Annotated in this window: 42 protein-coding genes; 29 read left to right on the forward strand and 13 right to left on the reverse strand. The window is 67.7% G+C overall.

Going from position 1 to position 42,827, the window contains the following annotated elements:
* Positions 1 to 241 precede the first annotated feature (241 nt).
* Positions 242 to 1,855, reverse strand: a complete 1,614-nt coding sequence (locus tag ABE483_RS16470; RefSeq protein WP_346482057.1) for an alpha-glucosidase — start codon at positions 1,853 to 1,855, stop codon at positions 242 to 244.
* Positions 1,856 to 2,159: 304 nt separating this feature from the next.
* Here ABE483_RS16470 and ABE483_RS16475 point away from each other — a divergent pair, with 304 nt between their 5' ends.
* A complete protein-coding gene (locus tag ABE483_RS16475) occupies positions 2,160 to 3,158 on the forward strand; it encodes a polyprenyl synthetase family protein (protein WP_346463887.1) in 999 nt (332 codons plus the stop codon).
* Positions 3,159 to 3,188: 30 nt separating this feature from the next.
* Here the strand turns inward: ABE483_RS16475 and ABE483_RS16480 are convergent, their stop codons facing one another.
* A complete protein-coding gene (locus ABE483_RS16480; protein ID WP_346482058.1) occupies positions 3,189 to 3,989 on the reverse strand; it encodes a dienelactone hydrolase family protein in 801 nt (266 codons plus the stop codon).
* Between the two features lie 149 nt (positions 3,990 to 4,138).
* On the opposite strand from ABE483_RS16480, the gene ABE483_RS16485 reads away from it, so the two are divergent.
* A complete protein-coding gene (locus ABE483_RS16485; protein WP_313217503.1) occupies positions 4,139 to 4,735 on the forward strand; it encodes an SMI1/KNR4 family protein in 597 nt (198 codons plus the stop codon).
* 48 nt (positions 4,736 to 4,783) lie between these two features.
* Here the strand turns inward: ABE483_RS16485 and murD are convergent, their stop codons facing one another.
* From murD to ABE483_RS16500, 3 genes are read right to left on the reverse strand one after another with little or no spacing between them, the layout of a single operon-like run.
* Positions 4,784 to 6,193 carry a UDP-N-acetylmuramoyl-L-alanine--D-glutamate ligase gene (gene murD, locus ABE483_RS16490; RefSeq protein ID WP_346482059.1) on the reverse strand — a complete coding sequence of 470 codons (1,410 nt, stop codon included), beginning with the start codon at positions 6,191 to 6,193 and terminating at the stop codon, positions 4,784 to 4,786.
* On the reverse strand, positions 6,174 to 7,526 hold the full coding sequence (murL, locus tag ABE483_RS16495; protein WP_346463882.1) for a UDP-N-acetyl-alpha-D-muramoyl-L-alanyl-L-glutamate epimerase: 1,353 nt from the start codon (positions 7,524 to 7,526) through the stop codon (positions 6,174 to 6,176). The genes murD and murL overlap by 20 nt, the downstream gene beginning before the upstream one ends.
* 33 nt (positions 7,527 to 7,559) lie before the next feature.
* Entirely contained in the window at positions 7,560 to 10,163 is a 2,604-nt protein-coding gene (locus ABE483_RS16500) for a bifunctional aspartate kinase/diaminopimelate decarboxylase (RefSeq protein ID WP_346482060.1), read from the reverse strand.
* A 204-nt stretch (positions 10,164 to 10,367) separates the two neighbouring features.
* On the opposite strand from ABE483_RS16500, the gene ABE483_RS16505 reads away from it, so the two are divergent.
* On the forward strand, positions 10,368 to 11,243 hold the full coding sequence (locus ABE483_RS16505; protein ID WP_346482061.1) for a PhzF family phenazine biosynthesis protein: 876 nt from the start codon (positions 10,368 to 10,370) through the stop codon (positions 11,241 to 11,243).
* 16 nt (positions 11,244 to 11,259) lie between these two features.
* Here ABE483_RS16505 and ABE483_RS16510 read toward each other — a convergent pair whose 3' ends face one another.
* The gene (locus ABE483_RS16510) at positions 11,260 to 12,933 is read right to left on the reverse strand and encodes an amidohydrolase (RefSeq protein ID WP_346482062.1); all 1,674 of its coding nucleotides are present in this window, start codon (positions 12,931 to 12,933) and stop codon (positions 11,260 to 11,262) included.
* 85 nt (positions 12,934 to 13,018) lie between these two features.
* Complete coding sequence (locus tag ABE483_RS16515) at positions 13,019 to 13,453, reverse strand: OsmC family protein (protein ID WP_123728599.1); 435 nt, start codon at positions 13,451 to 13,453, stop codon at positions 13,019 to 13,021.
* A 364-nt stretch (positions 13,454 to 13,817) separates the two neighbouring features.
* Between ABE483_RS16515 and ABE483_RS16520 the strand changes: the two genes are divergently transcribed.
* The 4 genes from ABE483_RS16520 to ABE483_RS16535 all read left to right on the forward strand — a co-directional run bounded on the left by ABE483_RS16520 (position 13,818) and on the right by ABE483_RS16535 (position 16,074).
* Entirely contained in the window at positions 13,818 to 14,216 is a 399-nt protein-coding gene (locus ABE483_RS16520; protein ID WP_019185677.1) for an HU family DNA-binding protein, read from the forward strand.
* Positions 14,217 to 14,441: 225 nt separating this feature from the next.
* Positions 14,442 to 14,786 carry a DUF3861 family protein gene (locus ABE483_RS16525; protein WP_313217492.1) on the forward strand — a complete coding sequence of 115 codons (345 nt, stop codon included), beginning with the start codon at positions 14,442 to 14,444 and terminating at the stop codon, positions 14,784 to 14,786.
* 52 nt (positions 14,787 to 14,838) lie between these two features.
* Complete coding sequence (locus tag ABE483_RS16530) at positions 14,839 to 15,375, forward strand: hypothetical protein (protein ID WP_313217490.1); 537 nt, start codon at positions 14,839 to 14,841, stop codon at positions 15,373 to 15,375.
* Positions 15,376 to 15,477: 102 nt separating this feature from the next.
* Positions 15,478 to 16,074: a DUF1439 domain-containing protein gene (locus ABE483_RS16535; RefSeq protein ID WP_313212432.1), complete on the forward strand. Its 597-nt coding sequence runs from the start codon at positions 15,478 to 15,480 to the stop codon at positions 16,072 to 16,074.
* 39 nt (positions 16,075 to 16,113) lie between these two features.
* Here ABE483_RS16535 and ABE483_RS16540 read toward each other — a convergent pair whose 3' ends face one another.
* Together ABE483_RS16540 and ABE483_RS16545 are read right to left on the reverse strand one after the other, a co-directional pair.
* Complete coding sequence (locus tag ABE483_RS16540) at positions 16,114 to 16,656, reverse strand: type 1 glutamine amidotransferase domain-containing protein (RefSeq protein ID WP_346482063.1); 543 nt, start codon at positions 16,654 to 16,656, stop codon at positions 16,114 to 16,116.
* 121 nt (positions 16,657 to 16,777) lie between these two features.
* Positions 16,778 to 17,245 (reverse strand): SET domain-containing protein-lysine N-methyltransferase, encoded by a 468-nt coding sequence (locus tag ABE483_RS16545; RefSeq protein WP_176990804.1) that lies wholly within the window; start codon positions 17,243 to 17,245, stop codon positions 16,778 to 16,780.
* A 172-nt stretch (positions 17,246 to 17,417) separates the two neighbouring features.
* On the opposite strand from ABE483_RS16545, the gene ABE483_RS16550 reads away from it, so the two are divergent.
* The 18 genes from ABE483_RS16550 (at position 17,418) to ABE483_RS16635 (ending at position 35,731) form a co-directional block, all read left to right on the forward strand.
* Positions 17,418 to 17,870: an SUF system Fe-S cluster assembly regulator gene (locus ABE483_RS16550; protein WP_026070170.1), complete on the forward strand. Its 453-nt coding sequence runs from the start codon at positions 17,418 to 17,420 to the stop codon at positions 17,868 to 17,870.
* Positions 17,871 to 17,883: 13 nt separating this feature from the next.
* The gene (gene sufB, locus ABE483_RS16555) at positions 17,884 to 19,359 is read left to right on the forward strand and encodes a Fe-S cluster assembly protein SufB (protein ID WP_259261287.1); all 1,476 of its coding nucleotides are present in this window, start codon (positions 17,884 to 17,886) and stop codon (positions 19,357 to 19,359) included.
* The gene (locus tag ABE483_RS16560; RefSeq protein WP_346463869.1) at positions 19,356 to 19,760 is read left to right on the forward strand and encodes a lysozyme inhibitor LprI family protein; all 405 of its coding nucleotides are present in this window, start codon (positions 19,356 to 19,358) and stop codon (positions 19,758 to 19,760) included. Before sufB ends, ABE483_RS16560 begins: the two co-directional genes overlap by 4 nt.
* Before the next feature lie 46 nt (positions 19,761 to 19,806).
* Complete coding sequence (gene sufC, locus ABE483_RS16565; RefSeq protein WP_088432788.1) at positions 19,807 to 20,571, forward strand: Fe-S cluster assembly ATPase SufC; 765 nt, start codon at positions 19,807 to 19,809, stop codon at positions 20,569 to 20,571.
* Entirely contained in the window at positions 20,571 to 21,833 is a 1,263-nt protein-coding gene (gene sufD / locus ABE483_RS16570; protein WP_313217484.1) for a Fe-S cluster assembly protein SufD, read from the forward strand. Before sufC ends, sufD begins: the two co-directional genes overlap by 1 nt.
* On the forward strand, positions 21,830 to 23,086 hold the full coding sequence (locus ABE483_RS16575) for a cysteine desulfurase (protein WP_346482064.1): 1,257 nt from the start codon (positions 21,830 to 21,832) through the stop codon (positions 23,084 to 23,086). The genes sufD and ABE483_RS16575 overlap by 4 nt, the downstream gene beginning before the upstream one ends.
* Before the next feature lie 107 nt (positions 23,087 to 23,193).
* The gene (locus tag ABE483_RS16580; RefSeq protein ID WP_346463866.1) at positions 23,194 to 23,730 is read left to right on the forward strand and encodes a GNAT family N-acetyltransferase; all 537 of its coding nucleotides are present in this window, start codon (positions 23,194 to 23,196) and stop codon (positions 23,728 to 23,730) included.
* On the forward strand, positions 23,727 to 24,059 hold the full coding sequence (locus tag ABE483_RS16585) for a non-heme iron oxygenase ferredoxin subunit (RefSeq protein WP_313217478.1): 333 nt from the start codon (positions 23,727 to 23,729) through the stop codon (positions 24,057 to 24,059). Before ABE483_RS16580 ends, ABE483_RS16585 begins: the two co-directional genes overlap by 4 nt.
* A gap of 89 nt (positions 24,060 to 24,148) precedes the next feature.
* Positions 24,149 to 24,529 (forward strand): hypothetical protein, encoded by a 381-nt coding sequence (locus ABE483_RS16590; RefSeq protein ID WP_346466298.1) that lies wholly within the window; start codon positions 24,149 to 24,151, stop codon positions 24,527 to 24,529.
* A 146-nt stretch (positions 24,530 to 24,675) separates the two neighbouring features.
* Positions 24,676 to 26,997: a catecholate siderophore receptor Fiu gene (locus tag ABE483_RS16595; protein WP_346482065.1), complete on the forward strand. Its 2,322-nt coding sequence runs from the start codon at positions 24,676 to 24,678 to the stop codon at positions 26,995 to 26,997.
* A gap of 51 nt (positions 26,998 to 27,048) precedes the next feature.
* Positions 27,049 to 27,735 (forward strand): Fe2+-dependent dioxygenase, encoded by a 687-nt coding sequence (locus tag ABE483_RS16600; protein WP_313217472.1) that lies wholly within the window; start codon positions 27,049 to 27,051, stop codon positions 27,733 to 27,735.
* Between the two features lie 120 nt (positions 27,736 to 27,855).
* Entirely contained in the window at positions 27,856 to 28,293 is a 438-nt protein-coding gene (locus ABE483_RS16605; protein ID WP_313217470.1) for a hypothetical protein, read from the forward strand.
* A 139-nt stretch (positions 28,294 to 28,432) separates the two neighbouring features.
* Positions 28,433 to 30,856 carry a TonB-dependent receptor gene (locus ABE483_RS16610; RefSeq protein ID WP_346482066.1) on the forward strand — a complete coding sequence of 808 codons (2,424 nt, stop codon included), beginning with the start codon at positions 28,433 to 28,435 and terminating at the stop codon, positions 30,854 to 30,856.
* A 150-nt stretch (positions 30,857 to 31,006) separates the two neighbouring features.
* Positions 31,007 to 31,645, forward strand: coding sequence for a PepSY-associated TM helix domain-containing protein (locus ABE483_RS16615; RefSeq protein ID WP_345784554.1), 639 nt, complete (start codon positions 31,007 to 31,009; stop codon positions 31,643 to 31,645).
* A 22-nt stretch (positions 31,646 to 31,667) separates the two neighbouring features.
* A complete protein-coding gene (locus tag ABE483_RS16620; RefSeq protein ID WP_313217466.1) occupies positions 31,668 to 32,186 on the forward strand; it encodes a DUF2271 domain-containing protein in 519 nt (172 codons plus the stop codon).
* A gap of 25 nt (positions 32,187 to 32,211) precedes the next feature.
* On the forward strand, positions 32,212 to 33,018 hold the full coding sequence (locus ABE483_RS16625) for a DUF4198 domain-containing protein (protein WP_346482067.1): 807 nt from the start codon (positions 32,212 to 32,214) through the stop codon (positions 33,016 to 33,018).
* Positions 33,019 to 33,140: 122 nt separating this feature from the next.
* Entirely contained in the window at positions 33,141 to 34,121 is a 981-nt protein-coding gene (locus ABE483_RS16630) for an FAD:protein FMN transferase (RefSeq protein ID WP_346482068.1), read from the forward strand.
* Complete coding sequence (locus tag ABE483_RS16635; RefSeq protein ID WP_313217462.1) at positions 34,118 to 35,731, forward strand: flavodoxin domain-containing protein; 1,614 nt, start codon at positions 34,118 to 34,120, stop codon at positions 35,729 to 35,731. Before ABE483_RS16630 ends, ABE483_RS16635 begins: the two co-directional genes overlap by 4 nt.
* Here the strand turns inward: ABE483_RS16635 and ABE483_RS16640 are convergent.
* From ABE483_RS16640 to ABE483_RS16655, 4 genes are all read right to left on the reverse strand, one after another.
* Positions 35,710 to 36,360, reverse strand: a complete 651-nt coding sequence (locus tag ABE483_RS16640; RefSeq protein WP_346482069.1) for a HutD family protein — start codon at positions 36,358 to 36,360, stop codon at positions 35,710 to 35,712. The two genes, ABE483_RS16635 and ABE483_RS16640, sit on opposite strands and share 22 nt — an antisense overlap.
* Before the next feature lie 37 nt (positions 36,361 to 36,397).
* Positions 36,398 to 37,105, reverse strand: a complete 708-nt coding sequence (locus tag ABE483_RS16645; RefSeq protein ID WP_313212598.1) for a murein L,D-transpeptidase catalytic domain family protein — start codon at positions 37,103 to 37,105, stop codon at positions 36,398 to 36,400.
* Between the two features lie 27 nt (positions 37,106 to 37,132).
* Positions 37,133 to 38,194 carry a L,D-transpeptidase gene (locus tag ABE483_RS16650; protein WP_346482070.1) on the reverse strand — a complete coding sequence of 354 codons (1,062 nt, stop codon included), beginning with the start codon at positions 38,192 to 38,194 and terminating at the stop codon, positions 37,133 to 37,135.
* A 407-nt stretch (positions 38,195 to 38,601) separates the two neighbouring features.
* Positions 38,602 to 38,877, reverse strand: coding sequence for a ComEA family DNA-binding protein (locus ABE483_RS16655; RefSeq protein ID WP_313212612.1), 276 nt, complete (start codon positions 38,875 to 38,877; stop codon positions 38,602 to 38,604).
* 253 nt (positions 38,878 to 39,130) lie between these two features.
* Here ABE483_RS16655 and ABE483_RS16660 point away from each other — a divergent pair, with 253 nt between their 5' ends.
* Genes ABE483_RS16660 through murU form a run of 4 tightly spaced genes read left to right on the forward strand, consistent with a single transcriptional unit; the run spans position 39,131 to position 42,747 of the window.
* Positions 39,131 to 40,624: a M20 family metallopeptidase gene (locus ABE483_RS16660; RefSeq protein WP_313212597.1), complete on the forward strand. Its 1,494-nt coding sequence runs from the start codon at positions 39,131 to 39,133 to the stop codon at positions 40,622 to 40,624.
* Positions 40,625 to 40,683: 59 nt separating this feature from the next.
* Positions 40,684 to 40,953, forward strand: a complete 270-nt coding sequence (locus tag ABE483_RS16665) for a GlsB/YeaQ/YmgE family stress response membrane protein (protein WP_019185648.1) — start codon at positions 40,684 to 40,686, stop codon at positions 40,951 to 40,953.
* A 58-nt stretch (positions 40,954 to 41,011) separates the two neighbouring features.
* Entirely contained in the window at positions 41,012 to 42,037 is a 1,026-nt protein-coding gene (locus ABE483_RS16670) for a phosphotransferase (RefSeq protein WP_070426784.1), read from the forward strand.
* Positions 42,034 to 42,747 (forward strand): N-acetylmuramate alpha-1-phosphate uridylyltransferase MurU, encoded by a 714-nt coding sequence (murU, locus tag ABE483_RS16675; RefSeq protein WP_070426783.1) that lies wholly within the window; start codon positions 42,034 to 42,036, stop codon positions 42,745 to 42,747. The genes ABE483_RS16670 and murU overlap by 4 nt, the downstream gene beginning before the upstream one ends.
* Positions 42,748 to 42,827 lie beyond the last annotated feature (80 nt).

Genomic DNA, 42,827 nt, shown 5'->3' on the forward strand with positions numbered 1-42,827 from the left:
GGGGTGTTGGGGCGCCCCTTGGCGCGCCTTTCCGGGGCCCTCTGTCCCCTCCCGGGCCGTCGTTGGGGGGGCCCCCCCCAACCCCCCCGTGCCCGCCCAAACCAGCACAAGCGCAGCCCAACGCGCCGTTGCCGTTGCCGTTGCCGTGGCTGTTGCTATTGATGTGGCCCAACGCACGAACGCAAGACAAAAAAAGGGCGAGGCACCCGGCCCCGCCCTCTCAATACCACCGGAAACCCACTCAGCCGCGTCGCGCGCAAAACATCGACTGCGCCGGCAACACCAACTCACCACCGACCACCTCGCCGACATCCGGACCCGGCACATGCATCGCCTGCCAATCACCCACCGGCAGCGCAACCCGAGCCGTCCCGGCCGACAGATTGAACGCCAACAGCAACGTCTCCTCCCCGTGCACCCGCTCGAACATCAACACCGGCTCGGCGCACTCGAGGAAACGAATATCCCCCACCAACAGCATCGGCATCGTCCGCCGCCATGCCAGGAACTGACGGAACGCGTTCAACACCGAATGCGGATCCTGTTCCTGCGTCGCCACCGACGCGGCCTGATGCGCCGCCGGAATCGGCAGCCACGGCTCGCCCGTCGTGAAGCCCGCCTTCGGCGCATCCAGCCACGGCATCGGCGTACGGCAACCGTCGCGGCCCTTGAAGTTCGGCCAGAACGTAATGCCGTACGGGTCCTGCAGCGCCTCGAACGGCACGTCCGCCTCGCCCAACCCCAGTTCCTCGCCCTGGTACAGGCAGATCGAACCGCGCAGCGAGCACAGCATGGCCACCAGCATCCGCGCCAGGCGCGGTTGGGCCGGATGGCCACCCCAGCGCGTCACCGCACGCTCCACATCGTGGTTGGAGATCGCCCAGCACGGCCAGCCTTCGGTCATGGTGGCTTCCAGCCGTGACACGGTGTCGCGGATGTAACCGGCGCTGAAATCCTTCACCAGCAGCTCGAAGCTGTAGCCCATGTGCAGGCGGCCCGGGGCGGTGTACTCGGCCGTGGTCGCCAGCGAATCTTCCGCGGAGATCTCGCCCAGGCTGACCGAGCCCGGGTACGCGTCCAGCAGCACGCGCAGCCGCTCGATGAAGCCGATGTTCTCCGGCTGGGTGTTGTTGTAGTAGTGGTACTGATAGGCGTACGGATTGTCCGCGCTGAAGCCACGGCCGAGGCGCTTTTCCAGCGGCTTGGCCGGGTTGTCACGCAGTTGTGCGTCGTGGAAACAGAAGTTGATCGAATCCAGGCGGAAGCCATCCACGCCACGGTCGAGCCAGAACCGCACGTAATCCAACGTGGCCTGCTGCACCGCCGGATTGTGGAAGTTCAGGTCGGGCTGGTCGGCCAGGAAGTTGTGCAGGAAATACTGCTCGCGGCGCGGCTCCCACTGCCAGGCCACGCCGCCGAAGATCGACATCCAGTTGTTGGGCGGGGTGCCGTCCTCGCGTGGATCGGCCCACACGTACCAGTCCGCCTTGGGATTGGTGCGGTCCTGCCGGCTCTCCTGGAACCAGGCATGGTCGATCGAGGTATGGCTGAACACCTGGTCGATCATCACCTTCAGGCCCAGCGCGTGCGCTTTGGCGAGCAACTGGTCAAAATCGGCGAGCGTGCCGAACAACGGATCGACGTCGCGGTGGTCGGCGATGTCATAGCCGAAGTCGGCCATCGGCGATTTGAAGAACGGCGACACCCAGATCGCGTCGACGCCGAGCGCGGCGACATAGTCCAGGCGCTCGATGATGCCGGGCAGGTCGCCCACGCCATCGCCGTTGGCATCCAGGAAACTGCGCGGGTAGATCTGATAGATGACGGCACCGCGCCACCATGGAGACTGCGACATTGGGGCCCCCCTTCGGGCTTCCACGGCACCCGCGAGGGGGCCAGAAACGAACCCGACAAGCTTAGCGGGGTGCCTCCAGCGGTGGGGTCGCATGCATACGTATTCACGCCGGATCGCGGTGCGCGGGGCGTTCCGGGCCTCCGGTCAGGCGGCGGCTCGCCCGGCATATGGCCGGGGGCCGGCGGCCAAGGTCGGCACGATCCGGCGCCCTGCCCCGCGCCTTGATCGGGCCGCCGGCGCGTCTTCGCAGGCGGAATACGAGCGCACCGCCTATAATTCCGCCCAAGCCTGAAAGTCAGACCGCATGACCATCACCGAAGACACCCGCCCCGCGCTGGGCCTGCCCCAGATCCAGACGCTCGCCGCGCCCGACATGGACGCCGTCGATGCGCTGATTCGTCGCCGACTGTCCTCGGATGTCGTGCTGATCAACCAGATCGCCGACCACATCATCTCGGCCGGCGGCAAGCGCCTGCGCCCGATGCTGGTGATGCTGGCTGGCCACGCGGTCGGCCAGGCCGGCCCGGAACACCACCAGCTGGCGGCCATCATCGAGTTCATCCACACCTCGACCCTGCTGCATGACGACGTGGTGGACGAATCCAGCCTGCGGCGTGGCCGCAGCACCGCCAATGCGCTGTGGGGCAATGCCCCGAGCGTGCTGGTAGGCGATTTCCTGTACTCGCGCAGCTTCCAGCTGATGGTCGAACTGGACCGCATGCCGGTCATGCGCATCCTGGCCGACACCACCAACCGGATCGCCGAGGGTGAGGTACTGCAGCTGCTGCATGTCCACAACCCGGATACGGACGAAGCCGCTTACCTGCGCGTGATCGAGCGCAAGACCGCGGTGCTGTTCGCTGCCGGCACCCGTCTGGGCGCGCTGGCCAGCGGCGTGGACGAAGCCACCCAGCAGGCGCTGTACGACTACGGCATGAACCTGGGCTACGCCTTCCAGATCGCCGATGACGTGCTGGACTACTCGGCCAATGCCGATGAGCTGGGCAAGAACCTGGGCGACGATCTTGCCGAGGGCAAGGCCACCCTGCCGCTGATCCACGCGATGGCGCATTCCGATGCGACCACCCGTGACCGCCTGCGCGAGATCGTGCAGAACGGTGACGCCGAGGCGATGACGGAGGTGCTGGCGGCCATCCATGCCACCGGCGGGCTGGAGTACAGCCGCGCCCGTGCCGAGGAATACGCCGATGCCGCCGAGCGTGCGCTCGACGGCCTGGCCGACAACGATGCCGTGGCCGCGCTTCGCGGGCTGGCCCGTTACGCGGTGCAGCGCTCGCATTGATCGGAAAGCGTGCCGACCAACGGTCGGCACCTACCGGCGTGTCGTCTCGAACCGCTCCTCGAAGAACTCATCCAGCGCCTTCCACGCGCGCTTGGCCGCGCGCTCGTTGTACTGGCACCCCGGCGGACTGTTCGCATCCGACTCGGCAAAGCAGTGCACCGCCCCGCTGTAGTTGGTGAACGCCCAGTCGACCTGGGCGGCGTTCATTTCCTGCTCGAAGCTGGCGATGTCGTCCTTGCTCACGCTCTTGTCGTCGGCGCCATTGAGCACCAGCACGGAGGGATGGGTGCCACCGGCCTTGGCCGGCAGCGGCGAGCCCAGCCCACCGTGCAGGCTGACCACACCGGCCAGCGGTGCGCCAGCGCGCGCCATCTCCAGCACCGTGGTGCCGCCGAAGCAGAACCCGACCGCGCCGATCCGGCTGGCATCCAGCGGTGCCTTGCCGGACTGCGCCTTCAACACCTCGATCGCCTTGAGCGCACGCGCCCGCAGCACCGGACGGTCATTGCGCAGCTTGGTCGCCACCGGACCGGCCTCGGCATCGGTCTTCGGACGCACACCCTTGCCGTACACATCGGCCACCAGCACCACATAGTCATCGCCGGCCAGCTGCTTGGCCTTGGCGATGGCCGAATCGTTGACCCCCTTCCAGTTGGGCACCATCACCAGGCCCGGGCGTTTGTCGTTGTCGCTGTCGTCGTAGACCAGCACCCCGCTGAAGGTGGTGCCGTCCTGGGTCCACTCCACCGGCTTGGCCTGCATCGCCGCCAGCGCGGGCAGCGCCGTCATGCCCAACAGCACCGCCGCACCCCACCGCCATTGCCTGTTCATGCGTCTGCTCCCGACAGAAAGAGCCCCGAGTGTATGACGGCCGGTTGACGAGACCGTGTAGAAGCGCCGGCGCGACGTGCAACCCCGTGAATTGACTACCTGCGTCCCTGTTATGGCAGGCTGGCCGCCCCCTTTGCATGGAACCCCGCATGAGCCTTGTCGATCGTTTCCTTTCCGGCCTGGTGCCGCGCCTGCCCGACGACGATGCGCGGATGTGGGCCTGGGTCGAGGGCGCCAGCACGGCCGATCTGCAGCGCCTGCGCGAGCGCTGGCCGCAGGTGCCCGAGAGCCTGGTGGCGCTGCTGGGGCGGGTCGATGGCACGCATTTCCGCCCCTACCCGGGTGGCGAGGCGGTGGTGCTGATGCTGGGCTCGGATGTCGAGGAGGGGCATTACCCCTACTACCTGCGTTCGGTGGACCAGATATTCGAGGACAGCGCGCAGTGGGATGACAGCATCCGCTCGATCTACGAGGAATGGCTGGAGGAAGACCCCGAGATCCTCGGCGAGGGCATCGATGCGGATCTGCCGATGGGCAAGCGCCTGTGCTTCTCGCACTGCATGAACAACGGCGGCACGTCGATGCTGTACCTGGATTTCGACCCCGCGCCGGGCGGCACGGTCGGCCAGGTGGTGCGCTACCTGCACGACCCGGACAGCTATGCCGTGATCGCACCGGGTTTCGATGCGTACCTGCAGCAGCTCATCGACGGGGATTACGCGTTCATCGATGAGGAAGAAGCCTGATTGCAGGATCCCACGCAGCCGACCAACGGTCGGCTCTACCGTGGCACGTTATGCGATCCCGATCCCCGGGATCGCCGTGATCGCATCGGGATCAAACCCCGCCAGTTCGGCGAAGTGCCGGCCACGCGCGACGTAGTCGCGGTACACGCCGTAGCTCGGCGCACCCGGCGACAGCAGCACCACCCCGCCCTGCCCGCCGAGCGCGGCCTGCGCCAGCCGCATGGCGTCGGGCAGATCGGTAGCGGCATGCAGACCGAAACGGCCGGCATCGGCCAGCGGCTGCAGCAGCGCGTGGATACGCGGGCCGTTGGCGCCCATGGTGACGATCTCCACCGGCGGCACGTCGTGGGCCATGTGCGCGACGAAGTCGTGCCAGTCCAGGCCACGATCATGGCCGCCCACCAGCAGCGCGATGCGGCGACCGGCGAAGCATTCCAGCGCCGCCAGGCTTGCGTGCGGCGTGGTGCTGATCGAATCGTTGACGAAGGTGATCCCCTCGCGCGCACCGATGGTCTGCAGGCGGTTGGGCAGCGGGCGGAAGGCCTGCACCGCCGGGGCCAGGGCCACCGCGTCCAGGCCCAGCGCCTCGATCGCCGCCAGCACCGCGCACAGGTTGCCGCGGTTGTGTCGGCCGGGCAGCGGCGTGTGTGAGGTGTCGAACACGGCCTGCTCGCCGCGATGCACGACATCGCCGCGCATATGCCAGCCCAGCGGCTGGTTGAACCAGATGACCTCGCTCTCCGGCAGCGACAACGCTGCCAGGTGCGGGTCGGCCGCATTGAGCACCGCGATCCGCGGCGCGGCCCCGGTGACCAGCTGCAGCTTGTCGTCGATGTAGCGTGCTTCGCTGCCGTGCCAATCCAGGTGCTCGGGGAACAGGTTCAGCACGATGGCGACCAGCGGGTGCGCGCCACTGCGCGCAACCTCGCCGGTCTGGTAGCTGGAGAGCTCCACCGCCCAGTACTGCGGCACCGGCTGCGGGTCGAGCACTTCCAGCAGCGGCAGGCCGATGTTGCCGATCAGCCCGGTGCGCGCGCCCGAGGCGCGCAGCAGATGCGCCAGCAGCGCGGTGGTGGTGCTCTTGCCCTTGGTGCCGGTCACGCACACGGTATCGTGCACGATGCCGTCGGCGGCGGCCTGTTCGGCGAACCACAGCGAGGTACCGCCGATGAACTGCGTGCCCTGCGCCGTGGCGTGCAACGCAGCGTCGCCATACGGGCTGATGCCCGGCGACTTGATCACCACCTCGAACGCGGCCAGCGCCTCGCCGGTGACATCCGAACGGACCGTCAGCGCGCCGTGGGTTTCCTCGCGCGCACCGGTGGCCTCGGCCTCCGGGCAGAACAGGGTCAGCGGCAGCGACGGCAGCCGCTGCTGCAGGACGCGAAACGCGGCGCGTCCCTCACGTCCCCATCCCCACAATGCAACGCGTTTGCCATCAAGCTGCGAAATTCGCACGCAGACGCTCCCAGATCGCCGGCGGAATGCGGTGCTCGCCTTCCAGTGCCAGCAGCGGTTCGATCTGCAGTTCAGTAGCGTCCAGCTGCGGGCGGATCTCGTGGACGAAGCGCTTCACCAATGCGTCTTCATTCCACTCCGGGCGCGCGGCCAGGGTCGCCATCGCGGCGCGCGATTCGCGGCCTTCGCCCACGCACTCGAACGGCTTGTGGTCCTGGAATTCCAGCAGCGCATCGAAGCCCGGGGCCTGCTCGATATCGTCGAGCAGGTTGCGGCCGAAGATGCCGACCAGGCGCATCTTGGGCATGAACGGGGCCAGCGCCAGGAACACGAAGTGGCACTTCGGGCAGACGCCGCACCAGCGGTTCACCGGGCGCTCGCCCAGGATGTGGAAATTGCGGTTGCAGCTGGAGAAATGCGCGTCGTAGACATCGCGCTTGGCGAACTGACGCGCCACCGCCAGCTCCGAGAGCGGGCGCAGCAGCGAGTAGTAATGCAGGTCCGCGGCGACATGCTGCTCCAGGTGCTCACCGAAGGCCTGCTCGAACGCCCAGCCCTTCGACCACTGGTGATTGACCTCGCCGGTGCCCGGAATCTGGCTGCCATAGCTGGCCGAGCGCTCGTTGGAGAACACCACCTGGTCCACGCCCTGCAGCAGCGCGGCCAGCACCAGGATCGCCGAGTTCACCGCGGTGACCGGGATATGGCCGTTCCAGGCACCCTGGCGGTTGAGCTCGAACAGCTCCGGGGCCAGCGTGCGGCCGATGTTGAGGATCGGCAGGCCGGTGCGCTCGGCGCAGGCACGGATCAGCTGCGAGCCGCCGATCCACGTGACCGTTTCGGCGATGCCCAGGCTGCGCAGCGCTTCGATGCTGACCAGCGAATCCTTGCCGCCGCCGATGGCGACCAGCGCGTGTTCGCGCAGCCCCAGCACCGGTGCGGTGAAGGCCTCGCCCTCCACCGGCAGGCGGAAGCGGCCACGCAGGTTCAGGCCATTGCGGTAGGCGAATTCGCCCAAGCCGTTGAGGTACACCGTTTCAACCAACGCTGCGGTGGCCGCATCAATGGTGTAGCTGTCGATGCGCACCTGCTCGGGCACGCCGGCCTTGTAGTAGCTCACGCCGGCCATCAGGTGCAGCAGGCGCAGGGCGCGCTGCACTGCCTCGGCGCGGTCACCCTCAAGCACGAACGGCGCGCCCGGAATGGTCACCGTCTCGATCAGCTCCGGGCCGTCATCGAAGGCGTAGACCAGCTGCGCCACCCCGGTGTCCGCGGCGAAGTCGCAGCGGACGAAGCGGAAAACGGCAACCTGGTGTTTATCAAAAGCAGTCATGGTGTATCCGGTTTGGAAGGCGGCAGGCAGCGGTCAAGGGCCATCATCGATGACGTCCTCGCGCGGCAGCTCGCGCTGGTTGTAAGTGTTGGCCATGACGTAGCCATACGCGCCGGCGTCGGCGATCAGCATCACATCGTCCGGCGCGGTCGAGGCCGGCAGGCGGCGGCGCTTGCCGAACACATCGCTGGATTCGCAGATCGGGCCGACCACATCGAACATCGCTTCGGAGTAGCCGCTCAGGCGGCTGAGGTTCTCGATGTCATGCCAGGCGTCGTACAGCGCCGGACGCATCAGCGTGTTCATGCCTGCATCCAGGCCGACGCGGCGGATGCCATCCTTCTCCACCACCTGGGTGGCCCGCGCCAGCAGCACGCCGGACTCGGCCACCAGGTAGCGACCCGGTTCGATCGCCAGGCGGAACGCCGGGTGCACGGCCTTCACTTCGGCCAGGCCGATCGCCCAGGCCTCCAGATCGAACGGCTCGTCGTCGGCGCTGTACGGGATCGGCAGGCCACCGCCGATATCGATGGTCTCGATGCTGCCGATGCGGCGGGCGAACCCAGCCAGTTCATCGCACATCAGCCGCCAGTGCTGCGCGGTTTCCACGCCGCTGCCCAGGTGCGCATGCAGGCCGACCACGCGGGTGCCCAGCTCGCCGGCAATGCGCACGAACTCATCCACGCGGGCGATCGGCAGGCCGAACTTGGAGTCCTTGCCGCCGGTGCGGACCTTGGCATGGTGGCCTTCGCCACGGCCCAGGTCCACGCGCAGCCACAGCTCGCGGTTGCTGAACAGTTCCGGCCAGCGCTGCAGGGCTTCCACGTTGTCCAGGGTAACGGTCACGCCCAGCGCGAACGCGGCATCGTACTCGGCATGCGGCGCGAAGCTGGGGGTGAACAGCACGCGCTTGGGCGACAGCGTCGGCAGCGTGTTGAACACGTGCTTGAGCTCGCCGTGCGACACGCACTCCAGGCCGAAGCCTTCCTGCTCCAGCACCTCCAGGATGGCCGGGTGCGAGTTGGCCTTGATCGCGTAGTAGCGCTGGTCGATCGCCTTGATCACGTTCAGCGCGCGCGCACGCGCCCGTACCGTCGGCAGGTTGTAGACGTAGCGCGGCGTACCGGCCTGGGCAAGCGTCAGCAGGTGCTCGCGCTGGCCCCGCCACCAGGCGGTTTCGCGCGGGCGGATGGTGCCGGCGATTTCGCGCCAGCGCGGGCCGAACACTTCGCCCTCTTCCACCGGCATCGCGCCGCTGTCGATCAGCTCGGCGTGCAGGATCGGCAGCAGGCCGTCCGCGTCCGCTTCGTCGATGACGAAGGTCAGGTTCAAGTCGTTGGAAGACTGCGAAATCATGTGCACACGTTCACGGCCGAAGGTGGCCCACACGTCCGAGAGCTTGTGCAGCATCGAGCGCATGCCGCGGCCGACCAGGGTGATCGCCGCGCACGGCACGATGATCTTGACCTTGCAGATCTGCGACAGATCGGCCGACAGCGCGGCCAGCACATCGGTGCTGACCAGGTTTTCGGACGGGTCCAGCGAGACGGTCACGTTGGTTTCGGCCGAACCGATCAGGTCCACGGAGAGGCCATGCTTCTTGAACAGCCCGAACACGTCGGCCAGGAAGCCGACCTGCTGCCACATGCCGATGCCTTCCATCGAGACCAGCACGATGCCGTTGCGGCGGCTGATCGCCTTTACGCCCGGCACCGCCGCGGCATTGCCGTCGATGCTGGTGCCCGGCAGCTCGGGGCGCTCGGTATCCAGGATGGCCATCGGCACGCCGGCATCGCGGCACGGCTTGATCGAACGCGGGTGCAGCACCTTGGCGCCGGTCGTCGCGATTTCCTGTGCTTCGTAATAGTCCAATCGGGTCAGCAGGCGCGCGTCAGGCACGTCCTTCGGGTTGGCGCTGAACATGCCCGGCACATCCGTCCAGATCTCCACGCGGCTGGCACCGAGCAGCGCACCGAAGTACGCCGCCGAGGTATCCGAACCGCCGCGACCGAGGATGGCGGTGCCGCCATCGGCGTGGCGGGAGATGAAGCCCTGGGTGATCAGCATGCGGGTCGGCTGGGCGCGGAAACGCGTGGCCCAATCGGCCTCGGCACGCCACTGACAGTTCACCGACAGGCGCTGCGACCACTCGCTCTGGCTGGGCTGCGGCGGCAGCGCATCGAGCCACTCGCGCGCGTCCATCCAGCCGAAATCCAGGCCACTGGCGCGCAGGTAGGCCGCACCGACGGTGGAGGACAGCAGTTCGCCCTGGCCCAGCACCTCGGCCTGCCACTCCAGCGGCCGACCGGCGGCACGCGGATCGTCCAGCAGCCCGGCCAGCGCGTCCAGACGCACGTCCAGCGCGGTGGCGTCCAGCTCCAGCTCGGTCAGGAATTCGCGGTGGCGCGCGACCAGCGCGGCGATACGGTCGCGGCTGTCGGCGGCGCCATCGGCGATCGCGGTGAGTTCATTGGTCACCCCGGACAGCGCCGATACCACCACCAGCACGCGCGAGCCCGTTTCTTCCGCCCGTTTTTTCGCCAGTTTGCCGATGGTGTCCCAGCGGTGACGACGCGACACGGAGGTGCCGCCGAACTTCAGTACGATCCAGCGATCGACAAGGGGGGAAGCTGACATGGAGGTGGAGGTTTGGGTAGTGAGGGGATCGCCCGGCACGCCGGGCCGAACCCCCGATTCTATGCCAAGCCTGCCCGTTGCAGGGCCAGGGCGGCCCAGGTCGGGTGGATTTGTCCCCGGACCGGTGCGCAGGCCGCCACACAGGGCCCGGAACACGGCCCCGGTTGGTAAGCTGCCCGCCCGTTTTTCGTTGAGCGCCCCGCCATGACCTCCCGTCGTTTCCTGCAGCTGGACGTGTTCTCGCCCTACCCCGGCGCCGGCAACCCGCTGGCCGTCGTGCTCGATGCACAGGGCCTGGACGAGACGGCGATGCAGGCCATCGCCCGCTGGACCCGGCTGCCGGAGACCACCTTCGTGTTCCCGCCTGCTGCCCCGGGCGCGAGCTACGGCATCCGCATGTTCAGCCCGCAGAAGGAAGTCCCGTTCGCCGGCCACCCCAGCGTGGGCACCGCGCATGCCGTGCTGGAGCTGGGCGTGGCCGCACCGGTCGAGGGCGTGCTGGTCCAGGACGGCATCGCCGGGGCCTTGCCGCTACGCGTGGACGGCAGCGGTGAGGCCCGCACCATCGCGATCCGTACCCCGCGCGCCGCGGTGGCCGAAGTGACCACGGCCGCCGACCCGCGCCTGCAGGCCGCGCTGGCGGGCTGGCCGCTGGGCCATCTGCCGCCGGCGCGCATGGCCGGTGGCCGCAGCTGGTGGGTGGTCGAACTCGCTGACGAGGCCGCCCTGCGCGCGCTCACCCCGGATTGGCATGCCGTGGCGACCTTGGCCGAGGCCACCGACAGCATGGGGGTCTTCGCCTATGCACGCAGCCAGGGCCAGGCGTGGGATCTTGCGGTGCGTGCGTTCGTCGGCAACGGTCGCCGCTTTGAAGATGCCGCCTCCGGTGCGGCCAATGCGGTGCTGGCTGCCTGGCTGGACAGCCGCGACGCGCTGCCTGGCACCGCGCACGGCTATGTGGTCAGCCAGGGTCGCGAAGTGGGCCACGATGCGCGCCTGACCCTGCGCATCGATGACCATGGCGATGTCTGGTCCGGTGGCCAGGTGCAGACCGTCATCCGCGGCACGCTGGACTGGTGATCCCGGCGGCGGCGCGTCAACGCGCCGCGTCGTACACCGGTGCGCCATCGACCCAGGTCGAGCGCACCTGCAGGTCCGCCAGTTCGGTAGGCGCGATGCTGAGCGGATCGCGATCGAGCACGACGAAATCCGCGCGCAGGCCGGGCTGCAACCGGCCGACCTGGGCCTCGTCATGGCCTGCCCACGCGGCGTCGGCAGTGAACCCCCGCAGCGCTTCGGCCGCGGTCAGGCGCTGATCGGGCTGCCAGCCCGCCGGCGGTTGGCCGGCACGGTCCTGGCGGGTGACCGCGGCATACAGGCCCAGGCGGGGATCCACCTGTTCCACCGGGAAATCCGAACCAAGCGCAAGACGGGCACCGGAGCCCAGCATCCGCCGCCACGCATAGGCCCCGAGGATGCGCTCGGGACCGACCCGATCCTGCGCCCAGCCCATGTCCGAGGTGGCGTGGGCAGGTTGCATCGAGGCGATCACGCCGAGGTGGGCAAAGCGCGGAATGTCCTCCAGCGCCACCACCTGCGCATGCTCGATCCGCCAGCGATGGTCGCTGCCACGGCGCTCGCCCAGCACCCTGGCATAGGTATCCAGTGCGATCCGGTTGCCACGATCCCCGATCGCATGGGTGGCGACCTGGACATGACAGCTATCGGCTTTGCGCACCGCCGTTTCGAAATCGGCCGGCGAGGTCACCAGCAGCCCACGGTTGTGCGGATCGTCGCTGTAATCGGCCAGCAGCGCGGCACCGCGGCTGCCCAGCGCGCCGTCCATGAAGAGCTTGACCCCGCGCATTTCCAGGCGGCCACCGGCATGCTGGTACGCGCCCTGCGCACACAGATCCGCGAGGGCATCGCCATTGCCATCGGCATACGCATCGATGCGCAGCGGCAGCGCGCCGGCATCGGCGAAGCGGCGCATCAGGGCCAGATCGGCGCGCGATACGCCCATGTCGTGCACACCGGTCAGGCCTTGGCTGACCGCTTTATCCAGTGCGCGGGTCAGCATCTGCTCGCGGGCGGCGTCGCTGGGCGTTGGGATCGCCGCCTGCACCAGGCTCATCGCTTCATCGATGAACACCCCGCTCGGCTGCCCCTTGGCATCGCGCACGATGCGCCCACCGGCCGGCTGCCAGTTGCCCTTCAACGCGCGTTGGCCCGGCTGCCGTGCGACCGCGCGCAGTGCCGCACTGTTGCCCCAGCCCGCGTGACCATCGATGCGACCCAGCCAGACCGGCCGGTCCGGGAACGCCGCGTCGAGATCGGCCACCGTCGGGAACCGTTTGTCCGGCCACCGGTTCTGGTCCCAGCCGCTGCCCAGCAGCCAGCCCTCGGGATTGTCGGCCGCAAAGCGCTGCAGGCGCGCCACGATTTCCTGGGTGCCGGCCGCGCCGGTCAGGTCGGCCTGCATCAGGGTGCCGCCCAGGAACATCAGGTGTGCATGCGCATCGATCAGCCCCGGGATCACGGTGGCGTGGCCGACGTCGGTCAGCGCTGCCAGCGGATACAGCGTCAACAGTGCCTGGCGATCACCGACGGCGAGCACGCGCCCGGTGCCGGTATCCCACGCCAGCGCTGTGGCGGCGGGCGCGTCGGGATCCCCGGTATGGATGGTCGCGGCGGTCAGCAGGCGCACATCGGCCTGCGCGGTGCCGGCCAGCAGGCAGGCCATCAGGGCGGCAAGAGCGGTCGGACGCATGCAGATACCCCACAACAGGAAAGCGGCGACTATGCGGCCGCCGCTTTCCCATCACAATCTGCTGTGCACCAATGGCGGGCGCGGATCAGCCGGCCAACTCGGCCTCAAGGCTGATCGGTACCGCACTCAGCGCCTTGGACACCGGACAGTTCTGCTTGGCGTCATCGGCGATGGCACGGAACTGGGTGGCCTCGATGTTCGGCACTACGGCCTTCACCTTCAACGTGATCTGCGACAGCTGGGGGCCCCCCTCCATCGAGAGGTCCACCTTGGCTTCGGTATCCAGCGAGGTCGGCACGAAACCGGCCTCGGTGAGCTTGGCCGACAGCGCCATCGTGAAGCAGCCGGCGTGTGCGGCGGCGATCAGTTCTTCCGGGTTGGTGCCCTTCTCATCACCGAAGCGGCTGCTGAAGGCATAGCGGGTTTTGTCCATCAAGCCGCTCTGGGGCGTGCTCAATTGTCCCTTGCCTGTCTTGAGGTCACCTTCCCAATGCGCGGTGGCATGACGCGAAATACCCATCGTTGATCTCCTGCGGGATGAATGGCCAAGCCAGCCTAGACCGCCCCGCGTTAGCACCGTGTCTGGCCGCCGTCAGCGCCACGGCAGGTGGCGCTCCCAGCTGAATCGGCCATCAAGATCGATGCTGTTTTCAAGTGGTTTTCGTGCGACAGTCGGGGTGCGACGGTCCATGACCGATGGCCTCCGCCGCGAGGGCGGACCCTGTTTTTTGGCTATGACCTGATGCACTGCGGTAACGAAGGGCGTGGAAATCACCAATTTTTATGCGTTTGCCTATTGGCGGCGCCCCATAGTTGCCCTACATTTCGCTTGCCGACGGGGTTCGGCGCGACCAAACAACCAACCGTTCACGGAACAGGAAACCATGGCAAAGACCGCTAAGAAGGCTGCCCCGAAGAAGGCAGTAAAGAAAGTCGCTACGAAGGCAGCCGCGAAGCCGGCCGCTCCCAAGCCGATCAAGGAAGTGCTGAGCAAGTCTGGTCTGGTTGCACACATCGTTGAAGCGTCCGGCGTTGTCGCCAAGGACGTGCGCGCCGTGCTCGCCTCGCTGGAAGGCGCCGTCGCCGCTTCGGTGCACAAGAAGGGCGCGGGCAGCTTCACCCTGCCGGGCCTGCTGAAGATCTCCACCGTCAGCGTGCCGGCCAAGCCGAAGCGCAAGGGCATCAACCCGTTCACCAAGGAAGAGCAGTGGTTCGCCGCCAAGCCGGCGTCCACCAAGCTGAAGGTGCGTCCGCTCAAGAAGCTCAAGGATGCCGCGCTCTAATCTGCGCGCTTCCTGCAGCACCCGGACGGGACGGCATATGCCGTCCCGTTTTTTTTGGTGACGCGCGCGCAGCGAAACACAGCGTTGCCAGAGACGTGTGAGGCGCCCACGTGGCGCGAAGATGCCTGTCCTGCCGCGATCCACGGCATCGCAGAACCGAGCGGAACGCACAGGGTGGAACACTGCGTGCGACCGCGCCTGTCGCCGCCGCACACATCGCAGCCTATGGTGGCCTTGTCCCCCACCGCGCAGGCAGCCATGGCCAGCTCTTCTTCCCAGCGTTACCGCATCACCGTCACCCCGATCGAAAAGGACGGCCTGCAGTGCAGCGGGCGCTGCACCATCGAGCTGGAGCATCGTGCGCAGCAGGATTGGATGCGCCTGCTGGAAATCGCGCGGCGCAACACCGGGCTCAGCGGTGACGAACGTGCCGCGGCCATCGTGGCCACCCAGCTGCTGCGCGATCTCGCCCAGCGCCACGCCGAGGAACCCAGCCACCCGCTCACCGTGCTGCAGCCGCAGCTGGATGAGGTGCTCGCCGCGCTGGAGTCGATCCAGGGCGCGCCCTGAGCCAAGCGCCGGGCGTGGCGCTACACTCGGCGCTCTCCGGGGAGAGTCCTGCATGCGCCGCGCCGTCCTGTTGCTTCCGTTGCTGTTCCTGCACGGCTGCTCCTGCCAGCAGCAGCCGCCCCTGACCGAGTCAGCTGCGGCACGCGAAGGCGCAGCGCACGCCGATGACGTGCCACCTCAGCACAGTGCACCGACGCCCCCACCCACCGCCGCGCCACCGACCGCACTCAGTGCAGTGGCCGCGGACGCACTGGATGAGCCCTCGCTGGTGCATCGCTATCTGAGTGCATTGGCGCAGGGCGACGTCGCCACCGCCGACGCACAGTGGACCGGCGGCGGCCCGGGCGGCCACCCGGACGATGCCGCCCTTCGCGCATTGCCCGACTTCCGCGGGCTGCGCATCAAGACCAGCGCCCCGATCGCACGGGACACCGCCGAGCCCTCCCGGCTGCGCGAAGTGCCGGTCCAGATCCGGGTCAGCACCGGGACCAGCACGCTCCGTTTCGAGGGCTGGTATCGGCTGCAGCCCCGCGCGGATGGGAGCGGGTGGGAGATCCATGGCGCCTCGATCCAGCCGGTACTGAACTGACTGCATCGGCAGGGCGCACCGGCGCATCCTGACCGCGTACGTCAAAGCTGGATTCAGCCGCGCGCGCTATTGTTGGCATCTCATTCCCCACGGCCTGCCGCCATGAACGTTCGCCCGCTGTTGTCCCGCCTCGCCGCCTGCACCGTGCTGCTGGCTGCCGCCATCGGCGCGCAGGCCGCGCCCAGCGTCTCCGGCCGCCAGTTGTCGGTCGGCGCCGCCGATGTGCAGCAGTACCTCGATGGCAGCTTCCCGCGCACGCAGAATGCGCTGGGGGGCCTGATCGCAATGACGATGAGCCATCCGCAGCTGACCCTTCCGCAGGGCAGCCGGCTGGACCTGGGCTTCGATGTCGCCATGGCGACCGCCGGCGGCAACCCGGCGCCGCTGGGCAAAGTGAAGCTGAGCAGCGGCCTGCGCTATGACGCGCAGACCCAGGGCTTCCACCTGCAGGAGCCGACGGTCGACGATTTCACCCCGGCCAACAACGGCGGCAAGCTGGATTCGCGTACGCGCGGCCTGCTCAATGCCTGGCTCACCGATTACGCCCAGCGCGAGCCGATCTACAAGATCGACCCGAGCGTGGCCGCGGTGCTCGGCACGCTGCAGGTGCAGTCGGCGCAGGTGGAGAACGGCAAGCTGGTGGTCACCTTCAACCAGGATCTCGGCGCGCTGGTGCCGGCCGGGCTGCTCAGCAACTAACGCGATGGTGGGCACCGACCTGGGTCGGTGCCCACACGATCAACCGGCCAACGCCTTGGCCACCGCATCGGCGAAGGCGGGAATATCACCCGGCTTGCGGCTGGTGATCAGGCCACCATCCACCACCACTTCGGCATCGGTCCACTCCGCACCGGCATTGCCCAGATCGGTTTTCAGCGACGGCCACGAGGTCACCTTGCGGCCCTTGGCCAGGCCAGACTCGACCAGCAGCCACGGGCCGTGGCAGATCGCGGCCACCGGCTTGCCCGCCCCACCGAAGGCCTTGATCAGCGCGACCGCATCGGTGTCGATGCGCAGTTTGTCGGGATTGATCACGCCGCCGGGCAGAACCAGCGCGTCGTAATCGTCGGCCTTGGCGCCTTTCAGCGGTCCATCGACCGTGACCTCCTCGCCCCAGTCCTTGTCTTTCCAGCCGCGGATCGTGCGGGCGTCACCCGGGGCGATCACCTTGACCGAAGCGCCCCAGGATTCCAGCAGGCGCTTGGGTTCCTGCAGCTCGGACTGCTCGAAGCCATCGGTGGCGAGGATCGCGATGTGCTTGCCGTTGAGTACGTGTGCCATGGAGCGGCTCCAGTAAGTAGGAGCGCTCAGTGTGGCCACGGCCGCATTGGGCGGCGGTGACCACGATGTGCACATCGTGTCGGGACAGCCACCGGCCCACGGCCGGTGGCGACCGGAGGGATCAGCGCTTGGGCTGCAGCATCGTGCCGGTGCACTTCTTCGACCCGCAGCGGCATTCCCAGATCTTCTTCAGGCGCGCGGTGTGACGCTCGGCCAGGGTGATGCCGTAGTTGTAGGTCAATTCATCGCCCGGCTTGATGTCCTTGATCGCCTCGATGAACACCTTGTCCTCGCGGCGGTTGTCACCCTCGGCTTCCTCGATCACCGCTTCGCAGTTCGGATCGCAGCTGTGGTTGAGCCAGCGCGCGTCGTTGCCCTTGTAGTTCGCATCGATGACGTAGTCGTCGTTGAGGGTGAACAGGAAGGTATGACCGCTCTCCACATCCCCGGTGTCGTCGGCATCCACGTCGGCGTGGCTGCGCAGCAGACCCTTGTACTGGATGACCCGCTCGCCCTTCTTGATCGGCGCCAGCGCGAACACGCCATTGCCATGGATGGTGGACTTGCGGGCCTGGATCTTCTTGGGCATCTGGCTGACCGTTGCGGTGGGAAGCCCCGATTCTCGCTTAATCTTTGTGATTGCCAAAGCGATGCGGTTCAATACGCGTCCCAGGCCGCCCTGCGGGCGCCTGAACGGGCGGGTTGGATGCCGCCGGAGAAAAGCGTACAATTTCAGTCCGCTTTATGGTTCTGCACCCCACATGCTCCGCGTCACCAAGCTCACCGATTACGCCACCGTCGTGCTGACCGTGCTCGCTGCCCGCCCGGGCGAGGTGCTCAGTGCCACTGAACTGGCCGAGTTCGCCCGTCTGGAACCGCCCACCGTCAGCAAGCTGCTCAAGCCGCTGGCCCAGGCCGGCTTGGTCGAAGGCCTGCGCGGCGTCCGTGGCGGCTACCGGCTGACCCGCGCGGCAGACCAGATCACGCTGTTCGAGATCGTGGAAGCCATGGAAGGGCCGCTGGGCCTGACCGAGTGCGCCCACGACCACAGCCAGTGCGGCCGCGAGCTGCAGTGTGGCGCGCGCAGCAGCTGGCGGATGATCAACGACGTGGTGTCCGAAGCGCTGCGCGCGGTCACCCTGGCGCAGATCCTGCCCCCTCTTCCCCTTGTTGACGCCCACCGCCGCGCGATCGCGGCGGATGTCGTCTCCTGATCAGGCAGCCCCCATGGCCACCGATACCCTCGATACCGTCGCCACCGGCGATACCCCCAACCGCGAGATCCATGAGCAGCTCGGCCGCAAGTATTCGGCGGGCTTCATCACGGACATCGAATCGGACTCGTTGCCGCCCGGCCTGGACGAGGACACCATCCGTGCCCTGTCGGCCAAGAAGGACGAGCCGGAGTGGATGACGCAGTGGCGGCTGGACGCCTACCGCCACTTCCTGACCATGCCGATGCCGGACTGGGCCAAGCTGCAGATCGCGCAGATCGACCTGCAGGCGCTGAGCTATTACTCCGCGCCGAAGGGCCCGAAGTACGCCTCGCTGGACGATGTGCCCAAGGAACTGCTGGACACCTACGACAAGCTCGGCGTGCCGCTGCATGAGCGCGCCAAGCTGGCCGGCGTCGCCGTTGATGCGGTGTTCGATTCGGTTTCGGTCGGCACCACGTTCCGCAAGGAACTGGCCGAGAAGGGCGTGATCTTCTGCTCGATGTCTGAAGCGATCAAGGAACACCCGGAACTGGTCAAGCAGTACCTGGGGACCGTGGTGCCGGTCGGCGACAACTACTTCGCCGCGCTCAACTCGGCGGTGTTCTCCGACGGCAGCTTCGTGTTCATCCCCAAGGGCGTGCGTTGCCCGATGGAACTGAGCACCTACTTCCGCATCAACGCCGGCCACACCGGCCAGTTCGAGCGCACGCTGATCATCTGCGAAGACAAGGCGTACGTGTCCTACCTGGAAGGCTGCACCGCGCCGATGCGCGATGAGAACCAGCTGCATGCCGCGGTGGTCGAGCTGGTCGCGCTGGAAGACGCCGAGATCAAGTACTCCACGGTGCAGAACTGGTACCCGGGCGATGAGAACGGCGTGGGCGGCATCTACAACTTCGTCACCAAGCGTGCCGAGTGCCGTGGTGCGCGCAGCAAGGTCACCTGGACCCAGGTCGAGACCGGCTCGGCGATCACCTGGAAGTATCCGTCGTGCGTGCTGCTTGGCGATGATTCGGTCGGCGAGTTCCACTCGGTCGCGCTGACCCACCATCGTCAGCAGGCCGACACCGGTACCAAGATGATCCACATCGGCAAGCGCACCAAGAGCAAGATCGTCAGCAAGGGCATCAGCGCCGGCCATGGCCAGAACACCTACCGTGGCCTGGTGAAGATCGATCGCGGCGCCGAAGGCGCGCGCAATTACACCCAGTGCGATTCGCTGCTGATCGGCAAGAAGTCCGGCGCGCATACCTTCCCCTACATCGAGGTGAAGAACCCCAGCGCGACGGTCGAACACGAAGCGACCACCTCCAAGATCTCCGACGACCAGCTGTTCTATTGCCGCGCCCGTGGCATCGACCAGGAAAACGCGGTCTCGATGATCGTCGACGGCTTCTGCAAGCAGGTCTTCCGCGAGCTGCCGATGGAGTTCGCCGTGGAAGCCAAGAAGCTGCTGGAAGTCAGCCTGGAAGGCTCGGTCGGATGAAGCGCCTGCTCCCCCTGGCCCTGCTGCTCTGCGCGGCCGCGCCGGCGTTCGCCGAATCGGCCTGCGACGATCTGAGCACGCAGATGCAGATGAACGAGTGCGCCAACGAAGGGTTCGAAACAGCCGATGCCGCGTTGAACGCGGTGTACCGCCAGGTGGTGGGCGAGCTGGCCGATGCCCCGGTGGCGCTGGCCAAGCTGAAGGCCGCCCAGCGCCTGTGGGTGCAGTTGCGCGATGCCGACCTGGAAGCGCAGTACCCGGTCGGCAAGGATGAAGACCCGCGCATGCTGTACGGCTCGATGTACCCGATGCTCTACATCGGCGCCAAGGCCGCATTGACCGAAACCCGCACCGCCTACCTGCGCAACGAATTCCTCGAGCGCAGCGAATACGACCTCTGAGTCGCGCTGCCTCCAGTTCCCCCTATCTGACAAGACGATTATCGACATGTTGAAGATCGACAACCTCCACGCACGCATTGGCGAAAAAGAGATTCTCAAGGGCCTCTCGCTCGACGTGAAGCCCGGCCAGGTGCACGCCATCATGGGCCCCAACGGCGCCGGCAAGTCCACCCTGGGCAACGTCCTGGCCGGCCGCGACGGCTATGACGTGAGCGAAGGCAGCGTGCAGTTCGAAGGCCGTGACCTGCTCGAGCTGGCGCCGGAAGAACGCGCCGCCGCCGGCCTGTTCCTGGCCTTCCAGTATCCGGTGGAAATCCCCGGCGTGAACAACACCTACTTCCTGCGCGCGGCGCTCAACGCCCAGCGCAAGGCGCGCGGCGAGGAAGAGCTGGATTCGATGCAGTTCCTCAAGCTGGTCCGCCAGAAGCTGGCCGTGCTGCACCTGAAGGACGAGCTGCTGCACCGCGGCGTCAACGAAGGCTTCTCCGGTGGCGAGAAGAAGCGCAACGAGATCTTCCAGCTGGCCGTGCTCGAGCCGAAGCTTGCGATCCTGGATGAAACCGACTCCGGCCTGGATATCGACGCGCTCAAGAGCGTGGCCGACGGCGTCAACGCGCTGCGTTCGCCGGACCGCTCCTTCATCGTGATCACCCATTACCAGCGCCTGCTCGATTACATCAAGCCGGACGTGGTGCACGTGCTGGCCGACGGCAAGATCGTGCAGAGCGGCGGCCCGGAACTGGCCCTGGAACTGGAAGCCCATGGCTACCACTTCCTGAAGGACCGCGTGGTGCCGGAGGCAGCGGTCTGATGAGCGCCCTGCTCGATTCCCTCGCCAGCGGCTTCTGCGGCAGCGATGCACGTCGCGCCGAGCTGGATGCCGCCCTGCAGGCCGGCCTGCCCGGCCCGCGCACCGAAGCCTGGAAATACACCTCCCTGCGCCAGCTGGAGCGTCGCAGCTTCCAGCCCGCCCCGCTCGCCCCGGCCGTGGTCGATGCCGCCCTGCTGGCCGACATTCCGTCGCCGCGGCTGGTGTTCGTCAATGGTCGCCCGTCCGGCGCGCTGAGCGATGTCGCCGCGGTGCCGGCCGGTGTGCAGCTGGCGACCCTGTCCTCGGCGCTGGCCGCGGGCGATGAAGCCGCTCGCTTCCTCGGCCGCCGCTTCGAGCGCAGCGAGGAAGTGTTCGCCCGCCTCAACGCCGCGCTCGCCGATGAAGGCGTGCTGCTGCGCGTGGAAGCCGGCGTGCAGGTCGAGACGCCGCTGCAGCTGGTCTTCATCAGCGTGGCTGGCGAGACCGATCTGTCCTGGCACCACCGCCACCTGATCGAACTTCGCGCTGGCGCTGCGCTGGGCGTGGTCGAGCACCACCTGCATGTGGGTGATGCCGCGCACCTGGACAACACCCTCGTGCACGTCCACCTGGCGCAGGATGCCGTGCTCTCGCACGCCCGTGTGCAGGCCGACGCCACCCGCGCCACCTCGCTGCTGCGCACCGACGCCGTGCTGGCCCGCAACGCGCAGTACCGTCGTGTCGATCTGGAACTGGGCGCCGCGCTGAGCCGCCATGAGCTCAACGTCCGCCTGGAAGGCGACAACGCCCAGCTGACCGCCAACGGCGTGCTGCTCGGCAACGGCCGCCGCCATGTCGATACCCGCCTGGGCATCGAGCACATCGCACGCGATACCGCCTCGGAAATGGTCTGGCGTGGTGTGGCGGCCAACCGCAGCCGCGTGGTCTTCCACGGTGGCATCCACATCCGCGAAGGCGCCGATGGCACCGACGCCAACCTGTCCAACAAGAACCTGCTGCTGTCGGCCGATGCCGAGATCGATACCCAGCCCACGCTGGTGATCGACGCCGACGAAGTGAAGGCCGCCCATGGTGCTACGGTCGGCCAGCTCGATGCGAATGCGCTGTTCTACCTGCGCTCGCGCGGCCTGCCGGCCGATCGCGCGCAGCAGCTGCTGAGCGCGGCGTTCTGCCATGAACCGCTGAACGCGCTCGACGCACGCCTGACCGAGCAGCTCACCGCCCAGCTCACCCGTGCACTGGCCCTGGCGGGCGTGGCATGAACCTGTCCACGCCGCGCCCGGTCGCCGATACCGGCGCCGCGCCCGATTGGGACCGCGTGCGACTGGACTTCCCGCTGTTGATGCGCGAAGTGCACGGCAAGCCGCTGGTGTACTTCGACAACGCCAACACCGGCCAGAAGCCGGTGCAGGTGATCGGCGCGCTGGACGAGTTCTACCGCCGCTACAACGCCAACGTCAGCCGTGCAGTGCATGCGCTCGGCACCGAGGCGACCGATGCCTACGAAGGCGCGCGCAACAAGCTGGCGCGCTTCCTCAACGTGCGTGCCAGCGAACTGGTGCTGTGCAGCGGCACCACCTTCGCGATCAACCTGGTCGCCTATTCGTGGGCACTGCCGCGGCTGAAGGCCGGCGATGTCATCCTGGTCTCGCGCATGGAACACCACGCCAACATCGTGCCCTGGCAGCTGGTCGCCCAGCGCACCGGCGCGACGATCCGCGTGGCCGAGATCACCCCGGAGGGTGCCCTGGACCTGGACGCACTGCGCAAGGCCATGACCCCCGAGGTCAAGCTGCTCGCCGTTGCCCATGTGTCCAATGTGCTGGGCACGGTCAATCCGGTCCGCGAGATCTGCCGCGAGGCCCGCAAGCGCGGCATCATCACCGTGGTGGACGGCTCGCAGGCCGCACCGCACCGCAAGGTCGACATCCCCGCGATCGGCTGCGACTTCTATGCCATCACCGGGCACAAGATGTGCGGCCCGACCGGCACCGGCGCGCTGTGGGCCAGGCGCGAACACCTGGACGCCATGCCGCCGTTCATTGGTGGCGGCGAGATGATCAAGGAAGTGAGCTTCGAGGGCACCGTGTTCAACGATGCCCCGCACAAGTTCGAAGCCGGCACCCCGAACATCGCCGGTTTCATCGGCCTGGGCGTGGCGGTGGACTACCTCGAATCGCTCGGCCTGGACCACGTGGAAGCACGCGAAACCGAGCTGCTGGCGCACTTCAACGAAGAACTGGGCAAGATCGACGGCCTGCGCATCTTCGGCACCACGCCGGACAAGGCGGCGGTGGTCTCCTTCCTGGTGGAGGGCGCGCATTCGCACGACCTGGCCACCCTGCTGGATCTGGAAGGTGTTGCCGTGCGCTCGGGCCAGCACTGCGCGCACCCGCTGCTGCAGTATTACGGCGTCGCCGCGACCTGCCGCGCCTCGCTGGCGTTCTACAACACGCATGACGAGATCGAGCGCTTCATCGTGGCGCTGAACAAGGTGCGCAAGCTGCTGGGCTGAGCCCGCCTCGTCTGTGTCCCCCTTGGAACGCCGTGGCCTGCCACGGCGTTTTTCGTTGCCCGCCCCGGTCGTTTCCGTCCGGGCCCCGGCCAGCCTAAAATGGCGGCATGAGCACCCTGACCTACCGCGCCGCCACGCTGGCCGACATCCCCGCCCTCGTCACCCTTGTCACCTCCGCCTACCGGGGCGATGCCAGCCGCGCCGGCTGGACCACCGAGGCCGACATCCTCGATGGCGCCCGCATCGACCCGCAGGGTCTTCAGGCCGACATCGAGCGCCCGCGCAGCACCATCCTGCTCGCCGAGCGCGAGGGCCAGCTGCTGGCCTGCGCACATATCGCCGATGACCAGGGCAAGGGCTACTTCGGCATGTTCTCGGTGGACCCGACCCAGCAGGGCGGCGGCGTCGGCAAGCAGGTGATGCTGGCCGCCGAAGCCCACGCCGCGCGCGAGTGGGGCGTGCCGGTCATGCAGATGACGGTGATCGACATCCGCGACGAACTGATCGCCTTCTACGAGCGCCGCGGCTACCAGCGCACCGGCATCAAGAAGCCCTTCCCGTATGGCGATGAACGCTTCGGCATCCCCAAGCGCGACGACCTGCGCTTCGAGATCCTGGAAAAGCCGCTGGCGGTGCCGGCGTGAGCGACACCTGGACCTTCGTCTGCGCCAGCGCCGAGCTGCTGCCGGGCGAGATGAAGAGCACCTTTGATGAAGTGACCGGCACGCCGATCGTGGTGTTCAACCTGGACGGCGAGCTGTACGCGCTGGAAGACCAGTGCACCCACGACGAGTTCGAGCTGTCCTCGGGCACCTTTGATACCGGCGAGGCCAGCATCGAGTGCGTCCTGCACGGGGCCCGCTTCGATATCCGCGACGGCGCCGCGCTGTGCGCCCCGGCCTACTCGCCGGTCGCGAAGTTCCCGGTCAAGCGGGAACACGACGCGGTCTGGGCCCGCGACGACCGCGACTGAGCCGGGCTGAACGTCGGCGTTTTGAAAACGCGAATTGTTCCTATTACGATAGGCATTGCGGCCAGCCGGTCGCGCCTGTCCGGTAGCCCGTGTCCGCCCACCGCTCTCTTCTTGGCGCTCTTGCCCTGTGGGCCACGCTCTGCGTGGTGCTGCTGGCGTGCCGCGGGCTGAGCGGACCCCAGCGCGGCGCTGAGCCAGGCAAGGCGCCGGCACGGACCTCGCTGGCCTGGGACATCTCGCCGACGGCGACCGCCCCGGCCATGCCCGTGCCCGAGCTCCCGGCGGCAGAGCCCCCGTCGGCCGCCGAGTCCGGCCCCGATCCCGAACTCGGTCATGTCGGCGTGCCCCTGCGTCAGCGGCGCACCGCCTGGACGACCCTGGTCCCGCTGTGGCCGTCCGATGCGCTGCGGCGGCAGCGGCTGGAACCTTCGCTGCGGCTCAATCCCGGCCACGCGCCTCCCCACGCCTGATCCCTGCCCCACGCACCGCGTGGGGCGTGCCGTGCCTGCGCCTGTGCGCAGTGCGAACGGCTTCGCGTGCCCGCGTCTCCATTGCCGGCCGCTGTTCCCCGCGCGCGCCGCGCCGCCCGTCTTTACCTTCCCGGATCGTCCACACCATGATCAAGAGCCGCAAGCATTCTTCCTTTCCGCGCACCGTTGCCGGTCGCGCCACTGCCGGCCTGGTCACCGGGCTGAGCCTGGCTGTCCTGCCGGTCATCGCGCACGCCCAGTCCAGTGGCAACACGCCGCAGACCCTGGATCAGATCGATGTGCGCGGCGTGCGCGGCTTCAAGGCCGACAAGGTCGCTTCCCCGAAGTTCACCCAGTCGCTGCAGGACACCCCACAGACGATCCAGGTGATCACCAGCGACCTGTTCAATCAGCAGGGTGCGACCACGCTGACCGATGCGCTGCGCAACAGCCCGGGGGTGGGTACGTTCTACGTGGGTGAGAACGGCAACACCAACACCGGCGACAGCATCTTCATGCGCGGCTTCGACACCTCCAGCAGCATCTTCGTCGATGGCGTGCGCGACCTCGGCTCGATCTCGCGGGATGTGTTCAATACCGAGCAGGTGGAGGTGGCCAAGGGCCCGGCCGGCACCGACAACGGACGCTCGGCACCCACGGGTGCGATCAACATGGTCAGCAAACAGGCCAACCTGCACAACGCCGTGTCGGGCACGGTCTCGGCCGGTACCGACAGCCAGCAGCGCGGCACCGCCGATTGGAACCAGGCGCTCGGCGCAACCAGTGCGCTGCGCGTGAATGCGATGTGGCAGGACAGCGACCAACCCGGCCGCGACCACGTCAACAACCGCCGCTGGGGCATCGCACCGTCGTTGGCGTTCGGCCTGGGCACCAGCACGCGTTATTTCCTCAACCTGCTCTACGTGGACCAGGACAACGTGCCCGACGGCGGCGTGCCGACCCTGGGCCTGCCGGGCTGGACGCCGCAGCCCAGCCTGGAGCAGCTGGCCGGCCAGCCGGTCGATCCGGAGAATTTCTACGGCACCCGCGCCGACCACGACGATGTCACCGCGAAGATGGCGACGTTCCGCATCGAGCACGACATCAACGACGCGGTGCGCGTGACCAACACCGCCCGCTGGGGCCGCACCGACCAGGATTACCTGCTGACCGCGTTCATGGGTACCGGCACGCGCGGTGCCAATGGCGCACCGACCGGCAACATCCGCTTCACCAACCCGGCCGATCCAGCCACCTACACCATCGCGCGCAGCCTGCCGACCTTCAAGGACCAGCAGAACACGATCCTGACCGACCAGCTCAACCTGCGGGCGGATATCACCACCGGGGCGATCGTGCACAACCTGAGCGCCGGCCTGGAATTCACCCGCGAGGAGCTCAAGAGCTTCGGCCAGGCCGCCACCGGTGGCACCACCTGGTCGCCGGCCAACCTGTATGCCCCGGACTGGAACGCGACCGGACTGACCTGGGCACACAACGGCGCCGACAGCCACGGCAAGACCACCACCTCCTCGATCTATCTCTTCGACACCCTCAACCTCGGCGAAAGCCTGCTGGTCACCGCAGGTCTGCGCGCGGACCACTACTCGACCGAGTACCAGAGTGCGTCGGTGTGCGGCGGCCGTGGTCCGGCCTGTGGCGCCAACCCGGTTGGCACCGTGATCGCCAATCCCTCGCTTGAACATTCGGACACCCTGCTCAACTGGAAGCTCGGCGCGGTCTACAAGGTCGATGACATCGTCAGCCTGTACGCCAACTACGCCCTCTCCCAGCAGCCGCCGGGCGGCAGCAACTTCCAGCTGAGCGCCTCTACCAGCAGCGCTGACAATCCGAGCCTGGAGCCGCAGAAAGCCAGGACCGTCGAAGTGGGGACAAAGTGGGCCTTCCTCGATGACGCACTCGCTTTCAACGTGGCGCTGTTCAAGACCGAGGTCAGCAACGAGATCAACACGCAGGTCCTGGACGATGCGGGCAACCCGACCCAGACCGGCAAGAAGTCGGTGCAGGGCATCGAAGTCTCCACCGTGGGCCGCATCACCGACAACTGGTCGGTTTCGGCGGGTTACAGCCATCTGGATACCGAGGTGGAAGAAGGCGCCAACGTCGCCGCCGACGGCACCCGCAACCTGACCTACACCCCGGGCGACACCTTCACCAGTTGGACCAGCTATGCCTTCCCGTCCGGCCTGACGATCGGCGGCGGCGTGCGCTACGCCGGCCAGATGCATCGCGGCACCGACGGTGCGGTCGGTACCCCGGCCTTCACCAAGTCCTACACGGTTTACGATGCGGTGGCTTCGTATGCCATCAACGAGCACCTGGTGCTGCGCTTGAACGCCTACAACCTGTTCGACAAGCAGTACGTGGCTGCGATCAACAAGAGCGGCTACCGTTACACCCCGGGTGCCCCGCGCACCGTCCTGTTCAGTGCGGACTTCCGCTTCTGACCACCGGCCGACGCAGGGGAGCCCTCCCCTGCGTCGTACAAGGACCCTGTCATGTTGCTGCATGTTCCCGACGTACTGAGCGCGGATGAACTGGCCCACCTCCAGCGCGCGCTGGCCGAGGCGGCATGGGCCGATGGGCGCGAGACCGTCGGCGCGCAGGGCGCGCAGGTCAAGCGCAATGAACAATTGCCCGACGCCTCGCCCCTGAAGGCCGAGCTGGGCCGGATCGTGCTGGGCGCCCTGGACCGGCATCCGCTGTTCTTCGCGGCGGCATTGCCACTGCGGATTCTGCCGCCCCGTTTCAACCGCTACCAGGGCGGCGGCGAGTACGGCTTCCACGTGGATGGGGCGGTGATGATTACCCAGCTGGACGGACAGCGCAGTCATCTGCGCTCGGACGTATCGTGCACGCTGTTCCTCACCGCGCCGGACGACTATGACGGCGGCGAGCTGGTGATCAGCGATACCTACGGCGAGCACGAGGTGAAGCTCCCCGCCGGCGATCTGGTGCTGTATCCCTCGAGCAGCCTGCACCGCGTCAATCCGGTCACCCGTGGGTCGCGGCTGGCCTCATTCTTCTGGGTGCAGAGCATGGTGCGCGATGACAGCGCGCGGCGCACGCTGCTGGAGATGGACAGTGCGATCGAAACGCTGCGCACCACCGGTGCCGACAGCGCGGCCGTGCTGCAGTTGACCGGTGTGTATCACAATCTCCTGCGACGCTGGAGCGAGATCTGAGCCTGGCGCCATAGGCCCCCGCAATCGCAAATCGTTCCCATTTGCGCTTGGGAACATTTCTCACTACAATCTCGGCGCGTTGCGAACCGGAGGTCCGGTCCGCCCTTTCGGGATCTTCCCTTGCGCCACCCTCACCGCCATCGCAGCTTTGCCACCGCCATGCGCGGGCAGCGCCCGGCGCTGCCTGTGGTGCTGGCGTGGTTGGCGGTGCTGGCGATGCTGTTTACCGGCCTGCCGGTACTCGAGCGCGTTGCCCCGGGCAGCACCGTGATGGTCCTGCAGATGCCAATGGACGAGCGTCCTGTCGGCGGCGGTGAGACCGCGGTGCAGGAAGACACCCCGGCCAAGCCGCGCCGGGTCGCCAGCGCGCGCCCTGCTTCCACGCCACCGCCGCAGCCGTCGCTGCCACCGGTCGTGGAATCGCTGGATGCGCTGATGGCCACGCTGGTAGCACAGCCGCCACGGGTCGTACCCGCCATTGATTCGGCACCGGCCACGCCGCTGCCTGCTGCACCCGGCCTGCGCGTCCAGCGCGGCCAGGCCCCTCCGCAGGGCTGATCCCGACTGCCGGCGGCGCCATCGCGCCCCGCGCGGTCACGCACGCTCTGCCCGTTCCGGGCCTTCCTGATTCCTGCGCGTGTTGCCGCCCTGCGGCCTGCCGCGTTGCGTCCGCGTTCTTCTTTCCGAGGTTACCCCCATGGCCCAGCGCCATCGTCGTCGCACGTCCCTGTCCCGCTGCACCCTGTCCATCGCCCTGCTCGGTGCGCTGAGCGCCCCGGCCTTCGCCAACGGCGAGGCCGCCGCCCCGACCACGCTGGACAAGGTGGTCGTGACCGCCGCCGGCTTCGAGCAGAAGATCGCCGATGCCCCGGCCAGCATCAGCGTGATCAGCCGCGAGGAGCTGAGCAAGCGCCCGTACACCAGCCTGGTGGATGCGCTGCGCGACGTGGAAGGCATCGACGTGGGCATGGAGCCGACCGACAAGAACGGCCGCGCCACCATTTCCATGCGTGGCATGCCCTCGGACTACACCCTGGTGCTGATCGACGGTCGCCGCCAGAGCAACGCCGGCAACCTGTACCCGAACAACTTCGGTGGCGGCCAGTTCTCGTACATGCCACCGCTGGATGCGATCGAACGCATCGAAGTGGTCCGCGGCCCGATGTCGACCCTGTACGGCTCCGATGCGATGGGCGGGGTGATCAACATCATCACCCGCCGCAACCAGACCGAGTGGCATGGCGCGGTCACCCAGGGCTTCACCCTGCAGCAGGACGACCAGTTCGGTGATGCCCGCAGCACCGATGTCTACCTGAGTGGCCCGCTGGTCAAGGACCGCCTGGGCCTGTCGGTGCGCGGCAGCTATTACGACGCCAAAGCCTCCAACCCGGAATGGGATGACCTGCCGCTGCCGGACGGCACGCTGTGGTCGCGCAGCATCGGCTTCGGTGGCGGCGGCAAGGCGGTGGCCAACACCAACTGGAACACCGGCCTGCGCCTGAACTTCATCGTCAATGACGACCACGAGCTGTGGCTGGACTACGACGTGTCGCGCCAGAAGTACGACAACAGCGAAGGCCAGACTGGCACCCTGGACAGCCTGGCCAGCCTGTGGCGCGTTGGCAATGCGACGATCCGCAACCCAAACGGTCCGGGCAACATCACCCGCCGCGTGGTGCAGCCGCGCGTGGGTTACACCGCCTACCAGCGCTATGAGCGCGACCAGCTGGCACTGACCCATCAGGGCCGCTATGAGTTCGGCACCTGGCAGACCACGCTGACCCACATCACCAGCAACAACCTCGGCCGCTCGCTGCCGCTGACCCTGGACGAACGCGCTGATCTGCAGGGCCTGTGGAACGACGTCTGCCGCCGCACCGGTGCCGCCGCCAACTGCGCGGCCGGCGCACGCAACGGACTGGGCGCGCTCAACGCCGCCGAGCTGGCGCGCCTGCAGGCCTTCCTGCCGCGCCCGCTGCGCACGATGGAGCTGAAGGGCAACGTGCTGGACACCATGCTCGACCTGACCTTCGGCGCGCACAAGCTCACCGTGGGCGGCCAGTACAACGACACCGACATGGTCGATGGCGTGTTCGGCATGGACGGCAACGGCTACAAGACCAACGTCAAGCAGCAGCACCGCATGTGGGCGCTGTTCGCCGAGGACAACTGGTCGCTGACCGACACCCTGACCGCCACGGTCGGCGTGCGCTATGACGACCACAACATCTTCGGCAGTCACGTCAGCCCGCGCGCCTACCTGGTGTGGAATGCCAACGATGCCTGGACCGTCAAGGGCGGCGTCAGCACGGGCTACAAGACCCCGCGTCCGGACCAGCTGTTCCCCGGCATCGTCGGCTTCGGCGGCCAGGGCGTGACCCCGCTGGTCGGCTCGCCCAACCTGAAGCCGGAAACCAGCACCAACTACGAAATCGCCACTTACTACGAAGGCGATCGCTGGGGCTTCAACCTCACCGGCTTCCTCAACAAGTTCGATGACAAGATCGCCAGCGGCGGCACCTTCGCCAACTGCGAAGTCGCCCCGAACGATGGCAGCTACTGCGTGGACATCGGTCCGGGCTGGGCCGAGCTGGGCTACAGCACCTTCGGCCAGAGCGTGAACATCGACAAGGCCGAAACCCGCGGCGTCGAAGCCGCCGCCCAGGTCGATCTGCTGGACACCCTGCAGCTGCGCGGCAACTACACCTGGACCAAGAGCGAGCAGACCAGCGGCACCGGCAAGGGCCTGCCGATCACCGGCAACCCGGCCAAGCACATGGCCAATGCGAGCCTGAACTGGCAGATCAGCGAGGCGGTGAGCCTGTCGCTGATCGGCGAAGGCCGCTACGACCGCTACCGCGACACGCTGGTCAGCAACGTCGGCGGCGTGAGCAGCTCGCAGACCCGCTATTACGAGGACTACACGATCTTCCACCTCGGCGGCAGCTGGGATATCAATAAGTGGCTGACCGTCAACGCGCGGGTCAACAACCTGTTCGACAAGGACTTCGTCTCGCAGTCCTGCGTGCTGATCAGCGACAGCGAGTTCAGCTGCGTGGACGATTACGCCACCAAGGATCAGCGTCGCAGCTACTGGATCTCATTGAACGCCAAGTTCTGAGGCACACCGCGGCGGCGTCCTGAGTGACGTCGCCGCTGGCCTTGACCTCGGGCAGCGCGCCGGCGACGGAACGCTGCCTTCTTTTTTCACAAATTGCGAATCATTCTCATCAATGGTGTAATTCGCCCCTCAGTACTCTCTCTCCCGACCGTGGCCACCAGCGCTCCTTCTTCCAGCGTGCAACAACAACGCCGCGGCTTCTGGCTGCGCACGCTGCACCAGTGGCACTGGATCAGCTCGGCGGTGTGCCTGATCGGCATGCTGCTGTTCGCCGCGACCGGCATCACCTTGAACCACGCGGCCAGGATCGAAGCCACGCCGCAGGTGGTCAGCCGCCAGCTCGAGCTGCCTGCTGACCTGCTCGGCAAGTTGGGCGACCGCGCCGATGGCCACGCGCCCATTCCCCGGGTGGCCAGCCGCTGGCTGGATGCGCAGCTCGGCATCTCGATCGGGCGCCGCCCGGCCGAATGGTCCGATGGCGAAATCTATCTCTCCATGCCCAGCCCGGGGGCCGATGCCTGGCTGAGCATCGACCGCGAAACGGGCGACGTGGAATACGAATCCACCGCACGCGGCTGGGTGTCCTATTTCAACGATCTGCACAAAGGGCGCAATGCCGGGCCCGCCTGGGGCTGGTTCCTGGATATCTTCGCCGTGGCCTGCCTGGTGTTCTGCATCACCGGCCTGTTCCTGCTGCACCTGCATGCCCGCCAGCGCCGCATGACCTGGCCGCTGGTCGGCCTGGGCCTGCTGATCCCGCTGCTGATCGCCCTGATCCTCATCCACTGACCGTCCCTTCCGGAGCCGCACCATGCGCGTCACCCTGACCATCGCCCTGAGCGGCCTGCTGGCCACCTCGCCGGCCTATGCCACCACCCTGGATATCAACGTCGAGGTGCCCAAGCTCAACGTGGCCGAGTACCACCGCCCGTATGTGGCCGTGTGGCTGGAAGGGGCCGACCAGAAGGTCGCCGCCAACCTCTCCGTCTGGTACCAGCAGACCGGCAACGCCGAAGGCCATGGCACCAAGTGGCTGCCCGACCTGCGCCAGTGGTGGCGCAAGAGCGGCCGCACGCTGGAGGTGCCGGTGGACGGCGTGACCGGCCCGACCCGCCCGGTCGGCAAGCACGCGCTCTCCTTCAGCGACAAGCAGCCGGCGCTCAAGGCGCTGGCACCGGGCAACTACACCCTCGTGGTGGAAGCGGTGCGCGAAGTCGGCGGCCGCGAACTGCTCAAGATCCCCTTCACCTGGCCGGCCACGTCCGCCCAGTCCGGCAAGGCCCAGGGCGCGACCGAACTCGGTCTGGTCACCCTGACCGCCAAGCCCTGATCCCCCATCCACCTGGAGTTTTTCGATGAAGCGCACGCTCGTCCTCGCCGCCGCCATGGCCGCCGCACTTCCGTTCTCCGCCCTGGCCCACAAGGCCTGGCTGCAGCCCTCGCAGACCGTGATCGCGGGCACCAACCCGTGGATCACCGTCGATGCGGCGGTCTCCAACGACCTGTTCTATTTCAACCACGTGCCGCTGCGCCTGGACAGCCTGGTCATCACCGCGCCGGACGGCAGCACCGTGCAGCCGCAGAACGCGGCGACCGGCAAGTTCCGCAGCGTGTTCGATGTCGAGCTGACCCAGCAGGGCACCTACCGCCTGGCCACGGTCAACAACGGTCTGTCGGCCAGCTGGGAAGAGGACGGCAAGCCCAAGCGCTGGCGCGGTACGCCGGCCACCTTCGCCACCGAAGTGCCGAAGAACGCCAGGAACCTGCAGGTCTCGCAGTCGGTCGGTCGCGTGGAAACCTTCGTCACCAACGGCACCCCGAACGACACCGCGCTCAAGCCGACCAACCAGGGCATCGAGATGATCGCGCTGGCTCACCCGAACGATCTGGTCGCCGGTGAAGCCGCGCGCTTCCGCGTGCTGGTCGACGGCAAGCCGACCGCCGGCCTGGCGTTCGAGATCACCCGCGGCGGCACCCGGTACCGCAACGCCCAGGACGAGATCAAGGTCAGCACCGATGCCAAGGGCGAGTTCGCCGTCACCTGGCCGGAAGCAGGCATGTACTGGCTGGAAACCGGCACCGAGGACAGCAAGACCTCGATCAAGGAAGCCAAGAAGCGTCGCCTGAGCTACGTGGCCACGCTGGAAGTGCTGCCCGAGTAACGGCCTTCGGCGCGGCCGCTGCACGCGCCGTCCACCTCACCCCGCCCCCGTCGACACGACGGGGGCTTTTCACCCGATGCAGTCCGGCCATCGGGCTTACTAGGCCCGACGTGCCCATCCCCATGAACAACCCGGATCTCGACATCGCCAGCCTCGGCGGCCACACCATGGGCACCACCTGGCAGGTAAAGCTGGCCGTGGCGCGCAGCCGCGACCTGCACCCGCTGCACGCCGGCATCCAGGCGCAGCTGGACGCCATCGTGGCGCAGATGAGCACGTGGGAAGCCGACAGCGATATCGCGCGCTTCAACCGTGCGCCCGCGGGTGAGTGGCAGGCGCTGCCGCCCTTGTTCGACACCGTGATGCAGTGCGCGCTGGACATCGCACAGCGCAGTGGCGGCGCCTTCGATCCGACCATCGGCCCGTTGGTGGCCTTGTGGGGATTCGGCGCACAGGCGCAGGCCCGGCGCATTCCCGATGCGGCCGCCCTCGCCGCCACCCGTGCGCGGTGTGGCTGGGAACGGCTGCAGTGGCAGCCCGGTCGCCTGCTGCAACCCGGTGGGCTGGCGCTGGATCTGTCGGCGATTGCCAAGGGATTTGGTGTCGATCAGGTCAGCAGGTGGCTGCGCGGGAACGGGGTGCACGCCGCACTGGTGGAGGTCGGCGGCGAGCTGCACGGCTTTGGCCGCAAGCCTGATGACCAGCCGTGGCGCGTGCTGGTGGAATCGGCCCCGGAAGACGATGCACAGGCAGACCATCCGCCACGCGTGCTCGCGCTGGGAGATCGGGCGGTGGCCACCTCCGGTGATCGCTGGCATCACTTCGAACAGGGCGGCGAGCAGTTCAGCCACACGCTGGATCCGCGCACCGGTGCACCGGTCACGCGCGCTGCGGCCGCGGTCACCGTGGTCGCCGACAGTGCCATGCAGGCCGATGCCTGGGCCACCGCATTGACGGTGATGGGCCCCGACGAGGGCATCGCATTTGCGCGCACCCATGCACTGGCCGCCCGCGTTGTCAGCCGGGGCGCGCACGGGATCGAGGAACAGATGAGTCCCGCATTCGAGCACCTGCTCGCCGACGACCGCGTGGGCGCGGCATGAGTCTGCGTCCTTCCCGTGCGTGGCTGGGCAACCTGGCGGTCATGTTGTTGCTGGCGGTCATCGCCTGGGCGCTGCTGCGCCTGCATCTGGGTGACGCGTGGTGGCAGAGCGCACCCCTGGCCTCGCAGTGGCGCTGGGCAGCGGGCAGCCTGGTGGGCTATGCCGCGTTCTGCACGCTGATCTGGTGGCGCGGGCGCGCGCGCGAAGACCACGTGGCCGACAACGGACCCGCACCGATCCTGCTTGTCTGGGCGAGCCAGACCGGCTTCGCGCAGCAGCTGTGCGAACGCAGTGCGCAGGCGTTGCGCGCTGCCGGCCTGCCGGTCCGCATCCGCGCGCTGCATGCGGTGACGGCCGAGCTTCTGCAGCGCAGCGGGCAGGTGTTGTTCGTGGTCAGCACCACCGGCGAAGGCGATGCGCCGGATCATGCCCTGCCCTTCCTGCGCAAGGTGATGCCACAGGCGCTCGCATTGCCGCAGCTGCAGTACGGCGTGCTGGCGCTGGGTGATCGCAGCTACGGACATTTCTGCGCCTTCGGCCACCAGCTCGATGCGTGGCTGCGTCAGCACGGCGCGCATCCGCTGTTCGATACCGTGGAGGTAGACAACGCCGATCCCGGCGCACTGCGCCACTGGCAGCAACTGCTCGGCCAGCTCGGTGGTGAAGCGACCGAACTGCCGGACTGGGCCCCGGCCGATTATCTGCCCTGGCAACTGCAGGCGCGCCATCTGGAAAACCCGGGCAGCCCGGGCGCACCGACCTACCGCATCACCCTGGTGCCTGCCGATGGCGTGCTGCCGACGTGGCAGGCCGGCGACGTGGTCGAGATCGGGCCGCAGCATTCGCCGGCCGAGGTCGAGGCCTGGCTGCGCGATACCCCCTGGGAGGGCGATGCGGACATCGATGGACAGCCGCTGCGTGCGCATCTCGCGCGGGCGCATCTGCCCAGTGACGGGGAACTCCCGACGTTTGCCGACGCAGACGCACTGGTCGCCGGGTTACGCCCGCTGCCGCACCGCGAGTACTCCATCGCCAGCCTGCCTGCCGAAGGCCAGGTGCAGTTGCTGCTGCGCCGTCAGCTGCGTCCTGATGGCACTCCGGGGCTGGGTAGCGGCTGGTTGTGCGATCACGCTGCGTTGGATGGGCGCATCGATCTGCGCTTCCGCAGCAACCCGAACTTCCACGGTGCGGCAGCGGCAACGCCGCTGATCCTGATCGGCAACGGCACCGGCATCGCCGGCCTGCGCGCCCACCTGCGCGAGCGGATCAGCGCCGGCGCTCGCCGCAACTGGCTGCTGTTCGGCGAGCGTACGGCCGCGCACGATTTCTTCTTCGGCGACGACCTGCGCGCCTGGCAGCGCGACGGCTGGATCGCGCGTCTGGATACGGTGTTCAGTCGCGACGCTGGTGAGCATCACTACGTGCAGGACCGGCTGCAGGCGCAGATCCACACGCTGCAGCAGTGGGTGCACGACGGTGCCACGATCCTGGTCTGCGGCAGCCTGCAGGGCATGGCCCCGGCGGTGGATGCGGTGATCGAGCAGGCGCTGGGCCGCGACGGGAAAGAGGCCTTGATCGTGGCCGGGCGCTACCGGCGCGACGTGTACTGAGGATTGTCGGCAGGCCCCCAGGCGTTGCGGCCCCCCGCAGTGACACGGATCGCCAGCAACTCGCCGCCGCCATGCAAGGCAAACCGGTGGCGGTCACCGGCGGCCAACCAGGCGGTATCACCGGCGGCCAGCGGTGCCAGCGACGGCTCGCCTTCGAATTCGGCCTGGCCGGCAAGCAGATGAATCGCCCACGCCGCCCCGGGTTCGGTGAAGAAGAACATGCTGCCCACCAGCGGCCGGTGCAGCAGCTCGGCCTGCACGGCATCGCGCCGCCACATCAGATTGAAATCGTGGGTCACCCCGTCGATCAGTTCGCCGGTCACCTGCGCTTCGCCCGCAAACCGCAGGCGGTCGTGCGGCGGCATCAGGGTATGCAGTGCGCCATCGGCGAACCGCAGGTGCAGGCCTTCGCCACGCAGCAGCACCAGTTCGCGGTCGATCCCGGGAAAGGCCGAGAACGCGGCGTCCTGCTCGATCTCGGCGATCGACAGGCGCACCTGCCAATCGTCGTTGTCGGGCACGCGCAGGATCTCGCGGGTCCAGCCCAGGCCGTTGCGCCAGCGTTCGCGGCGGTATTCGAAGGAGGGGATGACGCGGCTGGCCGCGCTCAGGACGGTATCGGTCGACATGGCGCCAGTGTGCCTGAGCCGACGCAGCAGAGCTGCCTCAGGACACGCCGCCGCAATCGGGTTCCAGCAGGCGCGAACGCGCCAGCCAGTCCTTGTCGGGGTAATACGCAAACACCATCGTGCCGCCGCGCAGACTGTCGATCAGCGGCCGCGCCACGGACAGCCGCACGGCGGGGCACCCCAGGCTGCGGCCCAGCCGGCCCTGCAGGCGCGCGATCGCCGGATTCACGTACGGCGCGCCGTGGATGACGATCGCACGGTCGCGGGCATGGTCATTGAAGCCCGGCTCCAGCCCTTCCAGGCGCAGCGAATAGCCGTTGCCGCCCATGTAGGTCTCCTTGGCGGTGAACGCGCCCAGGCTGGACATGAAACTGCCGTCCTTGTTGGAGAAGTGCTGGGTACGGTTGTCACCGCTGTTGCGCCCATGCGCGACCCACTCCTCGAACAGCAGCCGCTGGCGGGTCAGATCGAAAATCCACATGCGCGGTTCGGTCGACGGCCGCGAGTAATCGATCACGCTCAACTTGCCCGGGTCGACGCCGAGTTCCGGCCGGCGCAACGCACAGCGCATCGCGCGGGCCGCCAGCTGCAACACGTGTTTGTCCGCAGCCGGTGCGGCCTTGGAGAGCATCTCGGCCATCTGCACCGGATTCGCCTCCGGGGCCGGCGCAGGGCTGGCCGCGCCCGCCGTGGCGGACGCGATCAGGCCGCAGAACGCGGCAGGCAGCAATTTCACAACGGGCATGGGCAGCACACCAACCGGAGGCAACGCTTACAACGTGGACCCGCCGGCGTCGGATTCCAAGACGGGCTGCAGGTTCTGTTCATCGGCCACCGGGCGAACCGCGGGCAGGCTGGTCACCAGCAGCGTGGTGCCGGGCACCAGCACGCTGTAAAGCTGTTCGGCGAATTCCGGCGGCAGCGCCATCGGCAGGCTCGGCGTGGCGAGCAGGTCCGGGGTGGCATTGGCGGCGGTCTGGCCCAGCAGTGGGTAGGCGGTCCAGCGGTGCAGCGGGCGGTGCGGGTCCAGCGGGCTGGGGTTGTCCTGGTAGCCCTGGCCCATCACGAACAACGTGGTGCCCTCGAACGCCGGCAAGGCCTTGGCCTCCAACCGCGACTCGCCGATCAGCACGCCATCGCGCAGCACATACAGGCGTTGATCATGCAGGCTGACCAGAATGCCGACCTGGCCGGCCGGGGCCGCCGCATCGTTCCAGTAATGCGCCGGCGCGTCGGTGCTCTCGACCAGCGGTTTGCCGGTGCTGCTGACCGGCGCCAGCACGGCCGGATAGGCCAGCGTCATCGGCGCGCTCTTGGCATCGGCCACCACCACGGTATCGCCACGGTGGGTTTCGCCGAACAGCTTCTGCGCGAACGCCTGTGGCAGCCGCACGCAGCCGTGCGAGGCCGGGTGACCGGGCAGGCTGCCGCCGTGCAGCGCGATACCGTCCCAGGTCAGGCGCTGCATGTAGGGCATCGGCGCGCTGTTGTAGAGGTTGGACTTGTGGTCCTTGTCCTTCTGCAGGATCGTGAACACGCCGGTGGGGGTCTCATGCCCGGTCTTGCCCGAGCTGATCGTGCTCATGCCGATCGCGATGCCGTTGCGGTACACGTAGGCGCGCTGCTCATCGAGGCTGACCACCAGCACGATCGGGCCGGACGGGGAGATCTCCGGATGCCAGAGAAACTCGCCGGGCTTGAGATCGGTGGGACCGCGCGGGGCCTCGGTCGTCTTGCTGGCCGTCGGCGCACTGTTGGCGGCCGTGGCGGAAAGCATCCCGGTCGCCAGCAGCGTCCCGAGGGCCAGACTCAACAGCGTGCTGCGTACTGCCATGTCGTGCATCCATTCGAAGAGATGCCGCCACGCTACACGAAGTGCCTGCATGCGTTCGCGAAAACACGCGCAGCCCTGCTGCCGGTTTTCGTGCGCCCCAAAAAGTAATTGCCCGGCCACACATCCTGTGCAGACCGGGCAATCGATACATCCTTGTCGGCATCCCGCCTTCCCCCTGTGCATCCTGCCCAGTCTGGGTGCCGGCCATGCATCCTGCACTCGGCCGTATATGCTTCCGCCATCTCAACCCTTCCCGGGGTCTGGATGCCACCGTCCTGGTGGGTCCGCGCCAATCCTTCCGCGCCGCCTCCCTGCGTGCTGCCTCCCTGCAGCTGTCGGTGCCGCCGCGGCATCCTGCCGTGGCGACCAGTGACCGGCGTCCTGCCTGTCCCGACCTGTCCTGTTGTTCAGCGCCTTGGTACGGAGGCCGGCGCTGCCCTCCTGGGCGGTGCCTCGGCCGGCGCCTGCCTGGCCCCGGTCGTCATCCGTTGTCGATTCCGTTCGACGGTAGCTGTCCCTATCCCCTTCACCCGCGCCAGATCCTCGACGTGTTCAAAGGGTCCGTGTTGTCGCCGGTACGCGACGATCGCTTCGGCCCTCATCGGCCCCACGTTCGCCAGTCCCTGCCGCAGCGTCGACGCGTCCGCCGTATTGATGTTGATCCGATCGGCCGCGAAGGCCATTCCGCTCAACAGCAGTCCCAGCACCAGCGCCCTGCACGAAAACCAAGGTCCCACCGTGTAACTCCTTGTGGCTCGGAACCGGCCCCTGCCGGCAATCCTGTCGAAGGTTCCAGCGTCCCTCGCCACATACACACAGCCTATCGTCCACGGCACCTTCACACAGCAGGCCTAACACCCGACGTGGTGTAGGGAAATACCTACCCCAGCGCAGGCGTAGAATGGCGGGACTTGTCAAAAGCACTCCGGAGTTCAGATGGACAGCGCCAAGCTCGGCCAATTCGTCAGTGAAAAGTGGGACAACGAGATCGTCCCGCAATTGGTCGATTACATCCGTATCCCCAACAAATCGCCGATGTTCGACGCCGATTGGGTCGCCAACGGCTACATGGAACAGGCCGTCACCCTGATGGAAACCTGGGCCCGCGCCCAGAACCTGCCGGGCCTGACCGTCGAGGTCGTGCGCCTGGAAGGCCGCACCCCGCTGCTGCTGCTGGAAATCCCGGCCTCCGGCGCCGAGACCGGCGACGACACCATCCTGCTGTACGGCCATCTGGACAAGCAGCCGGAAATGACCGGCTGGGACGACGACCTGGGTCCGTGGATCCCGGTGCTGCGCGGCGACAAGCTGTACGGCCGCGGCGGCGCCGATGACGGCTATGCGATGTTCGGTTCGCTGGCCGCCGTGCTGGCGCTGCAGGAACAAGGCCTGCCGCACGCGCGCTGCGTGATCCTGATCGAAGCCTGCGAAGAATCCGGCAGCTACGACCTGCCCGCCTATGTCGACCACCTGGCCGACCGCATCGGCAAGCCCTCGCTGGTGGTGTGCCTGGATTCGGGCTGCGCCAACTACGACCAGCTGTGGTGCACCACCTCGCTGCGCGGCCTGACCGGCGGCAACTTCTCGGTCAAGGTGCTCAACGAAGGCGTGCATTCCGGCGATGCCTCCGGCGTGATCCCGTCCAGCTTCCGCCTGCTGCGCCAGCTGATCTCGCGCATCGAGGACGAGAACACCGGCCGCATCCTGATCGACGGCATGAATGTCGAAATCCCGGCCGAGCGCCAGGAACAGGCCAAGCGTGCCGCTGAAGTGGTGGACACCGCGATCTTCGAGAAATTCCCGATGGTCGACGGCCTGCGCCCGATGAACGACGACCTGGCCGAACTGGTGCTCAACCGCACCTGGCGCCCGGCGCTGTCGGTCACCGGTGTGGACGGCCTGCCGCCGCTGGCCTCGGCCGGCAACGTGCTGCGCCCGCATACCGCGGTGAAGCTGTCACTGCGCCTGCCCCCGACCGCTGACGGCAAAGCCTGCGGCGAGCTGCTCAAAGAAGCCCTGCTGCGCGATCCGCCGAACGGTGCGGAAGTGAAGCTGGACCTGGAGAAGGCCTCCAGCGGCTGGAATGCCCCGGCGATGGCGCCGTGGCTGACCCAGGCGATCGACGACGCCAGCCAGACTTTCTTCGGCAAGCCGGCGATGTACATGGGCGAAGGCGGCTCGATCCCGTTCATGGGCATGCTCGGCGAGAAGTTCCCGGGCGCGCAGTTCATGATCACCGGCGTGCTCGGCCCGCACTCCAACGCACACGGCCCGAACGAGTTCCTGCACATCCCGATGGGCAAGCGCGTGACCTCCTGCGTGTCCAAGGTGATCAGCGAGCATTACGCGGCCAGCCTGCGTGGCGAGACCAGCGGTTCGCCGGTCGCCGCCGACAGCGGCACCCGTCACGGTGGCCACGGCTGCTGCTGACGTTGGCGGACGCAGCCTGGCCTTGCTAGGCTGCGTCCACCTCTACTGACGCATTTGGCATGAACGGACTGTTTGGCAGCACCAGCTGGCTCTACATCATCCTGGTCGGCTTCGTCGTCGGTCTGCTCGGGCGCTTCTTCATGCCCGGCAACAACCGCATGGGCTGCCTGCTGACCATCGTGCTCGGCATCGTCGGCGCCCTGCTGGCCGGCTGGTTCGGCCAGTACATGGGCTGGTATGCCCGCGGCGAGCCTGCCGGTTTCATCGGCGCGATCCTCGGTGCGGTCGCGGTCCTGGCCGTGCTCCGGCTGTTCAGCAGCAAGCGCTGAGCATCGCCCTCTTCTTTCTTCCCGCGCGCCTTCCGGCGCCGCTTCGACGTACCCGTCCATGAACGATCCCGCTTCCGATCCGCTGCGCGCCGAACACCGCCGGCAGTGGACCTGCGCCGCCCTCGGCGACCCGGCCACCGCGCTTGACCGTGCGTCGGTCGATGCCGGTTTCCGCAGCTACTGGCGCGCCACCAGCGCGCGCGGCAGCCACATCGTGATGGATTCCCCGCCCGGGCTGGAGGATGTGCGCCCGTGGCTGCGCATGCACGACCTGCTCGAGCCCAACGGCGTGCGCGTGCCGCAGGTACTGGCGCGCGATGAAGACAACGGCTTCCTGCTGCTGGAAGACCTGGGCGGCCCGACGCTGGCCCGCCATATCGACACCGACAACGCCGATGCCTGGTTCGATGCCGCCTTCGCGCAACTGATCCGGCTGCAGTCCATCCCGGTGCCCGAGGGCATGGGCAGCTTCGGCGAGGCGCTGCTGCAGCGTGATGCCGGGCTGTTCGACGAATGGTTCCTGCAACGTCACCTCGGCCTGGAACTGGACTGCGGCGAGATCGAGCACCTGCAGCGCATGCACCGCCTGCTGATGGACAACGCCCTGCAGCAGCCGCAGGTGCTGACCCACCGCGATTTCATGCCGCGCAACCTGATGCCGATCGACGGCGGGCCGGCCGTGCTGGATTTCCAGGATCTGGTGCGCGGGCCGATCGCCTACGACCCGGTCAGCCTGTTCAAGGATGCGTTCCTGAGCTGGCCGATCGAACGCGTGGACGCGTGGTTGGCGCGCTATCACGCGCTCGCCCTGGCCGCCGGCCTGCCGGTGCGGCCGTGGCCGCAGTTCCTGCGCGACGCCGACTGGATGGGCGTGCAGCGCCACCTGAAGATTCTCGGCCTGTTCGTGCGCCTGCGCGACCGCGACGGCAAGGGTCACTACTTCGAGGATGCACCCCGTTTCATCCGCTATCTGGATGAAGTGCTGCCGCGCCATCCCGAGCTGGCCCCACTGCACGACCTGTTCGAGCTGCGCATCAAACCGGCCCTGGCCCGCATCGCCGAACCGGTGCAGGCGCGCCCATGAAGGCCATGATCTTCTCGGCCGGCAAGGGCGAGCGCATGCGCCCACTGACCCTGCACACGCCCAAGCCACTGCTGGTGGCCGGTGGCAAGCCGCTGATCGTGTGGCACCTGGAACGGCTCGCTGCCGCCGGCATTGATGAGGTGGTGATCAACACCGCCTGGCTGGGTGACCAGTTCGCACCCGCGCTGGGCGACGGTGCGCGCTGGGGGCTGCGCTTGCACTTCATCGATGAGGGCGCCGTGCCGCTGGAAACCGGTGGCGGCATCCTCAATGCCCTGCCGATTCTCGGCGAGGCACCGTTCCTGGTGATCAACGGCGATGTGTGGACGGATATGGAGGTCGCCACGTTGCCGCGCACGCCTGCCGGCGATGCGCATCTGGTGCTGGTCGACAATCCCGCGCAGCACCCGCGCGGTGATTTCATCCTGCACGCCGATGGTCGCGTCAGCGATGACGGCGACAGCGCGCGGCTCACCTATGCCGGTATCGGCGTGTACCGCCCGGCGATCCTCGACGGCTGGCGGGCGGTGATCGGCGACACCACCGGGGCCGGCGCGACACCGCCGCAGTTCAGCCTCGTCCCCCTCCTGCGCCACGCGATGGCGCAGGGCCGTGTGACCGGCCAGCACCATCGCGGCCGATGGACCGACGTAGGCACGCCGGAGCGTCTGGCGCAGCTGGACGCCCAGTTGCAATCCCCGCACGGATAAAACACCGCCCCCCCCCTTTGGGCGACCCGGTGGTAGAGCCGACCGTTGGTCGGCTGCTCTCCGCCCGAGCCCATCAGAGC

This window comes from Stenotrophomonas sp. TWI602 (assembly GCF_039674045.1).
Taxonomy (GTDB): Bacteria; Pseudomonadota; Gammaproteobacteria; order Xanthomonadales; family Xanthomonadaceae; genus Stenotrophomonas.

What these genes read in the sequence shown, in the direction of transcription:
- ABE483_RS16470 (WP_346482057.1), bottom strand. Translation starts at nt 1,855, where the DNA reads ATGTCGCAGTCTCCATGGTGGCGCGGTGCCGTCATCTATCAGATCTAC.
- ABE483_RS16475 (WP_346463887.1), top strand. Translation starts at nt 2,160, where the DNA reads ATGACCATCACCGAAGACACCCGCCCCGCGCTGGGCCTGCCCCAGATC.
- ABE483_RS16480 (WP_346482058.1), bottom strand. Translation starts at nt 3,989, where the DNA reads ATGAACAGGCAATGGCGGTGGGGTGCGGCGGTGCTGTTGGGCATGACG.
- ABE483_RS16485 (WP_313217503.1), top strand. Translation starts at nt 4,139, where the DNA reads ATGAGCCTTGTCGATCGTTTCCTTTCCGGCCTGGTGCCGCGCCTGCCC.
- murL (WP_346463882.1), bottom strand. Translation starts at nt 7,526, where the DNA reads ATGACTGCTTTTGATAAACACCAGGTTGCCGTTTTCCGCTTCGTCCGC.
- ABE483_RS16500 (WP_346482060.1), bottom strand. Translation starts at nt 10,163, where the DNA reads ATGTCAGCTTCCCCCCTTGTCGATCGCTGGATCGTACTGAAGTTCGGC.
- ABE483_RS16505 (WP_346482061.1), top strand. Translation starts at nt 10,368, where the DNA reads ATGACCTCCCGTCGTTTCCTGCAGCTGGACGTGTTCTCGCCCTACCCC.
- ABE483_RS16510 (WP_346482062.1), bottom strand. Translation starts at nt 12,933, where the DNA reads ATGCGTCCGACCGCTCTTGCCGCCCTGATGGCCTGCCTGCTGGCCGGC.
- ABE483_RS16515 (WP_123728599.1), bottom strand. Translation starts at nt 13,453, where the DNA reads ATGGGTATTTCGCGTCATGCCACCGCGCATTGGGAAGGTGACCTCAAG.
- ABE483_RS16520 (WP_019185677.1), top strand. Translation starts at nt 13,818, where the DNA reads ATGGCAAAGACCGCTAAGAAGGCTGCCCCGAAGAAGGCAGTAAAGAAA.
- ABE483_RS16525 (WP_313217492.1), top strand. Translation starts at nt 14,442, where the DNA reads ATGGTGGCCTTGTCCCCCACCGCGCAGGCAGCCATGGCCAGCTCTTCT.
- ABE483_RS16530 (WP_313217490.1), top strand. Translation starts at nt 14,839, where the DNA reads ATGCGCCGCGCCGTCCTGTTGCTTCCGTTGCTGTTCCTGCACGGCTGC.
- ABE483_RS16535 (WP_313212432.1), top strand. Translation starts at nt 15,478, where the DNA reads ATGAACGTTCGCCCGCTGTTGTCCCGCCTCGCCGCCTGCACCGTGCTG.
- ABE483_RS16540 (WP_346482063.1), bottom strand. Translation starts at nt 16,656, where the DNA reads ATGGCACACGTACTCAACGGCAAGCACATCGCGATCCTCGCCACCGAT.
- ABE483_RS16545 (WP_176990804.1), bottom strand. Translation starts at nt 17,245, where the DNA reads ATGCCCAAGAAGATCCAGGCCCGCAAGTCCACCATCCATGGCAATGGC.
- ABE483_RS16550 (WP_026070170.1), top strand. Translation starts at nt 17,418, where the DNA reads ATGCTCCGCGTCACCAAGCTCACCGATTACGCCACCGTCGTGCTGACC.
- sufB (WP_259261287.1), top strand. Translation starts at nt 17,884, where the DNA reads ATGGCCACCGATACCCTCGATACCGTCGCCACCGGCGATACCCCCAAC.
- ABE483_RS16560 (WP_346463869.1), top strand. Translation starts at nt 19,356, where the DNA reads ATGAAGCGCCTGCTCCCCCTGGCCCTGCTGCTCTGCGCGGCCGCGCCG.
- sufC (WP_088432788.1), top strand. Translation starts at nt 19,807, where the DNA reads ATGTTGAAGATCGACAACCTCCACGCACGCATTGGCGAAAAAGAGATT.
- sufD (WP_313217484.1), top strand. Translation starts at nt 20,571, where the DNA reads ATGAGCGCCCTGCTCGATTCCCTCGCCAGCGGCTTCTGCGGCAGCGAT.
- ABE483_RS16575 (WP_346482064.1), top strand. Translation starts at nt 21,830, where the DNA reads ATGAACCTGTCCACGCCGCGCCCGGTCGCCGATACCGGCGCCGCGCCC.
- ABE483_RS16580 (WP_346463866.1), top strand. Translation starts at nt 23,194, where the DNA reads ATGAGCACCCTGACCTACCGCGCCGCCACGCTGGCCGACATCCCCGCC.
- ABE483_RS16595 (WP_346482065.1), top strand. Translation starts at nt 24,676, where the DNA reads ATGATCAAGAGCCGCAAGCATTCTTCCTTTCCGCGCACCGTTGCCGGT.
- ABE483_RS16600 (WP_313217472.1), top strand. Translation starts at nt 27,049, where the DNA reads ATGTTGCTGCATGTTCCCGACGTACTGAGCGCGGATGAACTGGCCCAC.
- ABE483_RS16610 (WP_346482066.1), top strand. Translation starts at nt 28,433, where the DNA reads ATGGCCCAGCGCCATCGTCGTCGCACGTCCCTGTCCCGCTGCACCCTG.
- ABE483_RS16620 (WP_313217466.1), top strand. Translation starts at nt 31,668, where the DNA reads ATGCGCGTCACCCTGACCATCGCCCTGAGCGGCCTGCTGGCCACCTCG.
- ABE483_RS16625 (WP_346482067.1), top strand. Translation starts at nt 32,212, where the DNA reads ATGAAGCGCACGCTCGTCCTCGCCGCCGCCATGGCCGCCGCACTTCCG.
- ABE483_RS16630 (WP_346482068.1), top strand. Translation starts at nt 33,141, where the DNA reads ATGAACAACCCGGATCTCGACATCGCCAGCCTCGGCGGCCACACCATG.
- ABE483_RS16635 (WP_313217462.1), top strand. Translation starts at nt 34,118, where the DNA reads ATGAGTCTGCGTCCTTCCCGTGCGTGGCTGGGCAACCTGGCGGTCATG.
- ABE483_RS16640 (WP_346482069.1), bottom strand. Translation starts at nt 36,360, where the DNA reads ATGTCGACCGATACCGTCCTGAGCGCGGCCAGCCGCGTCATCCCCTCC.
- ABE483_RS16645 (WP_313212598.1), bottom strand. Translation starts at nt 37,105, where the DNA reads ATGCCCGTTGTGAAATTGCTGCCTGCCGCGTTCTGCGGCCTGATCGCG.
- ABE483_RS16650 (WP_346482070.1), bottom strand. Translation starts at nt 38,194, where the DNA reads ATGGCAGTACGCAGCACGCTGTTGAGTCTGGCCCTCGGGACGCTGCTG.
- ABE483_RS16655 (WP_313212612.1), bottom strand. Translation starts at nt 38,877, where the DNA reads ATGGCCTTCGCGGCCGATCGGATCAACATCAATACGGCGGACGCGTCG.
- ABE483_RS16660 (WP_313212597.1), top strand. Translation starts at nt 39,131, where the DNA reads ATGGACAGCGCCAAGCTCGGCCAATTCGTCAGTGAAAAGTGGGACAAC.
- ABE483_RS16665 (WP_019185648.1), top strand. Translation starts at nt 40,684, where the DNA reads ATGAACGGACTGTTTGGCAGCACCAGCTGGCTCTACATCATCCTGGTC.
- ABE483_RS16670 (WP_070426784.1), top strand. Translation starts at nt 41,012, where the DNA reads ATGAACGATCCCGCTTCCGATCCGCTGCGCGCCGAACACCGCCGGCAG.
- murU (WP_070426783.1), top strand. Translation starts at nt 42,034, where the DNA reads ATGAAGGCCATGATCTTCTCGGCCGGCAAGGGCGAGCGCATGCGCCCA.